This window comes from Pseudolysinimonas sp. (genome assembly GCF_051954455.1).
In the GTDB taxonomy this organism is placed as follows: Bacteria; Actinomycetota; Actinomycetes; order Actinomycetales; family Microbacteriaceae; genus Pseudolysinimonas.
In genome coordinates this window covers 1-57671 of the sequence record NZ_JBQCHS010000018.1, presented here as the reverse complement: position 1 = coordinate 57671, position 57671 = coordinate 1, and the positions used below count along the sequence as shown (strand labels likewise).

General features: G+C 69.6%; 47 protein-coding genes and 1 pseudogene (1 of these 48 running past the window's edge). 23 read left to right on the top strand and 25 right to left on the bottom strand.

Translation table 11 applies throughout. The annotated features are described in order from the left end of the window. Nucleotides 1-382: the 5' end (the start) of a hypothetical protein gene (locus ACTHM3_RS08525; RefSeq protein WP_440405668.1), read on the bottom strand. It extends 680 nt beyond the left edge of the window; the window shows 382 of its 1062 coding nt (coding positions 1-382); the start codon lies at nucleotides 380-382; its stop codon lies off the left edge, out of view. Nucleotides 383-439: 57 nt separating this feature from the next. Continuing rightward, entirely contained in the window at nucleotides 440-1723 is a 1284-nt protein-coding gene (locus tag ACTHM3_RS08520) for an ammonium transporter (RefSeq protein WP_440405667.1), read from the bottom strand. A 185-nt stretch (nucleotides 1724-1908) separates the two neighbouring features. Here ACTHM3_RS08520 and ACTHM3_RS08515 point away from each other — a divergent pair, with 185 nt between their 5' ends. Next, nucleotides 1909-3042 carry a Na+/H+ antiporter NhaA gene (locus ACTHM3_RS08515; protein WP_440405666.1) on the top strand — a complete coding sequence of 378 codons (1134 nt, stop codon included), beginning with the start codon at nucleotides 1909-1911 and terminating at the stop codon, nucleotides 3040-3042. On the opposite strand, the gene zapE is transcribed toward ACTHM3_RS08515, so the two are convergent. Beyond that, a complete protein-coding gene (gene zapE, locus ACTHM3_RS08510; RefSeq protein ID WP_440405749.1) occupies nucleotides 3026-4024 on the bottom strand; it encodes a cell division protein ZapE in 999 nt (332 codons plus the stop codon). The two genes, ACTHM3_RS08515 and zapE, sit on opposite strands and share 17 nt — an antisense overlap. A gap of 158 nt (nucleotides 4025-4182) precedes the next feature. Here zapE and ACTHM3_RS08505 point away from each other — a divergent pair, with 158 nt between their 5' ends. From ACTHM3_RS08505 to ACTHM3_RS08495, 3 genes are all read left to right on the top strand, one after another. Continuing rightward, nucleotides 4183-5076, top strand: a complete 894-nt coding sequence (locus ACTHM3_RS08505) for a sulfurtransferase (protein WP_440405665.1) — start codon at nucleotides 4183-4185, stop codon at nucleotides 5074-5076. 17 nt (nucleotides 5077-5093) lie between these two features. Continuing rightward, nucleotides 5094-5531 (top strand): SufE family protein, encoded by a 438-nt coding sequence (locus tag ACTHM3_RS08500; protein WP_440405664.1) that lies wholly within the window; start codon nucleotides 5094-5096, stop codon nucleotides 5529-5531. 74 nt (nucleotides 5532-5605) lie between these two features. Beyond that, complete coding sequence (locus ACTHM3_RS08495; RefSeq protein ID WP_440405663.1) at nucleotides 5606-6139, top strand: dihydrofolate reductase family protein; 534 nt, start codon at nucleotides 5606-5608, stop codon at nucleotides 6137-6139. Here ACTHM3_RS08495 and ACTHM3_RS08490 read toward each other — a convergent pair. Next, nucleotides 6064-7284 (bottom strand): alpha/beta hydrolase family protein, encoded by a 1221-nt coding sequence (locus tag ACTHM3_RS08490; protein WP_440405662.1) that lies wholly within the window; start codon nucleotides 7282-7284, stop codon nucleotides 6064-6066. The genes ACTHM3_RS08495 and ACTHM3_RS08490 overlap by 76 nt on opposite strands. A gap of 66 nt (nucleotides 7285-7350) precedes the next feature. Between ACTHM3_RS08490 and ACTHM3_RS08485 the strand changes: the two genes are divergently transcribed. The 4 genes from ACTHM3_RS08485 to ACTHM3_RS08470 all read left to right on the top strand — a co-directional run bounded on the left by ACTHM3_RS08485 (nucleotide 7351) and on the right by ACTHM3_RS08470 (nucleotide 12631). Further along, nucleotides 7351-7944, top strand: coding sequence for a DUF3000 domain-containing protein (locus tag ACTHM3_RS08485; RefSeq protein ID WP_440405661.1), 594 nt, complete (start codon nucleotides 7351-7353; stop codon nucleotides 7942-7944). Continuing rightward, a complete protein-coding gene (locus ACTHM3_RS08480) occupies nucleotides 7937-9169 on the top strand; it encodes a ribonuclease D (protein ID WP_440405660.1) in 1233 nt (410 codons plus the stop codon). Before ACTHM3_RS08485 ends, ACTHM3_RS08480 begins: the two co-directional genes overlap by 8 nt. Nucleotides 9170-9281: 112 nt before the next feature. Next, nucleotides 9282-10484, top strand: a complete 1203-nt coding sequence (locus ACTHM3_RS08475; RefSeq protein WP_440405659.1) for a thiolase family protein — start codon at nucleotides 9282-9284, stop codon at nucleotides 10482-10484. A gap of 2 nt (nucleotides 10485-10486) precedes the next feature. After that, on the top strand, nucleotides 10487-12631 hold the full coding sequence (locus tag ACTHM3_RS08470; protein ID WP_440405748.1) for a 3-hydroxyacyl-CoA dehydrogenase NAD-binding domain-containing protein: 2145 nt from the start codon (nucleotides 10487-10489) through the stop codon (nucleotides 12629-12631). A 98-nt stretch (nucleotides 12632-12729) separates the two neighbouring features. On the opposite strand, the gene ACTHM3_RS08465 is transcribed toward ACTHM3_RS08470, so the two are convergent. After that, nucleotides 12730-14217: an MDR family MFS transporter gene (locus ACTHM3_RS08465; RefSeq protein ID WP_440405658.1), complete on the bottom strand. Its 1488-nt coding sequence runs from the start codon at nucleotides 14215-14217 to the stop codon at nucleotides 12730-12732. A gap of 178 nt (nucleotides 14218-14395) precedes the next feature. Further along, the gene (gene dxs / locus ACTHM3_RS08460) at nucleotides 14396-16336 is read right to left on the bottom strand and encodes a 1-deoxy-D-xylulose-5-phosphate synthase (protein ID WP_440405657.1); all 1941 of its coding nucleotides are present in this window, start codon (nucleotides 16334-16336) and stop codon (nucleotides 14396-14398) included. A 98-nt stretch (nucleotides 16337-16434) separates the two neighbouring features. On the opposite strand from dxs, the gene ACTHM3_RS08455 reads away from it, so the two are divergent. Further along, nucleotides 16435-18432 (top strand): ArnT family glycosyltransferase, encoded by a 1998-nt coding sequence (locus ACTHM3_RS08455; RefSeq protein ID WP_440405656.1) that lies wholly within the window; start codon nucleotides 16435-16437, stop codon nucleotides 18430-18432. A 45-nt stretch (nucleotides 18433-18477) separates the two neighbouring features. Here ACTHM3_RS08455 and acnA read toward each other — a convergent pair whose 3' ends face one another. The 4 genes from acnA to dut all read right to left on the bottom strand — a co-directional run bounded on the left by acnA (nucleotide 18478) and on the right by dut (nucleotide 23249). Continuing rightward, on the bottom strand, nucleotides 18478-21309 hold the full coding sequence (gene acnA, locus ACTHM3_RS08450) for an aconitate hydratase AcnA (protein ID WP_440405655.1): 2832 nt from the start codon (nucleotides 21307-21309) through the stop codon (nucleotides 18478-18480). 112 nt (nucleotides 21310-21421) lie between these two features. After that, complete coding sequence (locus ACTHM3_RS08445) at nucleotides 21422-22189, bottom strand: DUF3159 domain-containing protein (protein WP_440405654.1); 768 nt, start codon at nucleotides 22187-22189, stop codon at nucleotides 21422-21424. 2 nt (nucleotides 22190-22191) lie between these two features. Beyond that, a complete protein-coding gene (locus tag ACTHM3_RS08440; RefSeq protein ID WP_440293366.1) occupies nucleotides 22192-22794 on the bottom strand; it encodes a DUF3710 domain-containing protein in 603 nt (200 codons plus the stop codon). Then, complete coding sequence (dut, locus tag ACTHM3_RS08435; RefSeq protein WP_440298856.1) at nucleotides 22791-23249, bottom strand: dUTP diphosphatase; 459 nt, start codon at nucleotides 23247-23249, stop codon at nucleotides 22791-22793. Before dut ends, ACTHM3_RS08440 begins: the two co-directional genes overlap by 4 nt. 38 nt (nucleotides 23250-23287) lie before the next feature. Between dut and ACTHM3_RS08430 the strand changes: the two genes are divergently transcribed. Then, nucleotides 23288-23755 carry a DUF3093 domain-containing protein gene (locus ACTHM3_RS08430; RefSeq protein WP_440293368.1) on the top strand — a complete coding sequence of 156 codons (468 nt, stop codon included), beginning with the start codon at nucleotides 23288-23290 and terminating at the stop codon, nucleotides 23753-23755. A gap of 7 nt (nucleotides 23756-23762) precedes the next feature. Here ACTHM3_RS08430 and ACTHM3_RS08425 read toward each other — a convergent pair whose 3' ends face one another. Beyond that, complete coding sequence (locus ACTHM3_RS08425; RefSeq protein ID WP_146322659.1) at nucleotides 23763-24056, bottom strand: DUF4193 domain-containing protein; 294 nt, start codon at nucleotides 24054-24056, stop codon at nucleotides 23763-23765. 108 nt (nucleotides 24057-24164) lie between these two features. Here ACTHM3_RS08425 and sepH point away from each other — a divergent pair, with 108 nt between their 5' ends. Beyond that, nucleotides 24165-25337, top strand: coding sequence for a septation protein SepH (gene sepH, locus ACTHM3_RS08420; RefSeq protein WP_440405653.1), 1173 nt, complete (start codon nucleotides 24165-24167; stop codon nucleotides 25335-25337). A 4-nt stretch (nucleotides 25338-25341) separates the two neighbouring features. Here the strand turns inward: sepH and ACTHM3_RS08415 are convergent, their stop codons facing one another. After that, a complete protein-coding gene (locus ACTHM3_RS08415) occupies nucleotides 25342-26478 on the bottom strand; it encodes an alkaline phosphatase family protein (protein WP_440405747.1) in 1137 nt (378 codons plus the stop codon). A gap of 97 nt (nucleotides 26479-26575) precedes the next feature. Between ACTHM3_RS08415 and ACTHM3_RS08410 the strand changes: the two genes are divergently transcribed. Further along, nucleotides 26576-29068 carry a DNA gyrase/topoisomerase IV subunit A gene (locus ACTHM3_RS08410; RefSeq protein ID WP_440405652.1) on the top strand — a complete coding sequence of 831 codons (2493 nt, stop codon included), beginning with the start codon at nucleotides 26576-26578 and terminating at the stop codon, nucleotides 29066-29068. A 9-nt stretch (nucleotides 29069-29077) separates the two neighbouring features. Here ACTHM3_RS08410 and ACTHM3_RS08405 read toward each other — a convergent pair whose 3' ends face one another. Continuing rightward, a complete protein-coding gene (locus ACTHM3_RS08405) occupies nucleotides 29078-31162 on the bottom strand; it encodes a DNA gyrase/topoisomerase IV subunit B (RefSeq protein WP_440405651.1) in 2085 nt (694 codons plus the stop codon). A 237-nt stretch (nucleotides 31163-31399) separates the two neighbouring features. Here ACTHM3_RS08405 and ACTHM3_RS08400 point away from each other — a divergent pair, with 237 nt between their 5' ends. Then, nucleotides 31400-31642 (top strand): DUF7455 domain-containing protein, encoded by a 243-nt coding sequence (locus ACTHM3_RS08400; protein WP_440293372.1) that lies wholly within the window; start codon nucleotides 31400-31402, stop codon nucleotides 31640-31642. A 60-nt stretch (nucleotides 31643-31702) separates the two neighbouring features. On the opposite strand, the gene ACTHM3_RS08395 is transcribed toward ACTHM3_RS08400, so the two are convergent. The 7 genes from ACTHM3_RS08395 to ACTHM3_RS08365 all read right to left on the bottom strand — a co-directional run bounded on the left by ACTHM3_RS08395 (nucleotide 31703) and on the right by ACTHM3_RS08365 (nucleotide 39957). Next, the gene (locus ACTHM3_RS08395) at nucleotides 31703-32869 is read right to left on the bottom strand and encodes an alanine racemase (RefSeq protein WP_440405650.1); all 1167 of its coding nucleotides are present in this window, start codon (nucleotides 32867-32869) and stop codon (nucleotides 31703-31705) included. Continuing rightward, entirely contained in the window at nucleotides 32788-33819 is a 1032-nt protein-coding gene (locus ACTHM3_RS08390; protein WP_440405649.1) for an alanine racemase, read from the bottom strand. Before ACTHM3_RS08390 ends, ACTHM3_RS08395 begins: the two co-directional genes overlap by 82 nt. 71 nt (nucleotides 33820-33890) lie before the next feature. Continuing rightward, a complete protein-coding gene (locus ACTHM3_RS08385; protein WP_440293375.1) occupies nucleotides 33891-34646 on the bottom strand; it encodes a type 1 glutamine amidotransferase in 756 nt (251 codons plus the stop codon). After that, nucleotides 34643-35917, bottom strand: a complete 1275-nt coding sequence (locus ACTHM3_RS08380; protein WP_440293376.1) for a MurT ligase domain-containing protein — start codon at nucleotides 35915-35917, stop codon at nucleotides 34643-34645. The genes ACTHM3_RS08385 and ACTHM3_RS08380 overlap by 4 nt, the downstream gene beginning before the upstream one ends. 7 nt (nucleotides 35918-35924) lie before the next feature. Continuing rightward, on the bottom strand, nucleotides 35925-37313 hold the full coding sequence (locus ACTHM3_RS08375) for an RNA polymerase sigma factor (RefSeq protein ID WP_440293377.1): 1389 nt from the start codon (nucleotides 37311-37313) through the stop codon (nucleotides 35925-35927). A 335-nt stretch (nucleotides 37314-37648) separates the two neighbouring features. Next, entirely contained in the window at nucleotides 37649-38899 is a 1251-nt protein-coding gene (locus ACTHM3_RS08370; RefSeq protein ID WP_440293398.1) for an MFS transporter, read from the bottom strand. Between the two features lie 140 nt (nucleotides 38900-39039). Next, nucleotides 39040-39957, bottom strand: a complete 918-nt coding sequence (locus ACTHM3_RS08365; protein ID WP_440293378.1) for a proteasome assembly chaperone family protein — start codon at nucleotides 39955-39957, stop codon at nucleotides 39040-39042. 94 nt (nucleotides 39958-40051) lie between these two features. On the opposite strand from ACTHM3_RS08365, the gene ACTHM3_RS08360 reads away from it, so the two are divergent. From ACTHM3_RS08360 to sucB, 3 genes are all read left to right on the top strand, one after another. Next, nucleotides 40052-41629 carry a leucyl aminopeptidase gene (locus ACTHM3_RS08360; protein ID WP_440405746.1) on the top strand — a complete coding sequence of 526 codons (1578 nt, stop codon included), beginning with the start codon at nucleotides 40052-40054 and terminating at the stop codon, nucleotides 41627-41629. A gap of 102 nt (nucleotides 41630-41731) precedes the next feature. Then, a complete protein-coding gene (lpdA, locus tag ACTHM3_RS08355) occupies nucleotides 41732-43105 on the top strand; it encodes a dihydrolipoyl dehydrogenase (protein WP_440405648.1) in 1374 nt (457 codons plus the stop codon). Nucleotides 43106-43253: 148 nt separating this feature from the next. After that, the gene (gene sucB, locus ACTHM3_RS08350) at nucleotides 43254-44861 is read left to right on the top strand and encodes a 2-oxoglutarate dehydrogenase, E2 component, dihydrolipoamide succinyltransferase (protein WP_440293381.1); all 1608 of its coding nucleotides are present in this window, start codon (nucleotides 43254-43256) and stop codon (nucleotides 44859-44861) included. A gap of 12 nt (nucleotides 44862-44873) precedes the next feature. Here the strand turns inward: sucB and ACTHM3_RS08345 are convergent, their stop codons facing one another. Continuing rightward, nucleotides 44874-46412, bottom strand: a complete 1539-nt coding sequence (locus tag ACTHM3_RS08345) for a protein kinase domain-containing protein (RefSeq protein ID WP_440293382.1) — start codon at nucleotides 46410-46412, stop codon at nucleotides 44874-44876. 90 nt (nucleotides 46413-46502) lie between these two features. Here ACTHM3_RS08345 and lipB point away from each other — a divergent pair, with 90 nt between their 5' ends. From lipB to ACTHM3_RS08330, 3 genes are all read left to right on the top strand, one after another. Further along, nucleotides 46503-47138 carry a lipoyl(octanoyl) transferase LipB gene (gene lipB, locus ACTHM3_RS08340; RefSeq protein WP_440405647.1) on the top strand — a complete coding sequence of 212 codons (636 nt, stop codon included), beginning with the start codon at nucleotides 46503-46505 and terminating at the stop codon, nucleotides 47136-47138. Further along, nucleotides 47135-48124 carry a lipoyl synthase gene (gene lipA, locus ACTHM3_RS08335; RefSeq protein ID WP_440293384.1) on the top strand — a complete coding sequence of 330 codons (990 nt, stop codon included), beginning with the start codon at nucleotides 47135-47137 and terminating at the stop codon, nucleotides 48122-48124. The genes lipB and lipA overlap by 4 nt, the downstream gene beginning before the upstream one ends. 62 nt (nucleotides 48125-48186) lie before the next feature. Then, complete coding sequence (locus tag ACTHM3_RS08330) at nucleotides 48187-48888, top strand: DUF4191 domain-containing protein (protein WP_440293385.1); 702 nt, start codon at nucleotides 48187-48189, stop codon at nucleotides 48886-48888. A 23-nt stretch (nucleotides 48889-48911) separates the two neighbouring features. On the opposite strand, the gene ACTHM3_RS08325 is transcribed toward ACTHM3_RS08330, so the two are convergent. Then, nucleotides 48912-49337 carry an RDD family protein gene (locus ACTHM3_RS08325; protein ID WP_440293386.1) on the bottom strand — a complete coding sequence of 142 codons (426 nt, stop codon included), beginning with the start codon at nucleotides 49335-49337 and terminating at the stop codon, nucleotides 48912-48914. 137 nt (nucleotides 49338-49474) lie between these two features. Here ACTHM3_RS08325 and glnA (ACTHM3_RS08320) point away from each other — a divergent pair, with 137 nt between their 5' ends. Further along, entirely contained in the window at nucleotides 49475-50899 is a 1425-nt protein-coding gene (gene glnA, locus ACTHM3_RS08320) for a type I glutamate--ammonia ligase (RefSeq protein WP_440405646.1), read from the top strand. An 85-nt stretch (nucleotides 50900-50984) separates the two neighbouring features. On the opposite strand, the gene ACTHM3_RS08315 is transcribed toward glnA (ACTHM3_RS08320), so the two are convergent. Both ACTHM3_RS08315 and glnA (ACTHM3_RS08310) read right to left on the bottom strand, forming a co-directional pair. Next, nucleotides 50985-53975, bottom strand: coding sequence for a bifunctional [glutamine synthetase] adenylyltransferase/[glutamine synthetase]-adenylyl-L-tyrosine phosphorylase (locus tag ACTHM3_RS08315; protein WP_440405645.1), 2991 nt, complete (start codon nucleotides 53973-53975; stop codon nucleotides 50985-50987). A gap of 47 nt (nucleotides 53976-54022) precedes the next feature. Further along, the gene (glnA, locus tag ACTHM3_RS08310) at nucleotides 54023-55360 is read right to left on the bottom strand and encodes a type I glutamate--ammonia ligase (protein ID WP_440293554.1); all 1338 of its coding nucleotides are present in this window, start codon (nucleotides 55358-55360) and stop codon (nucleotides 54023-54025) included. 87 nt (nucleotides 55361-55447) lie between these two features. On the opposite strand from glnA (ACTHM3_RS08310), the gene panB reads away from it, so the two are divergent. Then, nucleotides 55448-56320 (top strand): 3-methyl-2-oxobutanoate hydroxymethyltransferase, encoded by an 873-nt coding sequence (panB, locus tag ACTHM3_RS08305; protein ID WP_440293555.1) that lies wholly within the window; start codon nucleotides 55448-55450, stop codon nucleotides 56318-56320. Nucleotides 56321-56380: 60 nt separating this feature from the next. On the opposite strand, the gene ACTHM3_RS08300 is transcribed toward panB, so the two are convergent. Next, entirely contained in the window at nucleotides 56381-56581 is a 201-nt protein-coding gene (locus ACTHM3_RS08300) for an SPOR domain-containing protein (RefSeq protein WP_440293556.1), read from the bottom strand. Nucleotides 56582-56593: 12 nt separating this feature from the next. Between ACTHM3_RS08300 and map the strand changes: the two genes are divergently transcribed. Beyond that, nucleotides 56594-57460, top strand: a complete 867-nt coding sequence (gene map, locus ACTHM3_RS08295) for a type I methionyl aminopeptidase (RefSeq protein ID WP_440405644.1) — start codon at nucleotides 56594-56596, stop codon at nucleotides 57458-57460. A gap of 17 nt (nucleotides 57461-57477) precedes the next feature. Then, nucleotides 57478-57671: pseudogene (locus ACTHM3_RS08290) on the top strand (ROK family protein); the annotation flags it as partial.

The following is a 57671-nucleotide window of genomic DNA, read 5'->3' as shown; positions in this document are numbered from 1 at the left end:
CGAAGTCCTGCAGCTCGCACGGGAGACCGGCGCACCCCGCGGTGACGAGCAGCGGTCCGAGCGCGGTGACGGGGAGCACGACCACCCCCCACACGACCGGGACCAGCCAGCGCCGCCCCGGTCCGGCGCCCGCCGCATCGGCGGCGGCCAGCAGAAGCGCCATCACGACCGCGGCGGCCGAGGCGAGATCCACCAGGTAGGGCGCCCGCGCGGCACCGGTGACGAGCCCCAGCACTACCGTCTCGCCGCCGACGACGACCGACAGCGCCAGGAGCCGCCCTCCGGTTCCCTGCAGCCCCGGCAGCACCCGGAGCACCGCGACGGCGACCGCGATCATCGCCGCGACCCCGACCCAGGTGACGGCGGCGACCTCGGGCGTCATGCGGACACGCTACGGGGCGTCGCCTTCGAGAAGGCGACGCCCCGCGCGGGTGAGGCGCTACGCGTTGACGGGCTCGAGCTCGTACGCGCCCTCGCCGTGCACCGACGTGTCGACGCCGGCGACCTCGTCCTCGCTCTTGATCCGGAAGCCCATCGTCTTCTGGATGATCGTCCCGATGATGAAGGCCATCACGAAGCTGAAGATCATCACGCCGAAGGCGGCGACCGCCTGGACGCCGAGCTGCTTGAAGCTGCCGGTGTCGAGGAGGCCGATGCCCGAGCCGAAGATGCCGATGTAGAGCGTGCCGAACAGTCCGCCGATGAGGTGGATGCCCACGACGTCGAGCGAGTCGTCGAAGCCGAGCTTGAACTTGAGCTCGATCGCGATGCAGCACAGGGCCCCGGTCAGCAGGCCGAGGAGGATGCCCCAGCCGGGCGTCAGGATGTTACAGGCCGGGGTGATGGCGACGAGGCCCGAGACCGCGCCGGAGGCCGCACCGATCGAGGTCGGCTTGCCGTCCTTGATCTTCTCGACGATCAGCCAGCCGAGGGTCGCGGCGGCCGGGGCGGCGAGGGTGTTGATCCAGGCGATCGCGGCGACGCCGTCGACGGCCGCCTCCGAGCCGGAGTTGAACCCGAACCAGCCGAACCACAGCATCGCGGCACCGATGAGCGTCAGCGGCACGTTGTGCGGCTGGTTCATGCCCTTCTTGAAGCCGACCCGGCGGCCGAGCACCAGAGCGAGGGCGAGGCCCGCGGCGCCGGCGTTGATGTGGACCGCGGTGCCGCCCGCGAAGTCGTTCACGCCCAGCACCTTCGGGGCCCAGCCGTCGCTGAGGTTGAACACCCAGTACGCGACCGGGAAGTAGACGATCGTGACCCAGATGCCGGCGAAGACCATCCAGGCGCCGAACTTGGCGCGGTCGGCGATGGCGCCGGAGATGAGCGCGACGGTGATGATCGCGAAGGTCGCCTGGAAGCCGACGAACGCGAGGCCGCCGAGGTCCGGGCTCATCGCGCCGCCCTTGCCGATCCCGAGCAGGTGGGTGAGCCCGATCAGGTTGTTGGACGCGTCGAACGGGTTGCCGAGGAAGTGCGGGATGAGCGGGGTGCCGAACGCCAGGCCGTAGCCGTAGAGCATCCAGAGCACGCCGACGAGCGCGATCGCGCCGAAGCTCATCATCATCATGCTGATGACGCTCTTGGCCTTGACCATGCCGCCGTAGAAGAACGCGACGCCGGGGGTCATGAGCAGTACCAGCGCCGCGGCGACGAGCAGCCACAGCGAGTTGGTCGCCGTGATCGCGTCGGCCGCCGTCGGGGAGTCTGCGAAATGGAGCATGTTGCAGGTTCCTTCGTCTCGGGTCCGAGGCCGAGAGCCGGCTCGGGTACGGGTCAGTGTGGCGGGAGGCTGTTACCGCAGCGGGCCCCTCGTGTTTCGCGGTCGTTACAGGCCGCCCCCGGATGTGAACATCGTGTTTCGCGGCGCCGGGGAATCGCTCATCATGCGGCCGCCACAATGGACCCGTGGGGATTCTGCGCTCTGACCGCTTGGCCGCTGTGCTCCTCGTGCTCGCCGCCGCCGCCGGCCTCGTCCTCGCCAACTCGCCTGCCGGACCCGCGATGACCGGGCTGCGCGACGCGCACGTCGGCATCGCGTCCCTCGGGCTCGACCTCAGCGTCGGCCACTGGATCACGGACGGGCTCCTCGCGATCTTCTTCTTCCTCGCCGCCATCGAGCTGCGGCACGAGCTCACCCACGGCGAGCTCGACACCCCGCGCAAGGCGCTCGTCCCCGCGATCGCCGCTCTCGGCGGGGTCGCCGTCCCGGCGCTCGTCTACGTGCTCGTCGTGCGCGATCCCGCACTGCTCGGCGGATGGCCGATCCCGACCGCCACCGACATCGCGTTCGCGCTGGGGGTGCTCTCGCTCGCGGGTCGGGGGCTGCCGTCGCGGATCCGCGCGCTGCTGCTCGCCCTGGCGGTGCTCGACGACCTGGTCGCGATCCTGCTCATCGCGTTCTTCTTCACGCGGGAGCTGCACCCGGCGCCCCTTCTGCTGGCCGTCCCCGTCGTGGTCGCCTTCGGATTCCTCAGCACGCGCGTCCGCGGACGGCTCGCCCCGCTCGTCGTGGTGCTGCTCGTCGCGCTCGGGATCCTGACCTGGGCGCTCGTGCACGCGTCCGGGGTGCATGCGACGATCGCCGGCGTCGCACTGGGGCTCGCACTGTCGCCGCGGGTCGCGCAGCGCACTCGGCACGCCCTCGAGCCCTGGTCCAACGCGATCGTCCTGCCGCTGTTCGCCCTGACCGCATCGCTCGTCGTCATCCCGGCGGTCGGGATCGGCGCGCTCAGCCCCGCCTTCTGGGGCATCGCGATCGGCCTGCCGGCGGGCAAGCTCATCGGCATCACGGCCGGCGCGCTGCTCGGGGGGCTGCTCGTCGCGAAGTCGGCGCGCGCGCCGATCGGCGACGTCCTCGTGCTCGCCACCCTCGGCGGGATCGGCTTCACGGTGTCGCTGCTCATGAACGAGCTCGCCTTCTCGGGCGACGAGGCGGTGGCGACCGAGGGCACCCTCGCGGTGCTGTGCGGCTCGGCTGCGGCGGTCGTGATCGGAGCCGTCGTGACGCTCGCCCGCGCGCGGACTACGCGCCGGGTGTGACGCCCATGTTGGTCAGGGCGATGAGGCGCGAGGTGGCGCGCAGGTACTTCTTGCGGTAGCCGCCGCCGAGCATCTCGTCGCCGAACACCGCGTCGAGCGGCGTCCCCGTCGCGAGCACGCGCACCTGCGCGTCGTAGAGCCGGTCCACCATGGCGACGAAGCGCAGCGCGTCCGACTGGTCGGTGAGCGTCCGCACGTCGCGGATCCCGATCGCGTCGAGCCCGTCGACGAGCTTCACGTAGCGAGACGGGTGCACCTGCGACAGGTGGTGCAGCAGCGCCGGGAACTCGTCGGAGGTGACCGTGCCCGCCGCGGCGGCCGTGCCGAGCCGCTCCGCGAACGCGTCGTCGTCGAGGGCGACGGCGTGGCCCTCGATCTCGCGGCGGCGGTAGTCGAGGCCGTCGATCCGCACGATGTCGAAGCGGTCCGCGAGGGCGGAGATCTCGCGGAGGAAGTCGGCGGCGGCGAAGCGGCCCTCCCCGAGGGCGTTCGGCGGCGTGTTCGAGGTGGCCGCGATCCGCGTGCCGGAGGCGACCAGGTCACCGAGCAGCCGGCTCATCATCATCGTGTCGCCCGGGTCGTCGAGCTCGAACTCGTCGATCGCGAGCAGGCTGGCGCCCTTCAGCAGCTTCGCCGCCCCCGCGTAGCCGAGCGCGCCCACGAGCGCCGTGTACTCGATGAAGGTGCCGAAGTACTTCCGCCCGGGCGCGAGCTTCCAGAGCGCCGCCAGCAGGTGGGTCTTGCCGACGCCGAACCCGCCGTCCAGATAGATGCCGGGCTTCGCGGCCTGCTCCTTCGAACGACGACGCCCGAAGAGGCCCCCGCCCCCGTCCCGACGGTTCCACCCGTCCGCGAACGCGCGGACCTTCGCCACGGCCTCCGCCTGCGACGGGTAGTCGGGATCGGGCCGGTAGTTGTCGAGCGTCGCCTCGGTGAACTGGCGCGGCGGGGTCAGCGACGCCGCCAGATCCGCCCCGCTCATCTGCGGCGAGCGGTCGGCGAGCGAGGGCACGGAGAGCTGCTGCACGGAGGTCCTTCTGCACGCGGGTGGTGTGTCGAACTCTTACGGCACGGCAGCGGGCCCGGGCGTCGACTGCTTAGCCTGGAAGGCGGCTCCCAGCCTACGACAGGAGAACATTCATGACCGTCGAGCTCGACCAGGACCAGGCCCTGCAGGCCTTCGCGCATCCCGAGCGTCTCGTGACCACCGCGTGGCTCGCCGAGCACCTGGGCGAACCCGGTCTCGTGGTCGTGGAATCCGACGAGGACGTGCTGCTCTATGAGACCGGCCACATCCCGGGCGCCGTCAAGGTCGACTGGCACACCGACCTCAACGACCCGGTGACCCGCGACTACGTCGACGGCGCCGGGTTCGCGAAGCTCCTCGGCTCGCGCGGCATCGGCCGCGACACGACGGTCGTCCTCTACGGCGACAAGAACAACTGGTGGGCCGCCTACGCGCTCTGGGTGTTCTCGCTCTTCGGCCACGAGGACGTCCGGCTCCTCGACGGCGGCCGCGCCGCCTGGGAGGCCGAGGGGCGCGCGTACACGACCGAGGCGACCCCGGTCACTCCTGTCGACTACCCGGTCGTCGAGCGCGACGACTCCAAGATCCGCGCCTTCCGCGACGACGTGCTCGCCGGGCTCGGCACCGCCCGCCTCGTCGACGTCCGCTCGAACCCCGAGTACGTCGGCGACCGGACCACGGCCCCCGACTATCCGGAGGAGGGCGCGCTGCGCGCCGGCCACATCCCCACCGCGGCGAACGTGCCGTGGGCGCGCGCGGTCGCGGAGGACGGCCGCTTCAAGTCCGTCGACGAGCTCGGCGCGATCTACCGCGACGAGGTCGGCCTCCGCGGGGACGAGCCCGTCATCGCCTACTGCCGCATCGGCGAGCGCTCGAGCCACACCTGGTTCGTGCTGACGCACCTCCTCGGCCTGCCGGACGTGCGCAACTACGACGGCTCCTGGACGGAGTGGGGCAGCGCGGTGCGCGTGCCGATCGCCCGCAGCGCCGAGCCCGGCACGCTGTAGCTCGCTAGCCTGGAGGGATGGCCGAGACCCCGCTGCCGGCATCGCTCGCGTCGATCCGCGACGACTTCCTCGCGCTAGATCAGGGCGAGCGGCTGCAGCTGCTCCTCGAGTTCTCGCAGGCGCTGCCCGAGCTCGAGGAGCGCTACCGCGATCACCCCGACCTGCTGGAGCGCGTGGTCGAGTGCCAGTCCCCCGTGTTCCTGTTCGTCGAGGTGACCGAGGGCGTGGTGCGGATCAACGTCACCGCGCCGCGGGAGGCGCCGACGACGCGCGGCTTCGCCTCGATCCTGCACGAGGGTCTCGACGGCCTCACGGTGGACGAGGTGCTCACCGTCCCCGCCGACTACCCCCTGGAGCTCGGGCTCACCGAGGCGGTGAGCCCGCTCCGCATCCGCGGGATGATGGGGATGCTCGGCCGGATCCAGCGCCAGGTGCGCGAGAAGGCCGCCGCCTGAACACCGGGCGGCTGCCCGCCGACCGGGCGCGTCTGCGGGAGCTGTACGCGGCTCCCGCGCCGGACTGGATCCGGGTGAACCTCGTCGTGTCGCTCGACGGCAGCGCCGTGGGCCCGGACGGCACGTCGTCGTCCCTCACGACCGGGGCCGACCGGGCGGTCCTCGGGGCGATCCGCGCCGAGTCGGACGTCGTGCTCGTCGGCGCCGCGACCCTGCGCGCGGAGCCCCAGCTCGTCCCCCGGACCACGCCGCTCGCGGTGCTGTCGCGGTCGGGCCGCATCGGCTCCGCAGCGCTGCGCCCGGTCGACGTCGTGCTCGGAGCGCTGCCGGAGCGTCACGGCCGCATCGTCTGCGAGGGCGGCCCCTCGGTCGTCGCGCAGCTCCTCGACGCCGGTCTCGTCGATGAGATCTGTCTCACGACCGTGCCGCGGCTCGTCGGCGGCACCCCGCTCCCGCCCTTCGGCGGAGCCCGCACGCCCCGGTTGGAACTGCAGCACCTCCTGGTCGACAACGCCGGGGTGAGCTACGCCCGCTACGTCGTGCGCTCCGAGGACGGGAGCGCCGCGAGCCAGTCGCGGATCGCCCCCTCCCAGCGCTCGGGCTGGTAGTTCCAGAGCTTGGTGTGCCGGGCGACCTCGAACGGCACGAACGTCACGATGTCCGGCCGCGCGACGGCAAGCGCCCGGGAGGCCGTCGACGGCACGAACCCGTCGTCGTCGCTGTGCAGCAGCAGGATCGGCGTGTCCAGCTCGCGGGCGCGGCGGACGAAGTCCATGCGCTGCAGGTCGAGCGGCTCGGCGAGACCGGTGAGGATCCCGCCCCACCGCGAGCGGAACATCGCGAGCACCGGATAGCGCACGGCCGGTGGCAGGCGGCGCAGCGTGACCTGGAAGTCGAGGGTCGCGATCCAGTCGACCACCGGGGACTCGAGGACCACGCCCGTGACCCGGTCGCCGTAGAGCGAGCGGGTGAGGGCCTGCAGGACGGTGGCGCCGCCCATGGACCACCCCATGAGCACGATCTCCTCCGCGCCGTGGCTCAGCGCGTACCGCATCGCCGCCTCGACGTCGATCCACTCGCGATCCCCCAGCGCGTAGCGGTAGTCGGCGCTGCGCGGGGCCTCGCCGTCGTTGCGATAGCTGACGATGAGGGAGTCGTAGCCGGTCTCCCGGAACACGGGCACGGCCCGCAGCACCTCGCTGCGGCGCACGGCGCGCCCGTGCACGCCGATCATCCAACGTGTGGACGGCCGCGCCGAGTCGGCGGGGATCCGCCAGGCCGGTGCATCGCCGAGCGGCGTCGCGATCGCCACGTCCTCGAACGGGACGTCGAGATCGCCCGGCGTCAGGTAGAACCACCCGTTGAAGCGCCCGACCCGCGCCTCCCCGAGGTCGCCGAACTCGACCCCCAGCAGGCGTCGGGTGACGGTGGTCGCGGTCTGCGCCACGATCTCACCGACCCGCGCGTTGCCCGCGTCCTGGTCGAACCAGAAGCTGTAGACGCCGGGGAGCACGGAGTCGGGCGTGACCGAGAGCGTGATCAGCCGCCGCGTCGCGTCGACCCGCAGGATCCGCACATCCTCGGTGCGCCGCGACGGCGGCACGATGACCGCGCGGGCCACGAGCACCGTGATGGCCGCCGATCCCAGCGCTGCGGCGCTGAGGGCTCCCGCGACGCCGATCGCCGCGCCGACGGCGGCGCGCCGGGCACGCGGTCGCGGGGCGATGACCCCTCGCGGACCCCTCTGGCGCATCCCGCTCCCGCCGATTCGGCGGCGTGTTCCGCACGCGCCGCTCCCAGGGAAGCCTAATCTGCTGACGTGGCACAGACGTCCGGTCCCCTGGTGCCGGCCCCTTTCCGTGCCGCGCAGGAGGCGGTGCGCGCCGCGACGCTGCGGGAGGAGCTGGTCGTCGAGGAGATCGACGCCCCGGCCGGCCTCGCCCCCTTCGCGATCGCGCTCGCCGGCGACGTCCGCCCCGTGACCCACGGCGTGGACTCGCTGCTCGGCACCGGACGATTCGTGCTGCTCTACGACCCGGACGAGCCGGAGGCGTGGGGCGGCGGGTTCCGAGTCGTCTGCTTCGCGCAGGCGCCGCTCGAGACCGACATCGGGCTCGACCCGTTCGTCGCGGAGGTCGCCTGGTCGTGGCTGGTCGACGGCCTGGCCGCCCGCGGAGCCGCCTATCACGCCGCCTCGGGCACGGCAACCAAGGTCCTCTCCACCGGGTTCGGTGATCTCGCCGGGGCCACCGACAGCGCGCAGCTCGAGCTGCGCGCCTCGTGGAGCCCGGAGGGCGGCGATCTCGGGCAGCACGCGGCCGGATGGGGCGACCTGCTCTGCCTGCTGGCCGGGCTCCCCCCGACCGACGGGGCCGTCGGCCTGCTCCCGGGAGTGCGAGCGCTGCGTGACTGATCCCGCCACGCCCGCGCGCGAGCCGCTGCCGCACGCGGAGCTCCCCGTCATCGACACCCGCGAGGCCTTCGACGCGGCCGTCGCCGACCTCGCGGCCGGCTCCGGCCCGTTCGCCGTCGACGCCGAGCGCGCGTCCGGCTTCCGCTACTCGCAGCGCGCCTACCTCATCCAGGTCTACCGACGCGGCTCGACGGTCGCGCTCTTCGACCCGCCCGCGCTCGGCGACCTCGGCGCCCTGGCCGACGCGATGCGCGGCGAGGAGTGGATCCTGCACGCGGCCAGCCAGGACCTCGCATGCCTGCGCGAGGTGGGCCTCGACCCCGAGCGCATCTTCGACACCGAGCTCGGCGCCCGGCTCGCCGGCCTGCCGCGCGTCGGCCTCGGCACGGTCGTCGAGGACCTGCTCGGCATCCACCTGGCGAAGGAGCACTCGGCGGCCGACTGGTCGACCCGGCCGCTCCCCCAGAGCTGGCTCGTCTACGCCGCGCTCGACGTCGAGCTGCTCCCCGACCTCCGCGACGCCCTCGCCGCGATCCTCGACGAGCAGGGCAAGAACGAGATCGCGCGGCAGGAGTTCGACGCGGTGCTCGCACACCGGACCCCGGTGCGCGAGGAGCCGTGGCGGCGGCTCTCCGGGATCCACGCGATCCGGCAGGCACGCAACCTCGCCGTGGCGCGGGAGCTGTGGGAGGCGCGGGACGCGTACGCGCGGGAGATCGACACGGCCCCCGGCCGGCTCGTCCCCGATGCCGCCCTGACGGCCGCCGCGCGCGTCCTCCCGGCGAGCAAGCGGGAGCTCGCCGCGCTCAAGGAGTTCACCGGCCGCGCCAGCCGCAGTCAGATCGACCGGTGGTTCGCCGCCATCGAGGCGGGTCGCGCGACCACGGATCTGCCGCAGGTGCGGCCGCCGGGCGATGCACTGCCGCCGCCCCGGGTCTGGGGCGACAAGAACCCGGAGGCGGACGCGCGGCTCCGCGCCGCCCGGCCCGCGGTCGCCGAGGTCGCGGAGCGGCTCGGCCTCCCCGTCGAGAACCTCCTGACCCCGGACTACCTGCGCCGCGTCGCCTGGACGCCACCGAGCCCCGCGGATGCGGCCGGCCTCGCCGCAGCCCTGGCCGCGCTCGGGGCCCGGCCCTGGCAGGTTGAGGCAACCGCACAGGTGATCGCCGATGCCTTTGTCGCACCTCCCCAAACCGTCGGAGAGCCGTCGGAGGCCCCTTCGTAGGAAGGGTCAACGGACCCGGCGCCGTCGGAGGGCCCGACCTAGGGTCGGAGACGGGGCACGCGGAACGCTCTGCGCTCGCGCCCCGACCATCCGATCCTGATGTGGAGGCATCGTGGCCCAGACCCCTGATGTCGTCTTCGTAGACGGCGTCCGCACCCCCTTCGGCCGAGCCGGCGAGAAGGGCCAGTACTGGAAGACCCGCGGCGACGACCTGATCGTCAAGGCGACGATCGGGTTGCTCGAGCGCAACCCGAACCTGCCGAAGGACCGCGTCGACGACATCGCGATCGCGGCGACCTCGCAGACCGGCGACCAGGGCCCGACCATCGGCCGCAGCGTCGGCATCCTCGCCGGGCTGCCGCAGAGCGTGCCCGGATATGCCGTCGACCGCATGTGCGCCGGCGCCATGACGACCGTCACGACCATCGCGGGCGCGATCGCATTCGGGGCGTACGACATCGGCATCGCGGGCGGCGTCGAGCACATGGGCCACCACCCGATGGGCGAGGGCCTCGACCCGAACCCGCGCTTCGTCGCCGAGAACCTGGTCGCCGCGGACGCGCTCAACATGGGCAACACCGCGGAGCGCCTGCACGACCGGTTCCCGCAGCTCACCAAGGAACGCTCCGACCACTTCGCGATGCGCAGCCAGCAGAAGCTCGAGGTCGCGTACCAGGCGGGGAAGATCCAGCCCGACCTGATCCCCGTGGCCATCCCGTCCGACCAGGGCTGGGGCCTCGCGACCGAGGACCAGGGCCGTCGCCCCGAGACGACGATGGAGATCCTCGCCGGTCTGAAGCCGTCGTTCCGCCCGCACGGGCGCGTCACCGCGGGCAACGCGTCGCCGCTGACCGACGGCGCGACGGTGTCGCTCATCGCCTCGGCCGCCGCGGCCGAGGAGCTCGGCCTCGGCGCCAAGATGCGCATGGTCTCCTTCGCCTTCGCGGGCGTCGAGCCGGAGGTCATGGGCATCGGACCGATCCCGTCGACCGAGAAGGCCCTCCGCAAGGCCGGCCTCACGATCGACGACATCGGCCTGTTCGAGCTCAACGAGGCGTTCGCCGTGCAGGTCCTGTCGCTGCTCGACCACTTCGGCATCGACGACGACGACCCCCGGGTCAACGTGTGGGGCGGAGCGATCGCCATCGGCCACCCGCTCGCCTCCTCCGGCGTCCGCCTCATGATCCAGCTGGCGCGCCAGTTCGAGGAGCGTCCCGACGTGCGCTACGGCCTGACAGCGATGTGCGTCGGACTCGGCCAGGGCGGCTCCGTGATCTGGGAGAACCCGCACTACGACGGCAAGAAGGGCAAGTGAGCATGGCCGGAACCGTGACCCCCGACTTCGGGAAGCTCCTCTCTCTCGACCCCGACGAGGTCGTCACCCACTCCTTCGTCCGTGACGTCCGACTGCCGAGCGGGCGCACGATCGCCCTCATCACCCTCGACAACGGCCGCGACTACACGCGTCCCAACACCCTGGGGCCGGCCTCGCTCCACGAGCTGTCGCAGAACCTCGACGCCCTCACCGCCCAGGCGGGCGCGAAGGAGATCGACGGCGTCGCGGTGATCGGCAAGCAGTTCAACTTCGCCGCGGGAGCAGACCTCAGCAAGGTGGGCCAGATCCCGGACCGCGAGACGGGCCTGCTCATGGCGCAGCTCGGGCACGCGACGCTCCGCAAGCTCTCCGAGCTCGGCGTGCCGTCGTTCGTGTTCTACAACGGCCTCGCGCTCGGCGGCGGCGTGGAGATCGGCCTCCACGCCACGTACCGCACGGTCGACTCGTCGGTGCCGGCCTTCGGGCTGCCCGAGGTCATGCTGGGGATCATCCCCGGCTGGGGCGGCGCATACCTCCTGCCGAACCTCATCGGCATCGAGGAGGCGCTCAAGGTCATCGAGTCGAACTCGCTGCGCCGCAGGTTCCTCCGCGGGCCGGAGGTCTTCGAGCTCGGCATCGCCGACGCGATGTTCGCTCCGGCGAACTTCCTCGAGGACTCGCTGAAGTGGGCCGACGGCGTGCTGTCCGGCGCCGTCAAGGTGAAGCGCAAGAACGAGCCCGGCAAGCTCGAGCGCCTCACCAAGTGGGACATCGCGGTGGGGATCGCCGAGAAGCAGCTCAAGGAGGCGGTCGGCCCGACTCCGCAGAGCCCCTACCGGGCGCTCGCCCTCATCAAGGCCGCGAAGAACGCCGACAAGACGAGCGCGTTCGCCGCCGAGGACGAGGCGCTGGCCGACCTCATCTCGGGCGACCAGTTCCGCGCGAGCGCGTACGCCTTCGACCTCACGCAGAAGCGGGCCAAGCGGCCCGCCGGCGCCCCCGACAAGGGGCTCGCGCGCACGGTCACGAAGGTCGGCATCCTCGGGGCAGGGCTCATGGCCTCGCAGTTCGCGTTCCTCTTCGTCCGCCGCCTGCAGGTCCCGGTCGTGATCACCGACCTCGACCAGGAGCGGGTCGACAAGGGCCTCGGCTACATCCGCGACCACATCGACGAGCGCCTCGCCAAGGGCCGCATCTCGTCCGACGAGGCGAACCGCCTGAAGGCGCTCGTCACCGGCACCACCGACAAGGCCGACTTCGCCGACTGCGACTGGGTCATCGAGGCCGTGTTCGAGGAGGTCGGCGTCAAGCAGAAGGTCTTCGGCGAGGTGGAGCAGCACATCGCGGAGGACGCGATCCTCGCGACCAACACGTCGTCGCTGTCGGTCGACGAGATCGGCGCGAAGCTCGCCCACCCCGAGCGGCTCGTCGGATTCCACTTCTTCAACCCCGTGGCGGTCATGCCGCTCATCGAGGTCGTGAAGGCGCCGAAGACGGACGACCGGGCGCTCGCCACGGCGATGGAGATCGCCAAGCGGCTCGGCAAGAACGCCATCATCACGAAGGACACCCCCGGCTTCATCGTCAACCGAATCCTCGCCAAGGTGCTCGGGGAGTCGATGCACGCGGTCGAGCAGGGCACGCCCTTCGACACCGTGGTGGAGGCGGTGCGGCCGTTCGGGCTGCCGATGGACCCCTACGTGCTCCTGGAGCTCGTCGGCCTGCGCGTCGGCGCGCACGTGCTCGACACGCATCACGCGGCGTTCCCGGACCGCTTCTTCGCCTCCCCCGCGCTCGACGAGCTCGCCGACTACGGCCACATCATCGAGAAGGACGCGAAGGGCCGCAAGAGGGGCTACGACCCGAAGGCGCTCGAGATCGTCAAGAAGCACATCCCGACGGACGCGACGCCGTTCACGGCGGACCAGTTCCGGACGCGCCTCGAGGACGGCCTCGCCGACGAGATCCACCGGATGCTGGAGGACGGCGTCGTCGCGGCGGCCGAGGACATCGACCTCGCGATGATCCTCGGGGCCGGCTGGCCGTTCATCATGGGCGGCGCGACGCCGTACCTCGACCGGGTGGGCGCGAGCGAGCGCGCATTCGGCGACACGTTCCACCACCCGCCGATCCGCGGCGTCGCCTGACCCGGCGCGGGTCGAGGAGGCGCGGAGCGCCGTATCGAGACCTCCCCGGATGACGACGGGAGGTCTCGATACGCGCCGTCGGCGCTCCTCGACCCGCGTCAGTGGTTCGCGATCGGAGCGCCGTCCGCGGGGAGCGATCTCGGCGCCCGCACGAAGAATGCGATGACGATCGGCACGAGCGACACGAACGCGCCGAACAGGAACGCCCAGTGCACGCCCTCCATGAGCTGCGACGGCGTGGTGTCCTGCGGATCCGTGCTGCCGGCTGCGGCGCTGCCCGCTGCGAGCAGGGCGATGAAGACGGCGGTGCCCGCCGCCCCCGCGACCTGCTGGAGCGTGGTCAGCGTCGCGCTGCCGTGCGAGTACAGGTGCGGCGGCAGCGCCGAGGTGCTCACCGTGAAGAGCACGGTGAACAGGATGCCGAGGCCCACGCTGAGGACGATGTGCGGCAGCAGGATGAACCACACCGACATCCCCTGGTTCAGCATCGCGAGCCCCCAGAATCCGAGGCTCACGAGCACCGCGCCCGGCACCAGCAGCGGTCGCGTGCCGTAGCGGTCGTAGATCCGACCCACGAACGGCCCGATCAGGCCCATGATGAGCCCGCCGGGCAGCAGGACGAGTCCGCTGACGAGGACGTCCGAGTGCAGGACGTTCTGCGCGTAGAACGGGAGCACGATGACAGTGCCGAACAGCGACACCATCATGATGACGAACATCACGATCGTGATCGAGAAGGTCGGCGACCGGAAGGTGCGGAGGTCCAGCAGCGCGGCGTCGCGGCGCTGCAGGACCAGCTGCCGGACCACGAACAGCACGAGGAAGGCGGCGCCGACCGCGATCGGGATCCAGGGAGCGACGAGCGCGTCGCCCTCGGCGCTCGCCCCGAGGCCGCTCAGACCGTACACGAGGCCGCCGAACGCGAACGCCGAGAGGATCACCGAGAGCACGTCGAGCGGCGACCGGCGCGGCTCCGAGATGTTCGGCACGCGGAGGATGCCGACGACGAGCGCCGCGGCCGCGATCGGGAGCACGATCCAGAAGATGAACCGCCAGCTCAGCGCATCCACGATGAGCCCGGAGACGGCGGGGCCGATCGCGGGCGCGACGGACATCACGATCGAGATGCGGCCCATCATCCGGCCGCGATCGGAGAGCGGGACGAGCGTCAGCACCGTCGTCATCAGCAGCGGCATCATGATCGCCGTGCCGGACGCCTGGACGACGCGGCCGATCAGCAGCACACCGAACGTCGGTGCGACGGCGGCGAGCAGGGTCCCCGCGACGAAGAGCGACATCGCCGTGATGAAGACGGGCCGGGTGTTGAGCCGCTGGAGCAGCCACCCCGTCACGGGGACGACGATCGCCGCCGTCAGCGCGAACGCGGTCGTCAGCCACTGACCGGCGCTCGGCGTGACCCGGAAGTCGGCGATGATCTTCGGCACCGCGACGCTCATGATCGTCTCGTTGAGGAAGACGACGAACACCGAGACGAGCAGCAGGACGATCGCCACGCGATTGCGCGAGGCGATCGCCTGGTCGACCGGTGAGCTGGGCGGAGCGGCCTGGACGGCGGCGTCGGTCATGGTTCCTCCGGGGCGAGGGTGGTCGATGATTCAGGCCATGCCGGTGAGCCGGCGACCGATGTGAACGGTGTCCACATTAGCGAGAGCCACCGACATCCGGGTAGGCGCTCGGCTCTGCCCTGAGTGAAATCCGGAGGAACGCGCGACTCTTCCCGCCGCCGCGCGTCGACGTGCGACGTCAGAGCCGCCGGTCGACCGGCTCGGTGGTCTGCTCCTCGGGGAGCGGCCGCGCGATCGGCAGCCGCTGGCCGAGCACCTGGGCGACGATGTCGCGCGCGATCTGCTGATCGGTGAGCCCGACGCCCGCGAGGATCTCGTCGCGCGACCCGTGCGGCAGGAACTGGTCCGGCAGCCCGAGCTCGTCGACCGCCGTGTCGACGCCCGCGGCGCGCAGGTCCTGGCGGATCCGGGTGCCGATCCCGCCGACCCGGATGCCGTCCTCGATCGAGACGACGAGCCGGTGCTGCGCCGCGAGCTCCACGATCCCGGCGGGCACGGGCGCGACCCAGCGCGGGTCGACGACCGTGGCGCCGATCCCCTGCGCGGCGAGCCGCTCGGCGACCTTCATGCCGATCTCGGCCATGGGGCCGACGGTGACGATGAGCACGTCGCGGTGCGGCGCCTCCCGCAGAACGTCGACGCCCGAGGCGTCGCGGCGCACCGCGTCGAACTCGTTGCCGACAGTGCCCTTCGAGTACCGCAGGACCGTGGGCGCGTCCTGGACCGCGACGGCCTCCCCGAGCTCCTCGCGCAGCCGCGACGCGTCGCGGGGCGCGGCGATCCGCACGTTCGGCACCGCCTGGAGGATCGCGAGGTCCCACATGCCGTGGTGGCTCGCGCCATCCGGCCCGGTCACACCGGCACGGTCGAGCACGAACGTGACGCCCGCGCGGTGCAGGGCGACGTCCATGAGGATCTGGTCGAAGGCGCGGTTCACGAAGGTCGCGTAGAGCGCGACGACGGGATGGAGCCCGCCGAACGCCAGCCCTGCGGCGCTCGTCACGGCGTGCTGCTCGGCGATGCCGACGTCGAAGACGCGTCCGGGGTGCTTCTCGGCGAAGCGGTGGAGGCCGGTCGGCCGCAGCATCGCGGCCGTGATGCCGACGATCCGCGGGTCGCGGTCGGCCAGCTCGACGATCTCGTCCGCGAACACGCTCGTCCACGAGGGGCGGCTCGCGTGCTCGATCGGCTCCCCGGTCTCCGGGTCGATCTGGCCGACCGCGTGGACCTGGTCGGCGACGTCGGCCACCGCGGGCTCGTAGCCGTGCCCCTTCTCGGTGATGACGTGCACGAGCACCGGGGCGCCGTAGTCCTTCGCCTGCTGGAGGGCGAGCTGGAGAGCCCCCAGGTCGTGCCCGTGCACCGGCCCGATGTACTTGATGTCGAGGTTCGAGTAGAGCGCCTCGTTGTTGGTGAACCGCGAGAGGAAGCCGTGGGCGCCGCCGCGGACGCCGCGGTAGACCGCGCGCCCGACCGGCCCGAACTTCGCGAACACCTTCTCGCTCGTGCGGTAGAGGTCGCGATAGGCGGGGCGGGTGCGCACCGAGTTGAGGAACCGCGCCATCCCGCCGATGGTCGGCGCGTAGGACCGGCCGTTGTCGTTGACGACGATCACCAGGCGACGCGAGTTGTCGTCGGTGATGTTGTTGAGGGCCTCCCACGTCATCCCGCCGGTCAGCGCGCCGTCGCCCACGACGGCGACCACGTGGCGGTCCCTCTGGCCCGTCATCGCGAAGGCGCGGGAGATGCCGTCCGCCCAGCTGAGCGAGCTCGAGGCGTGCGACGACTCGACGATGTCGTGCACCGACTCGGCGCGCTGCGGGTAGCCGGCGAGTCCCCCCGACATCCGCAGCCGGCTGAAGTCGTGCCGGCCGGTGACCAGCTTGTGCACGTAGCTCTGGTGGCCGGTGTCGAACACGATCGCGTCGCGCGGCGAGTCGAACACGCGGTGGATGGCGAGCGTCAGCTCGACGACGCCGAGGTTCGGGCCGAGGTGGCCGCCGGTCTTGGAGACCTCGGCGACCAGGAAGCGACGGATCTCCCCGGCGAGCTCCTCGAGCTGCTCGGGAGACAGGCGGTCGAGATCACGGGGATGCTGGATCCCGTCGAGCAACGACATGCCTCGACTCTAAGCCGCGGCGCCCGCGCGGCGCGGGCGCGCGACGCGATGGGGCGATTCTCAGAGCGGTCTTGCGGCTGATCGGCTCGACTCGGGGCGTGAGCAGCCCCGACCTCCGCTCGCGCCTGGCGCTCTGGCGCGGGCGGCCGCTCGGCGCCCGGATGGGCCTCGTCGCCGCCGTCGTCCTCGGCGTCCTGTTCTTCACCTGGAACATCGGCGAGAGCGGTCTGTCGACCTACTACGCCGCCTCCGCCGTGAGCATGGCCGGTTCGCCGCACGACCTCTTCGTCGGCGCGCTCGACCGCGCGGGGACCACCACCCTCGACAAATTGTCCGGATTCCTCGTGCCCCAGGCGCTCGCGATCCGCCTGTTCGGCGTCCACGCCTGGGCGCTGTCCCTTCCCCAGGCCGTCGAGGGCGCCGTCACCATCGTCGCGGCCTACGCCCTCGGGATGCGCTGGCGAGGGCCCGCCCTGGCGGTCGCGGCCGCGCTCGGCACGGCCTTCACGCCCATGCTGGCCGCGATGTTCGGCCGCCCCATGGAGGACGGCCTGCTCACGATGGCGAGCGTCCTGGCGGTGCTGGCGGCGCAGCGCGGCGCGATCACGGGGCACGTTCGCTGGTTCGCGGTCGCTGCGCTCTGGGTCGCGATCGGGTTCCAGGCCAAGATGCTGCAGGCCTGGTTCGTCGTGCCGGCGGTCCTGGCCCTCGCACTCCTGGCGCTCCCCGGGTCGCGCGGGAGACGGACGATCGTCGCGCTCGCGACCGGAGCGCTCACCGTCGGCCTCTCGCTCTCCTGGGTGGTGGCGATCTCGCTGCTCCCCGCGGGGCAGCGCCCCTACGCCGACGGCACCACCGACGGGTCGCTCCTCTCGATGGTCTTCGGCTACAACGGTGCCGACCGGATCGTGCCCGGCCTCGTCCCCGGCAGCGTGCCGCAGCTGGGCGGGCACGGGGTCCAGTTGCAGACGCGGCTGGAGGACGCCGCGCACAGCCCGCTGAAGCTGCTGCTGCCGCAGCTGGCGACCCAGATCGGCTGGCTGTACCCGCTCGCCCTCGCGGGGGCCGTCCTGCTGGTCCTGCTCGCCGTCCCATCCGCGCGGCGCCGGCTCCCGGCCGTCGTCACGGAGGCCGCCCCGGCGACCGCGGAGCAGCGCGGCATGACCGCCGCGCTGCTTCTCTGGGTCGCGGTGACGGCACTCATCCTGACCGTCGCCGCGGTGCCGCACGCCACCTACTTCGCGCCGATCGCCGTGCCCCTCGTCCTGCTCGCGGGGTTCGCGGGACTCCTCGGAGCGAGGATCGCGCGGCGGTCCGGCCGCCGGGGGCGGCTCGCGGTCGCCGGTGTCGTCCTCCTGCAGACGGTGTGGGCGGTCGTCGTCATTCTCGGCGGTCCCGTCCCCCTCCGCGGACTGGCGGTCGCCGTCGGGGTCGCCGGCGCGGCCGCCGCGGTGCTGCTCGCGATGTCCGCGCCCCGGGGTCGGGAGTGGCGCACGGTCGCCGTCGCCGGGCTGTGCGCCGTGGCGGTGGGCCTTGCGCCCGTCGTCTGGTCGTCGGCGACCCTGCTGCCGGGCGGCGGCGGGAGCGCGAGCGACGCCTACGCCGGCCCCCGGATCGTCGAGCCGGGGACGGGCAGGCACGTCGAGGCCCGGACGATCCCGGCTCCCGCGTCCTCGACCCGGCTGCATCTCGCGATCCGGCCGCCGTTCACGGTGCCGCCGGACCCGCGGCTGACGCCGGAGCAGCGTCGGCTCGTCGCCTACGTGCGAGGCCACGACGGCACGGGACGCGAGCTGTTCGCGACCGACTCGATGCCGATCGCGGTCAGCATCATCCTCGAGACGCACGACGACGCGATCCCGATGGGCGGCTTCTCGCACCAGGCGCCGACCCCGAGCCTCTCCGATCTGCGCGCGCTCCTCGACCGGCACGAGATCCGGTACGTGCTGCTCATCGACGCGTCGGCGTCGCTGCCGCCGAACCCGGTGGTGCAGCGGGACCGCGACTGGGTCCGCTCGGCCTGCCGCCCGGTGCTCCGCGGCCGCTTCCGCGCCGACTCGCTCGAGCACCAGACGCTCTACGACTGCCGCGCCTGACCGGTCGGCGGGCGGGCGCCGGAGCGCCGCCCGCCGACACGGGGATCAGACCAGGCTGCGGAGCACGTACTGCAGGATGCCGCCGTTGCGGTAGTAGTCGGCCTCACCGGGGGTGTCGATCCGGACCACCGCGTCGAACTCCACGGTCTCCTTGCCGGCCGGCGAGTGCTCGCTCGGCTTCGCGGTGACGTGGACCGTCTTCGGCGTCGTGCCGGTGTTCAGCTCCTCGATGCCCGAGATCGACACGACCTCGGTGCCGTCGAGGCCCAGGTCGTTCGCGGTCGTCCCGGCCGGGAACTGCAGCGGGACGACGCCCATCCCGATGAGGTTCGAGCGGTGGATGCGCTCGAAGCTCTCCGCGATGACCGCCTTCACCCCGAGCAGGTTGGTGCCCTTCGCCGCCCAGTCGCGGCTCGAGCCCGAGCCGTACTCCTTGCCCGCGAAGATCACGAGCGGGGTGCCGGCCGCCTGGTAGTTCATCGAGGCGTCGTAGATGAACGCCTGCGGGCCGTCGGCCTGGGTGAAGTCGCGGGTGTAGCCGCCCTCGACGCCGTTCAACAGCTGGTTCTTCAGCCGGATGTTCGCGAACGTGCCGCGGATCATCACCTCGTGGTTGCCGCGGCGCGAGCCGTAGGAGTTGAAGTCCTTGCGGTCGACGCCGTGCTCCTGCAGGTACTTCCCCGCCGGGCTGTCGGCCTTGATCGAGCCGGCCGGCGAGATGTGGTCGGTCGTGACGGAGTCGCCCAGCTTGGCGAGCACGCGCGCGCCCGCGATGTCGGAGACGGGGGTCGTCTCGAGCGTCATGCCCTCGAAGTACGGGGGCTTGCGCACGTAGGTCGACTGCGCGTCCCACTCGAAGACCTCGCTGTCCGGGGTCGGGAGCGAGCGCCAGCGCTCGTCGCCGTCGAAGACCGCGCCGTACTCCTTCGTGAACATCTCGGTGGAGATCGACGAGTCGATGGTCTTCTGGACCTCGTCCGCATCCGGCCAGATGTCCTTCAGGTAGACGTCGTTGCCGTCCGAGTCCTGGCCGAGCGGGTCGTTCTCGAAGTCGAAGTTCATCGATCCGGCGAGGGCGTAGGCGATGACGAGCGGCGGCGACGCGAGGTAGTTCATCTTCACGTCGGGGCTGATCCGGCCCTCGAAGTTGCGGTTGCCCGAGAGCACCGCGGTCACCGCGAGGTCGTTGTCATTGACCGCCGCCGACACCTCGTCGATGAGCGGACCGGTGTTGCCGATGCAGACCGTGCAGCCGTAGCCGACGGTGTAGAAGCCGAGCTTCTCGAGCTCCTCGGTGAGACCGGCCTTCTGGTAGTAGTCGGTGACGACCTTGGATCCCGGCGCCAGGGTGGTCTTGACCCAGGGCTTCGACGTCAGTCCCTTGCGGTTCGCGTTGCGCGCGAGCAGCCCGGCTGCGAGCATGACGCTCGGGTTGGAGGTGTTGGTGCAGCTCGTGATCGCGGCGACCGCGACGGCGCCGTGGTCGAGCGTGTACTCGGTGCCGTCCTTCAGCGTCACGGGCGTCGGCTTGGACGCCGCCTTCGGCGCCGCGCTCACGTGGTGGTGGGAGTGCGCGTGAGCCGAGTCCTCGTCCTGGGCGGTGAACCCGACCGGGTCGGAGGCCGGGAAGGTGCCCTCGATCGCCGCGTCGACGGCGGAGAGGTCGGAGTCGGCGTAGTCGACGAGGTCCTTCTCGAACTGCGACTTCGCGGCGGAGAGCTCGACGCGGTCCTGCGGGCGCTTCGGGCCGGCGATCGACGGGACGACCGTGGAGAGGTCGAGCTCGAGGTACTCCGAGTAGCTCGCCTCGTTCGCGGCGTCGTGCCAGAGCCCCTGCGCCTTCGAGTACGCCTCGACGAGCGCGATCTGCTCCTCGCTGCGACCGGTCTGGCGCAGGTAGTCGAGCGTGACCTGGTCGATGGGGAACATCGCGGCGGTGGAGCCGAACTCCGGGCTCATGTTGCCGATGGTGGCGCGGTTGGCGAGCGGGACCTCGGCGACGCCCTCGCCGTAGAACTCGACGAACTTGCCGACCACGCCGTGCTTGCGCAGCATCTGGGTGATGGTGAGGACGACGTCCGTCGCGGTCACGCCGGTCGGGATCGCGCCCGAGAGCTTGAAGCCGACGACCTTGGGGATGAGCATCGAGACCGGCTGGCCGAGCATGGCCGCCTCCGCCTCGATGCCGCCGACGCCCCAGCCGAGGACGCCGAGCCCGTTGACCATCGTGGTGTGCGAGTCGGTGCCGACGAGCGTGTCGGGATAGGCCGTGAGCTCGCCGTCGACATCACGCGTGAACGTGACGCGGGCCAGGTACTCGATGTTGACCTGGTGGACGATGCCGGTGCCGGGCGGCACGACCTTGAAGTCCTGGAACGCGGTCTGGCCCCAGCGGAGGAACTGGTAGCGCTCGCCGTTGCGCTCGTACTCGATCTCGACGTTGCGTTCGAGGGCGTTCTCGGTGCCGAACAGGTCGGCGATGACGGAGTGGTCGATGACGAGCTCGGCGGGGGCGAGCGGGTTGATCTTCTTCGGGTCGCCGCCCAGGGCGCCGACCGCCTCGCGCATGGTCGCGAGGTCGACGATGCAGGGGACGCCGGTGAAGTCCTGCATGACGACGCGCGCCGGGGTGAATTGGATCTCGGTGTCCGGCTCGGCGGTCGGCTGCCAGGCACCGAGGGCCTCGATCTGCGCCTTCGTGACGTTCGCGCCGTCCTCTGTGCGCAGCAGGTTCTCCAGAAGGACCTTGAGGCTGAACGGGAGCTTCTCGTAGCCGGGAACGGCCTCGATCTTGAAGATCTCGTAGTCCGTCGAATCCACCGTGATGGTGTCTCGTGCTCCAAAGCTGTTCGGTGCGGAAACGCTGTCGGCTGTCACGCTGCCCTCTCCTTCGTCGGCAGAAATTTATCTTGATGTCGAGATAACTCTAACACCCGCTCGAACGCGGATGCGGGGCCCATCGGGCCCCGAACGGCTCGCGCCTGATGGCTCACTCGTCGGATTCCTGCGCCGACTTCGGCGGGTAGACGGCACGTGCAACGAGCCAGGACACGAGCACCAGCGTCGCGTACAGCGGAACGCCCATGAGCAGCTTGGTGAACCCGAGGGCGACCGTCAGACCGGCGAAGTAGAGCGGCAGCTGCACGGCGAGGCGTGCGGCGAAGAGGGCGAGCCAGCACGCGGTGAGAACCTGCATGACGCGGCGCTTGCTCGCGCTCGCCCGCCAGGCGACGCCGTCGCCCATGAGGTAGCCGATGACGAGCCCGAGCAGCGGCCATCCCACGAGCATGGAGACGAGCATCGCCGCCCCGTATCCGGCGTCGATGAAGAAGCCGAGCAGGAAGTTGTTCGCGGCGTTGCCCGTGATCAGCGCGAGGATGGCGGACGCGGCCACCCCGATCAGCCCGGCGACCGCCTGCGTCACCTGGGTCTTCGTGAAGATGCGGATCAGGGTGAAGACGACGGCGACGAGCACGGATGCGCCGAGGGAGACGGGCATGGCCAGCTGCTGGGCCCACGGCTCGTGGACGCTCGTGAGCACCGTGAACGGCACCAGGAACAGGAGCCCGGGAAGGATGGTCTCGCACAGCCCTCGCGCTCCGCCCATCGCATCGAATAGGGCGCGCCCGGTCGGAGCGTCCCCTCCGGCGATGGCACCGATCCCCCCGCCGCTCGCCGCCTGGGCGATCGCCTTGCCGAGACCGGCAGCAGCGGTCTCTTCGCCCCGTTCGGCGTCGGACTCGTCGCGTTCGGCCACGATCACGCGTCGGTCGGCGTTGCCGGCATCCGCAGGGGGATCAGATCGCGCGGCGGCATCGGCTGATTTCCGCGCACGACGACCACGCTGCGGAACAGGTCTTCGATGTCGGCGGCTGCGGTCGGGTCGATCGCTGCATCGCCGGCGATCACGCCACGGAGGAACCATCTCGGCCCGTCGACACCGATGAACCGCGCGATGCGCGTCTCCCCCGGAACGCCGGGCTGGGCGACCGGGATCTCTGCCACGAGCTCCGGTCCGAACACGCCGTCGCGCTCGCTGGTGCGCCCGCCCTGGTGCTGGATCTGGTCGGCGATCTGCGCCCGGATCTCGTGCCACAGCCCGCTGGACCTGGGTGCGGCGAACGGCTGCACCTGCAGCGTCGAACCGGCGAAGTCGAGGCCGACGGCCACCACTCTTCCGGTCTCCTCCTCGACCTCCAGCCGCAGCTGCAGGCCCTCGCGCGGCAGAACCTTGACACCGCCGAGGTCGATGTACGGGCGAACCGGGTTGGCCTCGCTGTCGTCGAACGGACCCTCGATCTCGCGGTCTTCGGGCGCCGACTTCTCCCACTCTTCTGGGGCGATGTCGCCTGTGTCGCTCACGCGTTCTCTCCTGACTGAAGTGCGGTGTATCCGGTGGAGCCGAATCCGTTCGCCCCGCGCACGCTCTCCGGCAGCTCGTCAACGCTGATGAACGTCGCACGAGTCACCGGCATCACCACGAGCTGGGCGATGCGATCGCCGGGAGCGATCGTGTAGGCCGCGTCGGCATCCGTATTGAGCAGCGTGACGCGGATCTCGCCGCGGTAGCCGGCATCCACCGTCCCGGGTGCGTTCACGATCGTGATGCCGTGCCGTGCGGCGAGACCGCTGCGGGGAACCACGAAAGCGGCGTAGCCGTCCGGTAGCGCGATCGCGACCCCGGTGCCCACCGTCGCCCGTTCTCCGGGGTTCAGCGTGATGGCATCCGTGGAGCACAGATCGGCTCCTGCGTCGTCGTGGTGCGCGTACCTTGGGGGCTCCAGCGCCGTTGTCAGCACGTCGACGGATTCGATCACGTGTCGAGGGTAGTGCAGAACTCTGGTCGAATAGACGTATGACCGTGTACCGAGAGCGGCTCTGGGCCGCCCCCTGGCTTTTCGTCGCGACGGCGCTCGTGATCCCCGCCAGCATCATCGTGTTCGCGCCGATCAACATGACCGTCGGAATCGTCTGCGCCGTGCTGCTCTACGCGGGATGCGTGGCCGGCCTGATCGCCGGATCGCCGACCATCGAGGTGACGACCGGGGAGCTGAAGGCGGGGCGCGCGCACATCGAGCGCCGCTACCTCGGCGCGGCGGAGACGTTCGAGGGCACCGAGGCGACCATGCAGCGCGGGCGGCTGCTGGACGCCCGTGCCTGGTTGCTCATCCGCGGCTGGGTGAGCGGAGTGGTACGCGTCCCGATCCTCGACGAGGACGACCCCGCGCCCTATTGGCTGCTCTCCACCAGGCGCCCGAACGAGCTCGCACGGGCGCTCAACGACAGAGCCGGCGACAATCTGCCGCCGGCTCCTCATTCTTGATGAAGTCTCAGGCCGCGCACTCCACGCAGATCGGCCCCAGCTTCGTCTCGTGATCGATCTGCGAGCGGTGCTTCACCAGGAAGCAGCTCACGCAGGTGAACTCGTCGGCCTGCGGGGGCAGGACGACGACGTCGAGATCGATGTCGGAGAGGTCTGCTCCGGGAAGCTCGAAACCGCCTGGATTGTCGGCATCGTCGACGTCGACCACCCCGGACATCTTGTCGGGAACCCGCTCTTTGAGGGCCTCGATCGACTCGGAGTCGTCGTCGGTCTTCCGCGGCGCGTCGTAATCGGTTGCCATTCCCATCCACTTCTTGTTCATGCGATCCGAAGAAATCGGCGGGCATAGTTTGCATCAGGCGCCCTGGAATAGCAAACGGGCCATTGCCGATTCTTTCGGCCTTCGGTTGTGCGCTCCGATCAACTCGCGGCGCGCCCCGGTTATTCCCCGGAAATGCCGCCATTCCATGGCAGGGTTGCCTCGAACGCAACGAGGTCGAAAGAGGCGTTTCGCATGCAGGATTTGAAGGTCATCGGGATCGAGAACGGCGCTCTGCTCGCCGCGAACGACAGCGGTGAGCGATTCCGCATCGCCATCGACGAGATGCTGCAGTCGCGGCTGCGTCAGATCAAGCCCGACCCCGTGACGGGTCCCAAGGTCTCGCCGCGGGAGATCCAGGCGCACATCCGCTCCGGACTGTCGGCGGAAGAGGTCGCGTCGCTGACCGGGGCGGCCATCGGCTACGTGGAGCGCTTCGAGGGCCCGATCGTGGCAGAGCGGGAGCACATCGTGACGTCCGCCCTGGCCGTCCCGGTGCGCACCGGCGCCGACATCGACCCGCTCAGCGAGGGCGACACGTTCGGCGCCGTCATCCGCGATCGTCTCGCCTCGGTCGGGGCGACGGGTGAGCGCTGGACGAGCTGGAAGGAACCGGAGGGCGGCTGGATCGTCAAGCTCACGTTCGTGGCCGACGACGTCGACCACGATGCGCGCTGGACCTTCGAGCCGCGCAAGATGGCCCTGGCTCCGTCGAATGCCGACGCGCACACCCTCTCGCAACAGGGAGAGCTGCAGACGGGCCTCATTCCTCGGTTGCGGGCCGTCTCGCCGGTGCTGCCGGTGCCGGACGAGTCCCGTTTCGACAGCGGCGCCTTCACCTTCGACGATGCGCCGGCTGCCGGAGCACGGCCTGAGCAGTCCGGGGGCAGAGAACAGTCCGCCACTCGAACGCCGCAGAACGTGAACAACGCCATCACCATCCAGGCGATCAAGCGCGCGGACGACGAGGAGCCGAGAGACGTCCACCAGACGGCTGACCTGCTCGAGGCACTGCGCAAGCGTCGCGGGGAGCGCGAAGCGGCCGGGCTGCGCGACTCTCAGCCGCAGGCGGTGGACATCCCGCTGGACACGTTCGACTCGACGGATGTCCCCGCTCTCGCCGAGCCGCCGGTCGCGCCCCTGCCGCAGGCATCCGATCGATCCGGAACCGGTCCGGTGCGCGGCGCGAAGCGGGGACGCAAGTCGATGCCCAGCTGGGACGAGATCGTCTTCGGCGCGCGCACCGACGACGACCTGGCGTAGACGCCTACTCGAAGGCGCCGAGCCGGATCAAGGGGACCTTCCGCTCCTCCGGGGCGAACGATCCGTGCTGGCCCACCATGCGGCGGCCTTTCGCGCCCTCCGGCGTCGAGTCGTAGTAGGCGATGCGTCCCCGTGCGGCGACCAGAACGTTGCCGATGCGCGGTGCGACATCGGCGTCAACGATCGGGCCGAACCATCCCGCGTCGATCGCCTCCGACCGGGTGGCGATCCAGGCCCGATGCTCCTCCGCTTCCCGCCAGGCGGCGGCCAGCGCCTGCTCCTCGGACTCCGGCGCATCCGGGCCGAGGTAGAGCTGCAGCAGCCTCGGGTCGCCGCCCACCCGTAGGACTCCGTCGGTCAGGCGGGGAACGGCGTCGTAGAGCACGTGCGATGTCTGGGGCACGTCGAGGATTCCGTGGTCGGCCGTGACGAACGCGCCCTCGCCGGCGCGCAGCGACCGGGCGAGCCGCGCCATCGCCGAGTCGAGTTCCTCCAGGGCGACGAGCCAGGCATCCGACTCCCAGCCGCTGGCGTGGGCAGCCACGTCCAGTTCGGGAACATAGAGGTACACCAAGCGCTTGCCGCCGCGATCGAAGAGATCGCGCACGACCTCCACGCGGCGTTCCATGCTGTCGGCGGCGACGTACTCGGCACCGCGGAGCACGGCGGCGGTGTACGAGGAGGAGCGGTAGCGCTCGGGCCCGACGGCGTATGAGGGGATGCCTTGGCGTGCCGACGCTTCGAACACGGTCTCGCAGCGCTGCCAGCTCTCGGGCGCGGGAGTCCGGTTCCATCCGCTGAGGTGGTTGAACGCACGACCGGTCGCTGGGTCGTACCCGCGGTAGCCGACGATGCCGTGCTCGCCGGGCATCCGTCCCGTGCACAGCGTGGCGATCGCCGCCGCTGTCGTCGTCGGCGAGCCGCTGTCGAGCGTCGATGCCCGGTTCAGCCGCGGACCGAGGAAGCGGGCGTGCCCCGAACGAGCCCGCAGGGACTGGGCTCCCAGCCCATCGACGAGCACGACGACGGCCCTGGCGACCTGCGGAATCGGGATGCTCGGACGCGCTCCCGAGATGCTGGACAGGCAACTGGTCAGAACGTCGGCAAGGCTCGTCGATGACGGGAATCCGGCCGGTAGCATTGAGCCCACCCGGCCAGTCTGGCAGACCCGCGCGGACTGGGATCCTCCCCGCCGGAGGCGTGTGAGTACCCGGTTTCCGCCCGCAGAGATTGCACGAATGAGCCCAGCAGACAACCGCAGATCACCTCGAACCGCCGCGGCGGAGAGCACCACCCCTGAGCGCATCGAAGACATCGACGTCTCCAGCGAGATGCAGAGCTCGTATCTGGAGTACGCGTACTCGGTGATCTACTCCAGGGCGCTCCCGGATGCCCGCGACGGTCTGAAGCCGGTGCAGCGCCGCATCCTGTACCAGATGAGCGAGATGGGGCTTCGGCCCGAGCGCGCTCACGTGAAGTCCGCCCGCGTAACCGGCGAGGTGATGGGCAAGCTGCACCCGCACGGAGATGCTGCGATCTACGACGCCCTCGTGCGCATGGCGCAGGACTTCACGCAGCGGCTGCCGCTGATCGACGGCCACGGGAACTTCGGATCCCTCGACGACGGGCCGGCCGCCGCCAGGTACACGGAGGTGCGGCTCGCACCAGCCGCGCTCACGATGACAGAGGGCATCGACGAGGACGAGGTCGACTTCGTCCCGAACTACGACAACCAGCTCATGCAGCCCGACGTGCTGCCGTCGGCCATCCCGAATCTGCTGGTCAACGGAGCCAGCGGCATCGCCGTCGGCATGGCGACCAACATGGCGCCGCACAACCTGGTGGAGGTCGTCGGCGCGGCGCGCCACCTGCTGGACAACCCGGACGCGTCGCTGGACGAGCTGATGGAGTTCGTGCCGGGGCCCGACCTGCCGGGCGGCGGCATCATCGTCGGTCTGGACGGGGTGAAGGATGCCTACGCCACCGGTCGGGGCACGTTCCGCACCCGGGCGAAGGTCTCGGTCGAGCCCATCACGGCACGCAAGACGGGACTCGTCGTCACCGAGCTGCCATACCTCGTCGGTCCCGAGAAGGTGATCGAGAAGATCAAGGACGGCGTGAACGCGAAGAAGCTCGCCGGCATCTCCGACGTCACCGACCTGAGCGACCGCAGTCGAGGACTTCGCCTCGTGATCGACATCAAGACCGGATTCAGTCCGCAGGCGGTGCTTGAGCAGCTCTATCGCTACACACCGTTGGAAGACGGCTTCTCGATCAACAACGTCGCTCTGGTCGACGGCAACCCGCGCACGCTCGGGCTCCGTGAACTGCTGCGGGTCTACCTCGACCACCGCATCGAGGTGGTGACCCGTCGCTCCCGATACCGGCTGGCTCGCAAGCGCGAGCGGCTGCACCTCGTGGAGGGCCTGCTCATCGCGATCCTCGACATCGACGAGGTCATCCAGGTCATCCGCACGAGCGACGACAGCGACCAGGCTCGCACCCGGCTCATGCAGGTGTTCGACCTCAGCCAGGTGCAGTCCGAGTACATCCTCGAGCTGCGCCTGCGCCGACTGACGAAGTTCTCGCGCATCGAGCTCGAGACCGAGCGCGACACGCTGCTGACCGAGATCGCCGAGCTGGAGGAGATCCTGGCGTCCGACGACCGAATCAAGGAGGTCGTCTCCAGAGAGCTGGGCGATGTGGCCGACCGGTTCGGCACGCCGCGGCGCACCATGCTCACCTCCGCCGCTCCCTCAAGGGCGACCGCCGGGACGAAGGCGCAGGCAGTGCTCGAGGTCGCCGACGTGCCGTGCCGCGTCTTCCTCTCCGCCACTGGGCGGCTCGTGCGTGTCGATCTTCCGCAGGATGCCGAGGGAACGGCACCGCGCATCACTCCCCCTTCCAGGCGCAGCAAGCACGACGCCGTGCTGTCGTCCGTCACGACGACGAGCCGTACTGAGATCGGCGCCGTCACGAACCGTGGCCGCATCGTGCGGTTCTCCCCCGTCGACCTTCCCGGGGTGCCGGCGAACTCGGTGCAGCTCGGGGCCGGCGTGCGGGCATCCGACTACATCGGCCTGACCGACCGAGGCGAACACGTCCTCGCCGTGGTCGCGGCGGACTCCGCCGTTCCACTCACGCTCGGCACGGCACAGGGTGTGGTGAAGCGTCTGATTCCCGGCGACTGGGCCAACAAGCCGGACTTCGAGGTGATCGCGCTCAAACCGGGCGACTCTGTCGTCGGTGCGGGCGAGGCGTCGGACTCCGACGAGCTCGTCTTCGTGACCACGGATGCCCAGCTGCTGCGGTTCGCCGCCTCCTCCGTTCGCCCGCAGGGGCGAGGCGCCGGCGGCATGGCCGGCATCAAGCTCGCCGGCGGCGCGACCGCGATCTCGTTCGACGTCGTGCCTGAGCAGGCCGCACAGGACGCCGTCGTCGTCACGATCGCGACGAGCGCCAGCACGCTGGCCGGCACCAATCCGGGAACCGGCAAGGTCTCGCCCTTCGCGGAGTTCCCTTCGAAAGGCAGGGCGACAGGCGGCGTGCGCGCCCAGCGCTTCCTCAAGGGCGAGGATCAGCTCGCGGTGGCGTGGGTCGGCGAGGCTCCCGCGCTGGCGGTATCGGGCGACGGGACTCCGCGAGCCCTGCCAGAGGCGGGTGCGAAGCGGGATGCGTCCGGCGCACCGCTCGACGCGGTGATCGGCGCGGTCGGCGCCTCCGTAGGCTGATCGGCGCCGTTACGCGTCGATGCGTTCCCGGCTCAGCTGGTCGCTGCTGGAGATGATGAACTCCTTGCGGGGCGCCACGTCATTGCCCATCAGCATCTCGAACACCTCGGCCGCCCGCTCCGCGTCATCCAGCCGTACCCGACGCAGCAGACGGTGCGTGCGGTCCATCGTGGTGGTCGCGAGCTGGTCGGCATCCATCTCGCCGAGGCCCTTGTAACGCTGCGGCGGCTCCTGCCAGCGCTTTCCCGCCTTCTTGAGGCCGGCGAGCACGGCGTGCAGCTCCTGGTCCGAGTACGTGTAGACGGTCTCGTTCGGCTTCGAACCCGGGTTCATCACGATGACGCGGTGCAGCGGCGGAACTGCGGCGAACACCCGGCCGGCCTCGATCATCGGCCGCATGTAGCGGAAGAACAAGGTGAGCAGCAGGGTGCGGATGTGCGCACCGTCGACATCCGCGTCGCTCATGATGATGACCTTGCCGTAGCGTGCGGCGTCGAGGTCGAAGGTGCGGCCGGATCCCGCTCCGATCACCTGGATGATCGACGCGCACTCCTGGTTGGAGAGCATGTCGGAGATCGAGGCCTTCTGCACGTTCAGGATCTTGCCCCGGATCGGCAACAGCGCCTGGTGCTCGCTGTCCCGTGCCCGGCGTGCCGTTCCGAGCGCCGAGTCGCCCTCGACGATGAACAGTTCGCTGTGCGCCACGTCGGTCGAGCGGCAGTCCACGAGCTTGGCCGGCAGGGAGGACGTCTCGAGGGCGTTCTTGCGTCGCTGCGTCTCCTTGTGCGCCCTGGCGGAGATGCGCGACTTCATCTCGGAGACGACCTTGTCGAGCAGCTGGGCGGACTGCGCTTTGTCATCGCGCTTGGGCGACGCGAAGCGGGCAGCGAGCCCGTCGCTCACCACCTTCGCCACGATGGCGCGTACCGCAGGCGTGCCCAGCACCTCCTTGGTCTGGCCCTCGAACTGCGGCTCCGGGAGTCGCACAGTGAGCACTCCGGTGAGGCCGGCGAGGATGTCGTCCTTCTCCAGTTTCTCCGTCGCCGTCACCTTCAGACGGCGCGCGTTCTGCTCGACCTGCTGCCGGAAGAACTTCATCAGACCCTGATCGAATCCGGCCTGGTGGCTTCCGCCCTTCGGCGTCGCGATGATGTTGACGAACGTGCGGAACACGGTGTCATACCCGGTGCCCCAGCGGAGGGCGACGTCGACCTCGCACTCGCGCTGCACCTCCGTCGGCAGCATCGCTCCGTGCTCGTTCAGCACGGGGACGGTCTCGGTGAACGTCCCCGAGCCGGCGAGACGCCAGGTGTCGGTGATCGCGGTGTCGGGCGCGAGGTAGTCCGCGAACTCGCTGATGCCGCCCTCGTACGTGAAGTCCGTGCGCTCGGGTGCCTCGGTGCGGGCATCCGTGATGCCGATCGTCAGGCCGGGGACCAGGAACGCCGTCTGGCGTGCTCTCCCCACCAGGTCGTCGACGCTGAACTCGACGTTCTTGCCGAAGATCTGCCGGTCGGCCCAGTAGCGGATGCGTGTGCCCGCGACGCCCTTCGCCACCTTGCCGACGACACGCAGCTCGCTGCGCGACTCGAACGGTGTGAATGGCGAGTTGGGGCTCGGGTCGCCGGAATCGGCGAACACGCCAGGCTCGACGCGGTGGAACGACATGGCCCAGGTCTTTCCGTCGCGATCCACCTCGACGTCGAGGCGCTCGGACAGCGCGTTGACCACGGACGCACCGACGCCGTGCAGGCCGCCTGACGACGAGTAGGACCCGGAGCCGAACTTGCCTCCGGCGTGCAGCTTGGTGAACACGACCTCGACGCCGGAGAGGCCTGTCTTCGGCTCGATGTCCACCGGGATGCCGCGTGCCTTGTCGCGCACTTCGACGCTCTCGTCTGGATGGAGGATCACCTCGATGTCGGAACCGTATCCGGCGAGGGCCTCGTCGACCGAGTTGTCGATGATCTCCCAGAGGCAGTGCATGAGGCCGCGGGCATCCGTCGAACCGATGTACATGCCGGGGCGTTTGCGTACGGCCTCCAGGCCTTCGAGCACCGAGAGGTGTCTGGCGGAGTAGTCGTTCGTCGCCACGGGGTCTCCAGATGTCGTGTCATGGCCGGGAACCACGGGAAAGGAGCCAGGCCATCGTTCAGGATATCGACCGCCCCCGCGCTCACCGGCGACCGACACCCAGCTGCGCCAGGTGCGTTGTCCACCGCCTACGCGCAGAGCGAAATGGGCCCGGATGGAGCATGCTCACGGTGTCGACGTGCTTGTATGGAAACAACCAATCGCAGAACGTTCGGGTTTTCCAGAAAGGAGCTCAGCATGTCGAACTACGCAGGCCATGTCGCCACCCCCGGTGCCGACGAGCTCCCCACGGGCCCCGCGCTGACCGCAGCCGACCGCTGCGACGCGTGCGGTGCGCAGGCGTACGTGCGGGTGACCGTGAACGGCAGCGAGCTGCTGTTCTGCGCCCACCACGCCAAGAAGCACCACGAGAAGCTCTCCAGCATCGCGACCAACTGGCACGACGAGACATCCCGTCTCTTCGAGGACCAGCGGGCCTGACGACACACTGACATCGGGAGGCGTCCCTTCGCTCCGGCGAGGGGGCGCCTCCTTCGTCGTTCACCCGCAATAGGTGCGCGGGATGCGCCGGTCCACCTTGAGCACGATCTCCTCGCCGATGGTGTCGATCGACTCGGCCCACTCGGTCGCCGTCGGCTCGCCGTCGTCGCCCGGACCGAAGAGAACCGCCTCATCCCCCACGCCGGCGTCGCCCGCGTGCACCGACATCCAGTCCCGGCCGACGCGGAGCACGGGATGCCTGTGCCCCCGGATCCCGACGCCGACCGCGCTCGCTTCCGTGCTCCGACCGACGACACTGGACGGCACACCGTGCCAGGCACCCAGCGGAAGGACGGCCTCGCCGTCGCGCACATCGACGACATGGGTGCGCAACGACATGACCGGACTGATGCCGAGCTCGGGCTCGTGCGGACCGCCTGCCGGTGAGATGCCATAGACGAAGGCGCCGACACGCACCAGGTCGTACCGGAATTCGGCGCGCAGGAAGGAGGCCGCGCTGGCGGCCAGATGCCGGTACTCGGGCGCCAGTCCGACAGCCTCCGCCGAGGAGAGCGCCGAGTCGAAGCGCACGCGTGCCCGATCGTCGTCCTCGTCCGACGCCTCCGAGATGTGGCTCCACACTCCGTCGACCGAGATCCGCCCCTCCGCCTGCAGCTGGGCTGCCCTGGCGACGAACGGGCGCCAGTCCTCGACGCGCACGCCGTTCCGGTTGAGGCCCGTGTCGATCTTGAGATGCACCCGAATCGGCCGGGCAGTACCCGCGGATGCTGCTGCCTCGAGCACGCCGCGATCGCCGACGCCGAGGTCGATCCCGGCGTCGTGCGCGGCTGCCAGATCATCGCGCGAGCTGAGCAGCCACGCGAACACCCGTGGCCCTTCGCCCACGACGGATCGGACACGCAGCGCCGTCTCCACGTCGAGCGCGCCGACCCAGCGGATGCCGTGCTCGATCGCCCTGGGCACGAGCACGTCCGCGCCGTGCCCGTACGCGTCGTTCTTGACCACGAACATGGTCTCTGCGGGGGCGACCCGGGAGCGCACAGTGCGCAGGTTGGCGTCGAACCGGGCGAGATCGACCCTGGCGTGAGTCAGCGGCGCGTTCGCGTCGGATCGCTGTGTCGTGCTCATCGTGTATAGCTCCGCACCACTCGGGGACCCATCGCCGCTGCGATCTCCACCGGATCGAACCCGGTGATCGACGCCCACTCCGACACAGTCGGTTCTCCGGCGGCCGGATCGCCGAGGAAGACCACCTCGTCTCCGGCATGCACGACGGCATCGCCGACGTCGATGACGACCACGTCCATCGCGACGCGTCCGATCACCCGGGCGGGGCATCCGTCGACGAGCACGGTCGCGCGGTTGCCGATGCTCCTGGGCACACCGTCGGCGTAACCGCAGGTGACGAGCGCGATGGTGCCATCCTCCGGCGCTCGGTAGATGTAGCCGTACGAGACGCCCTCCCCCGCCAGAATGCGTTTCACCGTCACGACCTGGCCGGTCAGTCGTGCCACGGGCGCCCCCGTCGACGTGCCGTCGGGCAGCGGGATGCCGTACAGACCGCGCCCGACCCGCACATACGCGTCGTCGGCGCCGTACCCGGCGAGCACGCCGGCCGTGCCGTGCAGGTGTCTCGACAGCTCGGGTGCGAGCGCAGCCGCTTCGTGGAGGGCGGCGGATGCGGCGGCGTGCCGGGTGCGGGCATCCGCGACGCCCATGAGAGCAACCGGAGGAACTGCGCCGGCGATCGCCTCGAAGGCGCCGCGATCATCCGGCCGGATGCCTCGCGGCGCGCCGCCGCAGTCGATCACGACGTGTGCACCGGATGCGCCGAGGGCCGTCGCGTCGTCCGCCTCCCGCTGCGTGGCGACCGCTGCCTGCACGCCGAGGCCGTCAGCGACCGCGCCGGTGGGTCGGAGTGCTAGAAGGGGCGCCGCGATGCCGGCGTCCCGCAGCCGAAGCGCCTCGTCGAAGTCCGCGACGGCGAGTAGATCCGCTCCGCCCTCGAGGCAGGCACGGGCCACAGGAACGAGACCGTGGCCGAAACCATCGTGGTCGACGCACGCGATGAGACCGCGTGCGGCCTCGCGATAGCGGCGCACATTGGCGGCCAGCGAGTCGAGGCGAACCGAGAGACGGCGGGAATCGGCGGTCACGGCACGGCAATCTTCGTCATGGTCTCGATACTCCCCGCTTCACCGGACGGATCCTCACAGGAGCGTCCGGGTCACTGAATCGTGGTGAACACCGACGATACGTGGGCTCGCATGCGTTCGGTCGCCCGCTCGGCGAGCCGGTCGAACTCCGCCAGCGAGGCATCCGGCGTGTAGGTGATCCGCGCGTGTCGGGCGGCGGCCGCCGCGAGACAATCCGCGAGCCAGGGGTTGAGCGGAAGCAAGGGGCCCTGGAGCAGCGTTCCCGTGATCGTCGCGGTCTGGACCCCGTCAGGACGCGACACCGTCCCCGTCACGTCGCGAAGGATCGTGACGAACGGCCGGGCCACGCCGGACAACTCCGTGGCCTGGTCCTCGAATCCGATCACTTGCCGTTTCGTCCCGTCGCCGCCAGCGGTCTCTGCTATCGCATACCCGACCCGGCGTGCACGTCCGCGGTGCGCGGTCACGGGTAGGAGCCCGAGACCGTCGAGCGAGCCGGTGCGGTCTTCGATGCGGGCGCAGAGCAGTTCGAGACCGGCCCCGACCGCGAAGAACGGAACGCGCTCCGCCCACTGGGACAGCGTCGCGCGCTGCGAGAGGGCGTCCGCATTCACGCGCCGCAGCGCCGACAACGGGCCGTTGCCGATCACGACCAGGTCGGGCTCGGCACCCAGCGCGGATCCCGGGCGGTGCTCCTCGACGGTGACCGGCACGCCCGATCGCTCCAGACGAGTTCGGAGCACATCGACATTGCCCGCATCGCCGGTCACGCCGAGCTCGTCGGGGTACAGCTGAAGAATCCGCACTCCGGCGGCATCGTGCGTCACAGGCGAGTCTCCAGGTCCGGGAATCCGAGGTATTTGCGCGCCAGCATCATCTGCTCGTAGTTCACGAACCACAGCTTTCGGTCGTGTTCCGGAGCGGGAAGGGCGCGCATGAGTTCGATCGCCTTCTCGAGGTCCGGCTCGACGGTCGTGACCGGGACGCCGGCGTAGGCGAGCCGCAACGCGACCTGCCACGACTTCTCGCCAGTGACAACGTCCACGTGATCGAGTGCGTCGAAGTCGACGTCGTAGATCCACGAGATGTCGGGCGTTCCCTCGTCGAGGGCGAACATGACCTGCTGCGGCGGCGTGCTCAGCGAGTCGAGGTTGAGCTGAAGGCTCGGTCCGTTCTTGAACATGACGAACTCGACCGACTCGTCGCCGAACGGAATGACCTCTCCCCTGCCGTATGCCGGCCGCATGCTGCCGAACGCCTGCACGACGCGCTTCGTGTCGAACTCGTCGCCCAGCACGAGGCGCGCCGTCGCGGATGCCGCTGCCGCGTCGACCGCATAGTGCAGTCCGCGCGCCGGCAGCTCGACCGAGACCACGTCGCCACCCACGGCGATGGTCGCCTCGCGTCCGCCGAACGACCGCACCTCGCCGAGTGCGGCCGGCCTGGCGGCCTCCGCGCCGTCACGGAAGTCCGGTGCGTTCAGGAGGCCGTGCTTGCTGGCAGCGAGCACGGAGTCGGATGCCCCGAAGTACGACACGTCGGGCACGGACTTCGAACCGAGGCGGCTCTGCACCTGACTCAGCAGCGGGTCTTCCCGGTTCGTGACGATGTGCTCGCTGGCCAGCACCGAGGCATCCAGCATCATGTCAGCGACGCGCTCGGTCTCGTAGAAGCGGTACAGCTGGTCGACCTGGCAGTTCAGCATGAGAACCGTGCGGGGACTGAGCAGTCGCGCCAGGTCGACGGCGAACGCCTCGTCCACCTCGAGCACCGCGACGTCGGCCGGCAGTTTGCCGGCAAGGGTCACCTCCGAGAGCATCGCCGAGGCGATGCCCTGCGGAAGGTTCGCCCCACTGGGGTTCGTGAACACTCGGAGGCCGTGCGCGCGCAGCAGCTCCGAGACCATGTGCGTGGTCGTGGACTTGCCGTTGGAGCCGAGCACGAAGACGACGCCGTGGCCCCACTGCGCAGAGACGTCCTCGATGAAGCGGGGCCACACCTTGCGCACGAGGTACCCGGGGAAGGCGGAGCCGCCGCCCCTCAACCGTGTGGCGAACCGCGCGAGGCGGCCGAGCAGGATCGCGAAGAATCGCCTCACGCGCGGCCTACTCGAGGTAGTCGCGCAACGACTGGGACCGCGACGGGTGCCGGAGCTTGGCCATGGTCTTCGACTCGATCTGGCGGATGCGCTCGCGCGTCACCCCGAACGTGTCTCCGATCTGGTCGAGCGTCTTGGGCATTCCGTCGCCGAGCCCGAATCGCATGCGGATCACCCCGGCCTCACGCTCGGAGAGCGAGTCGAGCAGGCTCTCCAGCTGCTTCTGCAGCATGGTGAAGCCGACGGCATCCGCCGGCACGACCGCCTCGGTGTCCTCGATGAGGTCGCCGAACTCGCTGTCGCCGTCCTCGCCGAGCGGGGTGTGAAGCGAGATCGGCTCCCGGCCGTACTTCTGCACCTCGATGACCTTCTCCGGGGTCATGTCGAGCTCCTTGGAGAGCTCCTCAGGAGTGGGTTCGCGACCGAGGTCCTGGAGCATCTGGCGCTGCACGCGGGCGAGCTTGTTGATGACCTCGACCATGTGCACCGGGATGCGGATGGTGCGGGCCTGGTCGGCCATCGCACGGGTGATCGCCTGGCGGATCCACCAGGTGGCGTATGTGGAGAATTTGAAGCCCTTGGTGTAGTCGAACTTCTCGACGGCACGGATGAGGCCGAGGTTGCCCTCCTGGATCAGGTCGAGGAACTGCATTCCGCGACCCGTGTAACGCTTGGCCAGCGACACCACGAGGCGCAGGTTCGCGCCCAGCAGGTGGCTCTTCGCACGCTGACCGTCACGGGCGACCCAGCCGAGGTCACGGCCCAGCTGGGACCGCTTCTCCTGGTCGGTCATCGCGCCGAGCTTCTCCTCGGCGAACAGGCCAGCCTCGATGCGCATCGCCAGCTCGACCTCTTCGGCCGCATTCAGCAGCGCTACCTTTCCGATCTGCTTCAGGTAGTCCTTGACCGGGTCGGCCGTCGCACCGGTGATCTGCGCGGAATAGACGGGGATGTCGTCTTCCTCGTCGGCTGCGCGAAGCACGATGGCGCCGGTGGGCAGCGCCTCGCCCGAGTCGTCGTTCGTCTCGGCGGCGGCCTCTGGCTTGGTCGTGTCCTCGGCGGAGTCCTCGGATGCGTCGTCGGTCGTCTCGACATCGGCCGAGTCGTCGACGACCTCGTTGTCATCCAGCTCAGAAGGCTCGACGTCGTCGGGCTCTTCCTCATCGAGCTCGTCTTCGTCGGCGGCCTTCGCCGGTGAGGCCTTGCTCGATGCCTTCGCGGGCGATGCCTTGCTCTTGGCGGAGGACTTCGAGGCGGAAGCCCTCGCCGTGGTCTTGGACTTGGATGCCGTGGTCTTGGCGGACGCCGTCTTAGGCGTCGCGGCCTTGGCCGTCTTGGCGGCGGTCGTGGTCGTGGGCTCCTCTACCGTACGGGTGTCAGCGGTTTTGGCTGCCATGGAGTTCACCTTCCAGCCCTCTCGTGCGGCACGCAGGACAGTGCTGTTCGAGGGGGTGCGGGTCGCTTGCGGACACTATGAGGACCCATGTCAAGTCCGGAGACGATCCGCACTGCTCGTCGACCGGCCGCTGGCCGATCGTGCAAGTGGTGCTGTCCGAAGATGAACGGGTCCAAACACCGATTATTGCACGATTACGAACCGTTCGGCGTCGCTTGAGACGTGACCGTCCGGCAACACTCAGCGACGATGAAGGTTCCTTCGCGCATCCAATGCAACCTTCGGCCATCCCCTTCTATTCCCTTAAAGGGCCGGCCCACTCGTAGTGGCATGCTTCAGCGCCGGCGGGTCTTGGGCTGATCCATGCCGATGTGGATGCGGGTGTGCTTGCGCTCGCGCACGATGAAGAAGATGCCGATGAGCCAGAGCGGCACCTGGGTCAGGAAGGCGATGCGGAACGCGTCGAGGCTGTACGTCGAGGGAGTTCCGGCCCCTTGCAGGTCCAGCGCCGCTCCGATCAGGAAGATCGCGATGAGTCCGGCGAGGAACGCTCCCGTGTTCGTGATACCGGTGGCCGTGCTGAGGCGGTGACCGGGATTGAATGTGCGGGCGTGGTCGAACGCGATCATCGATGCGGGGCCGCCTGAGCCGACGGCGATGGCCAGAAGGACCAGCAGCCAGACCGGAGCAGGCGTGGGCCACGCGATCACGACCAGCCACACCACGAGCTGAGAGATGACGGACGGCAGCACGAGCGCCCGGGAGCGCGAGTTCGGCAGCCGACCGGAGAGCGTTCCGAGCACGGGGCCGAGCACCATGCCCACGACGACGTAGACCGTTGTCACGCCCGCGGCCACCGGGGCGCTGAGGCCCTCGCCCGCCGTGAGGAAAGGGACGCCCCAGAGCAGGATGAACGCGTTCCCGGCGAAAGCCGTGGTGAAGTGTGACCAGAACGCCAGTCGGGTGCCGGGGTGCGACCACGCCGCGCGGAAGCCGACACGGGTGTCCGCTGCAGACGTGACGACGCGGATCGCCCCTGTTCGGGTGTCGACCGACACGTCGCCGGCGACGTCCGGCGGGTGGTTGCGGATGATCGCGAACACGAGCACCGCGAACAGGAGGCAGAGCCCTGCGACGGAGCCGAAGGCGATCGACCAGGTCGTCGCGTGAACGAGTGCAGCGAGCGGGATGAGCGCGAGCAGCTGGCCGGAGAGGCCGACGAGGCCGGTCAGCTGCACCATCAGTGAGTTGCGTTGCGCCGGGAACCAGGTGGCCACGAGTCGCACCACGCTGGGGAACACGGCGGCGTCGCCCGCGCCGATCACCATGCGCGCGAGGATGGCGATTCCCACGTTGGGCGAGAGCGCCATGAGGAGCTGTCCGACGGCCATCAGCACCATGCCGGCCGTGATGATCGGGCGGCTGCCGAGACGGTCGAGGAGGATGCCGATGGGCAGCTGCATGGCACCGTAAACGGCCAACTGCAGAACGGCGAACATCGACAATGTCGAAGCGTCGGCCGAGAACCGGTGCGCGGCATCCGTGCCGACGGCCGCCAGCGAGGTGCGGTTGGCGACGGAGAGCATGTATGCCGTGACGCCGATGCCCCAGATCAGCCAAGCGCGCCACGGCTGGGCGCGGGATGGCGAAGAGGAGGGCAAGCAGGGATCCGATCGGCGAAACGAGCGCCTTCCAGCCTACCGGCTGCGATGTGCGAGGACTTCGGTCAGGAGTCCTCGTCGCCCCGGCGGCGATACGCGAGGAAGTTCTCCAGTTCCGCCGCGATCTCGTCGGCCGACGGCAGAGCACCGTCGACATGGGTGAGCGGCGACTTCAGCGGGCTGTCCTGCATGTACGCGTCGTGACGCTGTTCGAGTGCGCCGACGAGACGCTCCAGCTCCGGGTTGCCGGCGACCTGCTCATCGATGTTCGCGACGAACTCCCGGTCGTCCTCCCGTAGCTTGTCGGTCGGGAAGATCAGACCGGTCGCCGAGCTGATGTTCGAGATCGCGGCTACGGCCGCGGCCGGGTACTCGGTGTCTCCGAGATAGTGCGGAACGAGCAGAACGAACCCGATCGTGGAGGCGCCGACCTCCTGCAGTCGGTATTCGATCAGGTGCATCGCCGTGGCGGGTGCCTGCGTCGTCGGACGCCACACGGACATCGCGTCGGCCAGGCCTTCGCGATTGCCGCTCACCGTCACTCCGATGGGACGCGTGTGCGGGACCGGCATCGGAATCGAGTGCACCCAGATCGTGGAGCGCACCTTGAGGAGCGACACGAGGTCGAGCACGGCGCTGCTGAACCGCTCCCACTGGAAGTCCGGCTCGTACCCGGTGAGGAGCAGGAACTGCTGGCCGACCTCGTCGCGCATGAGGTAGAGGCTCAGCTGCGCCGGCCGGTAGTCCGTGAGGTGATCCTCCTCGAACGTGATGATCGGGCGTCGTGCGCGGTAGTCCAGCAGCGCATCGGAGTCGAACCGTGCGATCTCCTCGGAGTCGAGCGTTTCGAGCAGGTAGGAGTTCAGCTGCGAGACCGCGCCACCGGCGTCGGCGAAGCCGGTGAGGGCCGCGACCAGATAGAGCCCGGTCGGCACGGTGTCGAGCGCCGTCCGGACGTCGTAGAGCTCACGCGGATCCTGCATGAAATCCATGCTAGCCAGCGGGTCCCGACCAGCCGGGCGGGTCTCGCAAGCCCACAGCGAACACGCGAACTGCATCGCCCGTACGATTCGTTCCATGTCTTCGTCCAGCACAGCGGGGTCCTCGTCCCGTTCGTCCTCTCTTCCGTCCTCGACCTTCGAGCTCCACCTCGCCGATGAGCGGCCGGCGGCCGCGGGGGGCGACGTTCTCGTGCTCTTCGTGCGGGCAGGCAAGGACGGACCTGAGCTGCTCGGACATGACGGACACCGGGAGCTGCTCGGTCAGCTGAAGGTCACAGGAGCGCCGGATCAGCTGGTGCGAGTCCCGTCCGGCGTGGTCGACGAGCTGCCCGTCGCTCTCGTGGGCCTGGGCTCCGATGTGACGGCGAGCGCGCTGCGCGCGGCGGCCGGCACGGCGGCTCGGCTGTCTGCCGGAGACCGGCGGCTCATCATCGAGGCGCCGGACGTGGGATCAGGTGCTCAGGATGAGACCGCATCCGCTGCAGACGGGACGGGGGAAGCGGACCGCCGCCTCGCGGCCCTGCTCGAGGGCGCCGCGCTCGGCGGCTACGTGTACGAGGGGCGGCCGCGCGGCGACGACGACCGCTCCCCGGCGTCGAAGATCGTCGTCGTCGGGTCCTCGCAGGCATCCGAAGCGCTCGTCGAACGGGCGACTGTGCTGGCCCAATCGGTGCATCTGACCAGGGAGCTCGTCAACACTCCCCCGTCGGCGCAGAGCCCTGACGCGCTCGCCCAGGCGGCGGTCGAGGCCGCCTGCGGCCTTCCCATCGAGGTGCGCGTCTGGACCGAGACGGAGCTCGCCGACGACGGCTTCGGCGGCATCCTCGGTGTCGGCAGCGGCTCGACTCGTCCGCCACGTCTGGTGCGCCTCGACTACGCTCCCGACGCCGCGGCCGGACACATCGCGTTCGTGGGCAAGGGCATCACGTTCGACACCGGTGGGCTCTCCCTCAAGCCGCCCACCTCGATGGTCGGCATGAAGTACGACATGGCGGGCGCGGCATCCGTGCTCGCCGTGGTGATCGCGGCCGCCAGGCTGCGGCTGCCGGTGCGAGTCACTGGCTGGATGTGCATCGCGGAAAACATGCCGTCCGGATCGGCCATCCGGCCGAACGACGTGCTGACGATCCGAGGCGGCACTCGCGTCGAGGTGCTCAACACGGATGCCGAGGGCCGGCTCGTACTCGCCGACGGCCTGCGGGCGGCGACCGAGGAGCATCCGGATGCCGTCGTCGACATCGCGACACTGACCGGCGCGCAGATGGTCGCGCTCGGCACCAGGTACTCGGCGGCGATGGGCGACGACGGCCTCGTGAAGCAGGTGACGGATGCCGCCGAGCGGGCCGGTGAGCTCGTCTGGCCGATGCCGCTGCCGTCGGAGCTTCGGGCCCGCTTGCGGTCGGAGGTGGCGGACCTGACGAACGCGACGCCAGGGAACACTGCCGCAGGCATGTTGCTTGCGGGGGTCTTCCTGCGTGAGTTCGTGGGCAGGTCGTCCGACGAGCCCGACGCGGCGACCGTGCCGTGGGCGCACCTGGACATCGCGGGGTCCGCTCAGAACGACGGCGCACCGTACGGTTACACGCCCAAGGGAGGCACCGGCGTGCTGGTTCGTACCCTGATCACGCTGACCGAAGAGTTCTCGGCTCGGTAGTAGGGTCGTATGGGCAGGAACGCCTGCCGAACGACGGCGCCTTGCAACCGACACACATGCTCGCAGGGTGCCGTTCACCATCCCGACCCGAGGAGTGAATGGGTGTCTGAGCAGAACTTCGACATCGTTGTTCTGGGAGGCGGGAGCGGAGGCTACGCGGCGGCATTGCGCGCGAGCGAACTCGGCTTCTCCGTCGCCCTGATTGAAAAGGACAAGGTCGGAGGGACCTGCCTGCACCGGGGATGCATCCCCACGAAGGCGCTTCTGCACTCGGCCGAGGTCGCCGACTCGACGCGCGAGGCGGCCAAGTTCGGTGTGACGGCGGTGCTCGAGGGCATCGATATAGAGGCGGTGACGACGTACCGCGAAGGCATCGTCGCCAAAAAGTACAAGGGACTTCAGGGGCTCGTCAAGGCACGCGGCATCACCCTGGTCGAGGGCGAAGGCCGGCTCGTCGCTCCGAAGACCGTGCGCGTCGGCGACGTGGAGTACGTCGGCAAGTACGTGATCCTCGCCACAGGCTCATACTCCCGGTCGTTGCCCGGTCTCGAGATCGGCGGCCGCGTCATCACGAGCGAGCAGGCACTGCAGCTCGACTTCGTTCCGAAGAAGGTCGCCGTGCTGGGCGGCGGCGTGATCGGCGTCGAGTTCGCGAGCGTGTGGAAGTCGTTCGGTGCAGACGTCACGATCATCGAGGCGCTCCCGCACCTCGTGCCCAACGAGGACGAGTCGATCAGCAAGTCTCTCGAGCGCGCGTTCCGCAGGCGCGGCATCGACTTCCGCCTCGGAGTTCGCTTCCAGAGCGTGACGCAGAACGACGATGGCGTCGTCGTGACGCTCGAGAACGGCGACACGGTGGATGCCGAGCTCCTGCTCGTCGCGGTCGGCCGCGGTCCGGTGACGGCGGGCCTTGGTTACGAAGAGGCCGGCATCACGATCGATCGCGGATTCGTGATCACGGACGAGCGACTTCGCACCGGGGTCGACGGCGTCTACGCCGTCGGCGACATCGTTCCCGGTTTGCAGCTGGCACACCGCGGCTTCCAGCAGGGCATCTTCGTCGCCGAGGAGATCGCGGGCCTGAACCCGATCGTGGTCGACGACGTGAACATCCCGAAGGTCACGTACTGCGACCCGGAGGTCGCCTCTATCGGCCTCAGTCAGGCGAAGGCGGAGGCGGAGTACGGCAAGGAGAACGTCACCTCCTACGACTACAGCCTGGCCGGAAACGGCAAGAGCGAGATCATCGGCACGGGCGGATCCGTCAAGGTGGTCCGGGTCAACGACGGGCCCGTGGTCGGCGTCCACATGATCGGCGCGCGCGTCGGCGAGCTCATCGGCGAGGCGCAGCTGGCGGTGAACTGGGAGGCCTACCCCGAAGACATCGCTCCGTTCATCCACGCGCACCCGACACAGAACGAGTCGCTCGGCGAGGCGTTCCTGTACCTGGCGGGGAAGCCGCTCCACACGCTCTAGAGGCGATTGAGGGGAGAGACGCGCGAGCTTGCTCGTGTGTCCGACCCGATTGAGCCAGTGAGTGGCGCAGCCACGATAATTCCGCGGCACAGCCGAGTCACTGCAATAAGCTTTCGTAACGAATCGCATTCCTGAAGGAGACTTACTCATGAGCGAATCCGTCAGCCTCCCGGCACTCGGTGAGAGTGTCACGGAAGGCACGGTCACCCGCTGGCTGAAGCAGGTGGGCGACCGCGTCGAGGTCGACGAGCCCCTGCTCGAAGTATCGACCGACAAGGTCGACACCGAGATCCCGTCGCCGGTCGCCGGCGTGGTGGAGCAGATCCTCGTGCAGGAGGACGAGACCGTCGAGGTCGGAACCGCGCTCGTGACGATCGGAGATGGCTCTGGAGCGAGCGCAGAGGCTCCGGCCCCTGCTCAGGAAGAGGCGGCTCCGGCCCAGCAGCAGGCCGCCCCGGCAGAGCAGCAGGCCGCGCCCGCCGAGCAGCCCGCAGCGCCCGCCGCCGAGCAGGCCGCGCCGCAGCAGCAGCCGGCCGCTGAGCAGCCTTCGGCCGAGCAGCCCTCGCCGGAGCCGGCACAGCAGCCGCAGGCCTCCGAGCAGGCCGAGGTGCCGTCGACCGCGGCGGAGACGCCGGCTCAGGCGCCCACCCCCGCGCCCGTCGACCAGCCCCCGGCGCCGCAGCAGCAGACCGCGCCTGCGGCCGAGGCACCTGCCCCCGCTGCAGCACCGGCCACTCCTCCCGCCGCAGCCCCGGCCGCTCCCGCGGCACCGGCCGCTCCCGCGGCACCGGCCGCTCCCGCGGCACCGGCAGCTCAGGCAGCTCCCGCTGCTCCCGCGCCTCAGGCATCCGGCTCGCACGCGGGCTCCGGCTACGTCACTCCGATCGTGCGCAAGCTGGCCAACGAGCAGGGCGTGGACCTCGCAACCGTGACCGGCACCGGAGTGGGCGGGCGCATTCGCAAGGAAGACATTCTGAGCGCGGGCAGCGGCGTCTCGGCCGCACCAGCCGCCGCCGCGAGCACCAAGCTCGAGACTTCCCCACTGCGCGGAACGGTGCAGCCGATGTCGCGTCTGCGCAAGGTGGTCGCCGACCGGGCCGTCGTGTCGATGCAGAACTCGGCACAGCTCACCACGGTGGTCGAAGTGGACGTCACCAAGGTCGCCGCGCTGCGGAACCGTGTGAAGGCCGACTTCGAGAAGGCCACGGGCACGAAGCTGTCGTTCCTGCCGTTCTTCACGCTGGCCGCTGCCGAAGCGCTCAAGGCGTATCCCGTCATCAACGCGACGGTCGACGGCGAGAACATCGTGTACCCGGACCACGAGAACATCTCGATCGCGGTGGACACCGAGCGCGGTCTGCTCACCCCGGTCGTTCGCAGCGCGAGTGACCTCAACATCGCCCAGCTCTCGCAGCAGATCGCGGACCTCGCACAGCGCACTCGCGACAACAAGCTGAAGCCCGACGAGCTCGCCGGCGGAACGTTCACCGTGACGAACACCGGGTCGCGTGGCGCACTGTTCGACACTCCGCTGGTGTTCCTGCCGCAGGTGGCGATCCTCGGCACCGGCATCGTCTCGAAGAAGCCGGTCGTCGTGCAGGCGGACGGCACCGATTCCATCGCGATCCGCTCGACCGTGTACCTCGCCCTGTCGTACGACCATCGCATCGTCGACGGTGCGGACGCCGCGCGGTTCCTCGTCGCGGTGAAGAACCGTCTCGAAGAGGGTGCGTTCGACTCCGACCTCGGTATCTGAGGCGGGCAGCAGCTAGCTTTCGAACAGAGCACGAAGACGCCAGCCGGCTTCGGTCTTGATCAGCAGGACCGAAGCCGGCTTCGTCGTCTCGCCCGCCGGAGCCACCGAGACGACTGCAGCGTCGCCGATGGTCTCCGTCAGAGTCAGCCGATCGAGCTCCGGCGCCTCCTGTCCCTTCTGTCCACCGGCGATCACCGAGCGGTCGGCCGCGAACAGCGGCGAGTCGGCTTGGTCGACGTCGGCGAGACATCCGTCATCACCCCTCTCCAGACAGGTGTGGCGGGCCTGGAGCAGACGGAACGCAGCGTGCACGGGGTCGTCGGCGTCGGCCGGCCGCTGATCCGTCGCTTGTCGTGTCGGAGGGGCGGACCGTGCGGGAGACGGAACCGACGACCGCGTTTCACGCGTCGTTCGCACCGTGGGCCCGGTCGTGGGTGCCTCTGCGTGCCCGGCCGGCGTGCTCGGCAGGGCGAGCAGCGCGACGAGCGTCAGGGCGACGGCTCCCCCGGCACCGATCAGCACGGGTCTTCTGCGACCGGCTAGGAGGCGACGTAGCCATCTAGAGACCGCAGGCATGACGCCGTGCTCCATAGCGGACGCCAGGATCGCGGCGACGCGGTGCCTGACAGGAATAGATTCCACTCCGGTGACGCGCGCTCCAAGCGGCCGCCCGGGTTGCTCGTCGCCGGGGGTTCGAGTTCGAGACGTCTCGTCGCGGTGAGGTACGCTCGGCGCGTCCGCCGCGTCCGGCCCCTTCGGACGCGCAGTCAGGGCGACAGCAAGCGGTCCCATGGAGAGCGGCGCCGGCGGCCCGAGCGCGAAGAGCACCCGTTCGACGTCATTGACCGCGCCGCCCTCGGCAACACCTTCGATGCGGAGCCGCCCGATCGCGCGACGAACGCCTTCCGCCTCGTCGACTTCGATCGTCTCGGCGCGGGCGAGGATCCCGTCCACGATCATCGCGCAGCGGTCCCAGTCCGCGGCAACGCCGGCCGGCGTCGCGTGGGCGACGGACCCGAAACCGAGCAGCACGGGGCATCCGTTCTCGTCGAAGCGGATGCTCGTCGCCGCGACGTTCCCGTGCACCCAGCCCGCCGCGTGGACGGCTCGTATCCCCCGGAGCACCGAGACGGCGGCTGTGACGACCTCGCCGGTGTCGAGAAGCGGGCGGTCCCGCAACCAGTCCGAGAGCGTGCGCCCGGATAGCCGTTCCAGCACGAGGCACACCGGCCGGTCGGGTGCGTGCGAGACGTCGATGACCCCCACCACGTGCGGAGAGTCGACGGCACTGAGGCAGGCGACCTCGTTTGCGATCCGAGCCGGGTCGACATCATCCGCATACGCCTTCAGGACCACCTGGCCGCCGTCGCCGGACGCGAGGTAGGCGACGCAGTGCTCACCGCGCCCGACCGTCCGCAGCAGGCGGTAACCGCCGAGCTCGCTCCAGACGGCAGCGGTGGCGTGATCCCGCTCCATCGTGGTCTCGGGCGAGGTGCCTCGGTGCCTGCGTCTCTTGCCTGCCATGAACACCAGCGTGCCGCGGATGAGCATCCGCCCGCGCCTTGCCGCGGCCTTCTGTGAGGCGCTGGCGGCGTGTGCACGGTGGGGAGGAAGAGCGCAACGCCGCTATAGACTCGACGAGTGATCGACTACGTCGACACGGGGCTAAGCGCCAACTCCGTGCCGTATCTCGACGCTCTCGACCAGCAACGTGCCGTGCACGCTGCCGTCGTCGACGGGCGGGCGCCAGACACCGTCATCCTTCTCGAGCACGAGTCCGTGTACACGGCCGGCAAACGAACCGAGCCGGACGAACGTCCCGCGGACGGCACGCCGGTCATCGATGTGGACCGTGGCGGGAAGATCACCTGGCATGGTCCAGGACAGCTCGTCGGGTATCCGATCCTGCGCCTGAAAGAGCCGATCGACGTGGTCGGGTACGTGCGGAGGCTGGAAGGCATGCTCATCGACGTGCTCGCCGACCTCGGCGTCGACGGGCATCGCGTCGACGGCCGCAGCGGGGTGTGGGTCTCGACGGATGGCCCGGACGCGAAGATCGCGGCCATCGGCATCCGCGTCGCCTCCGGCGTCACCATGCACGGGTTCGCCCTCAACTGCAGCAACGACCTGGAGCCGTACGAGCACATTGTGGCGTGCGGCATCCGCGATGCCGGAGTGACGACGATCTCCCGCGAACTCGGCCGCACCGTGACGCCGCAGGATGCGGCACCCCTGGTGCGCGCGCACTTCGACTCCGTCATCGGGGTCGCCGCGTGAGCGCCGCGCCGGACGGGCGCAGACTGCTGCGCCTGGAGGCCCGCAACGCCCAGACGCCGATCGAGCGCAAGCCCGAGTGGATCAAGACCCGCGCTCGCATGGGACCGGAGTACACGCAGCTCCAGGGGCTGGTGAAGTCCGAGGGGTTGCACACGGTCTGTCAGGAAGCCGGCTGCCCCAACATCTATGAGTGTTGGGAGGACCGGGAGGCCACGTTCCTCATCGGAGGAAGCCAATGCACCAGGCGGTGCGACTTCTGCCAGATCGACACCGGCAAGCCCGCCGACTTCGATGCGGACGAGCCACGTCGTGTCGGCGACACGGTGGCACGCATGGGACTGCGCTACGCGACGGTGACGGGCGTGGCGAGGGACGACCTCGCGGATGAAGGCTCATGGCTCTACGCGGAGACGATCCGGGAGATCCACCGTCAGGCTCCAGGGACCGGCGTCGAGATCCTCGTGCCGGACTTCTCGGGACGGCCGGAGCACCTGCGCCGAGTGTTCGACGCGGAACCCGAGGTGTTCGCGCACAACGTGGAGACCGTGCCGCGGCTCTTCAAGCGCATCCGGCCGGCGTTCCGCTACGAACGGTCGCTGGATGTCATCACGCAGGCGCGCGACGCCGGGATGATCACGAAGTCCAACCTCATCCTCGGCATGGGCGAGGAGCGCCGCGAAGTGAGCGACGCGCTGCGGCACCTGCACGACGCGGGCACGGACATCCTGACGATCACGCAGTACCTCCGGCCGAGCCCGCGGCACCTGCCGGTCGCTCGGTGGGTCAAGCCCGAGGAGTTCGTCGAGCTCAAAGCGGAGGCGGAGGCGGTCGGATTCCTCGGCGTGCTCTCCGGTCCACTGGTGCGCTCGTCGTACCGAGCCGGCCGGTTGTGGGCGCAGTCGATGACGGCGAAGGGCCGCCAGATCCCTGCTCATCTGAACGCACTGGCGGATGCCTCGCTCGGCTTCGCTCGGGCGGTCGGCTGAGGTTGCCGAACCGGCCCCGTCGGCCGCATTCCGGGCCGTGCTGAGCCGGTATCCTGGACACCATGGCACGCAAGGACACCGCAGCGACGAAGGAACCCGGTCGCATCAAGCAGATGTGGCAGGTCTTCCAGATGACCCGCCGCTACGACTCCCGCGCTCAGTGGTACATGCTGGGCACGCTGCTGCTGGGTGCCGCGATCGGCGTTGTGCTCGCGCTCACGCTCACCGGCGGCAACGTGTTCTCGCTCGTGCTGTGGATCGTCGCGGGCGTGCTCCTCGGTGCTCTCGGTGCCATCATCGTGCTCGGCCGACGGGCCGAACGTGCCGCCTATTCGCAGATCGAGGGCCAGCCAGGTGCTGTCGGGGCCGTGCTGCGCAGCTCGCTGAAACGCTCCTGGCGTGGCAGCGAGATGCCGGTGGCCGTGAACGGACGCACCCGCGACGCGGTGTACCGTGCCGTCGGCCGCGGCGGCGTCGTGTTGATCGGCGAGGGGCCGGCGACGCGCACCCGCAAGATGGTGGAGGACGAGCGGCGCAAGATCGCCCGCATCGTGCCGAACGTGCCGATCAATGTGTTCAACGTGGGCCCGGATCCGGACGCCGTCCCGCTGCACAAGCTCGCTGGCCGCATGGCGAAGATCAAGGTCGCGCTGACCAAGCCCGAGGTGCTCGCCGTCGACAACCGGCTCGGCTCACTGGGAACGCAGATGCCGATTCCGAAGGGCGTCGACCCGTTGAAGGTGCGCCCGCAGCGCGCTCGCTGATCACCGCCGGCCAACGGGGTCGGTCACGCGCGCAGCAGCGCCGTTCCCGCGACCTTGTCGTGGAACCCGCGCTGATCCGAGTCCCACACGACGGCCGGGATCACGACGCAGAGCAGCACGGTGCGCACGAGCGGGCGCCACAGCCCGACCCAGGTCCCGTTCAACGCGACGAGGCGCAAGCCCAGGACGCGGTGTCCGATGCTCCCACCGATGGTCGGGATGAACACGTACTGCAGCAGCGCGAAGATGCCCAGTGTCGCCCAGCTGTCGTAGTGGAAGAACGCGAACGAGAGCAGGCTCGCGATCGCCCAGTCGACGATCAGGGCGAGGATACGTCGCCCCGGCCTGGCGATCGATCCCGACCCCGTCTCGGGAAGCCCGAGCCGTTCTCCGGGGTAGCGGCTGGGCGCGAGATCGCCGAATCGGCGCGGAGTGGTGGAGGTGGGCACCGGGCAAGCTTACTGACGCAGGCTGCGTAACATCCCCGAAACAATCGCGATACGGTGGGGAAACCGCCGCCCCCTAGCCTGTCACCGGCTGCTCGCGCAGCACGATTCGACTCCCGTCACCTTCTTGGAGAAACCACATGTTCAGTGATTCGTCCGAGGTGCTCAAGTTCATCAAGGACACGGACGTCAAGTTCCTCGACATCCGGTTCACCGATCTCCCCGGTGTGCAGCAGCACTTCAACATTCCCGCCTCCACCGTCGACGAGGAGTTCTTCTCCGTCGGGCAGCTCTTCGATGGCTCCTCGATCCGCGGGTTCGCGTCGATCCACGAGTCGGACATGCAGCTCATCCCCGACGTGACGACGGCATACGTCGACCCGTTCCGGGCGGAGCGCACGCTGGTGATGGTGTTCGACATCTTCAACCCGCGCAACGGCGAGGTGTACGGCAAGGACCCGCGTCAGGTCGCGAAGAAGGCAGAGAAGTACCTCGCATCGACGGGCATCGCCGACACGGCGTTCTTCGCCCCCGAGGCCGAGTTCTACATCTTCGACGACGTGCGCTACGAGGTGAAGCAGAACACCGCGTATCACTTCGTCGACTCCGAGGAGGCGGCCTGGAACAGCGGTCGTGCCGAAGAAGGCGGCAACCTCGCCAACAAGACCCCGTACAAGGGCGGATACTTCCCGGTCTCCCCCGTCGACAAGCAGGCGGATCTGCGCGACGACATCTCGCTCAAGCTCATCGACGCAGGCCTGATCCTCGAGCGCGCCCACCACGAGGTCGGCACCGGCGGCCAGGCGGAGATCAACTACCGCTTCGACACCATGGTGCACGCGGCCGACGACATCCTGAAGTTCAAGTACATCGTCAAGAACACGGCTGAACAGTGGGGCAAGACCGCCACGTTCATGCCGAAGCCGCTGTTCGGCGACAACGGCTCCGGCATGCACACGCACCAGTCGCTGTGGAACGAGGGCAAGCCGCTGTTCTACGACGAGGCGGGCTACGGCGGCCTCTCCGACATCGCACGCTGGTACATCGGCGGTCTGCTCAAGCACGCCGCGAGCGTGCTGGCGTTCACGAACCCGACGGTCAACTCGTACCACCGCCTGGTTCCGGGCTTCGAGGCTCCGGTCAACCTGGTGTACTCGGCGGGGAACCGCTCCGCCGCCATCCGCATCCCGATCACCGGCACGAACCCGAAGGCGAAGCGCATCGAGTTCCGCGCGCCGGACGCCTCCGGCAACCCGTACCTCGCGTTCGCGGCGCAGCTGATGGCCGGCATCGACGGCATCCGCAATCGCATCGAGCCGCACGAGCCGGTCGACAAGGACCTCTACGAGCTGCCGCCCGAGGAGGCGAAGGCCATCCCGCAGGTGCCGGGAACCCTGGATGCCGTGCTCGACGCACTGGAGGCCGACCACGACTTCCTCACCGCCGGCAACGTGTTCACGCCCGAGCTCATCGAGACCTGGATCGACTACAAGCGCGAGAAGGAGATCAAGCCGCTCGCGCAGCGTCCGCACCCGTTCGAGTTCGAGCTGTACTACGGAGTCTGAGCCCTCAGGCGCAATCGGAAGCGGGCCGTCCTTCAGGGGCGGCCCGCTTCGTCGTCTAGACCCATGTGGTTGTGCTTCGACGAGCTCAGGAGTCGTAGAAGTTGCGCTCGAACACCGCTCGCGCCCGCCTGGTGACCGCGAGGTACTCCTCCTCGAGGGCGCTCGCCGATCCCCGCGGGTAGCCGAGCAGCCGGGCGACGCCGTCCAAAGCCTTGCGCTCGGAGGGCAGCAGGTCCGAGGTCTTGTTCGTCCACAACGTGACGGCGCTGCGCGCGCGGGAGGCGAGCATCCACGCCTCGCGCAGGCGTTCGGCATCCGCCTGTTCCAGAAGTCCGAGGTCGACGCAGGCAGTGAGGGCGTCGAGCGTGGAGGTGGTGCGCAGAGCGGGCGATGATGCGGCGTGCTGGAGCTGCTGAAGCTGAACGAGCCACTCCACGTCGCTGAGCGAGCCTCGGCCCAGCTTGAGGTGTCTTGCCGGGTCGGCGCCCTGCGGTAGGCGCTCGTTCTCCACCCGCGCCTTGATGCGCTTGACCTCGCGCACGTCGCGCTCTGAGATGGAGGACGGGTAGCGCACCGAGTCGGCGAGCCGTTCGAAGTCGGCGAGCAGGCCATCGTCGCCCGCGATGCCCCGCGCCCGCAGCAGGGCCTGCGCCTCCCAGGTGAGGGACCACCGCTGATAGTAGGCGCGGTAGGAGTCCAGCGAACGGGCGGGCGTGCCGTTCTTCCCCTCCGGGCGCAGGTCCAGATCGAGCTCGAAGGGCAGGCGAGCGTCGTCGGTGAGCCGGTTCAGCTCGGAGACGATCGACAGGGCCGCCGGATGCACGGCCTCGGTCTCCACTCCGTCGTGCGGGCGGAAGACGTAGACGACGTCCGCGTCGGAGCCGAAACCCAGCTCCCTGCCGCCGAAGCGCCCCATCGCGATCACCGCGAACTCCATGGGCGCCGGTGCCTCGGCACGGATCGCCGAGAGGATGCCGGTGATCGTCACCTCGGTGATGTCGGTGAGTCCGGCGGCCAGCTCCGTGACGTTCGCGACGCCGAGGATGCCGGCGAACGCGAGTCTCAACACCTCCCTGCGCCGAACGGCGCGGATCGCCCTCGCCGCCGCGTCCGGCGTCTCGTGGCGGTCGAGGATGGCCGCGACCTCGTCGTCGAGCGCGGCGCGCGGCCTGGCGCGAAGATCGGCGTCGTCGTCGAGCCATGCGACGCTCTCCGGGATGAGCCCGAGCAGCTCGCCGGCGAACCGGGACCCCGAGAGCACGCGGGTCAACCGCTCGGCCGCGCCGGACGAGTCGCGGAGCATCCGCAGGAACCAATGCGTACCGCCGAGATCCTCGCTCAGCCGCCGGAACGTGAGCAGCCCGTAGTCGGGGTCGGCGCCGTCGGCGAACCACTGCAGCATGACCGGAAGCAGGGTGCGCTGGATGGCCGCGCGCCGCGAGACGCCCGACGTCAACGCGGCGATGTGCTGCAGCGCCCCCTGCGGGTCGACGAAGCCGATGGCGGCGAGGCGAGCCTGAGCCTGCTCGCTGGTCAGGGCCTGCTCTCCGGTGAGCGCCCCTTCGTCCCCTGGCAGTGCCGCAACGGCCGCGAGCAGCGGGCGGTAGAACAAACGCTCATGGAGCCCGCGCACCCGGCGCTTCACGGCGGCCCAGACATCCGTCAGCTCGTCGGCTCCGGCGGCCAGGCCCGTCGCTCTGGCGAGCACACGCAAACGGTGCTCGTCGCGCGGCATGAGATGGGTGCGGCGGAGCTCGGAGAGCTGGATGCGATGCTCGAGCAGGCGCAGTACCCGGTAGTCGCGCGCGAACTCGGCGGCCTCTGCCCGACCGATGTAGCCCGCGGCGGCGAGGGCCGCGAGGGCGGGCAGCGTTCCAGCGACCCGCACCGTGGGATCGGTATGCCCATGCACGAGCTGCAGCAGTTGCACCGTGAACTCGATGTCACGCAATCCGCCCGGCCCGAGCTTCAGCTGCCTGTCCACTTCGTCGGCAGGGATGTTCGCTGTCACGCGCTCGCGCATGCGCTGCACGGACTCGACGAAGTTCTCCCGTTCCGCGCTCGACCAGACGAACGGGGCGAGCGCATCCGTGTACCGGCGTCCGAGGGCCGGATCTCCGGCGATCGGCCGCGCCTTGAGCTGAGCCTGGAACTCCCAGCCCTGCGCCCAGCGGTCGTAGTACGCGAGATGGGATTCGAGGGTGCGCACCAGCGCGCCGTCCTTGCCCTCGGGGCGCAGATTCGCGTCCACCTCCCACAGCGGCGGCTCGATCGCGAACTCGTCGATCCCCCGCATGGTCAAGGTCGCGAGCCTGGTACCGACGTCGACCGCCCTCGCGGACGACACGCCCGCCGCCTCGTCCCCCTCGACCACGAAGATGACATCGACGTCGCTCAGGTAGTTGAGCTCCTCGGCCCCGGTCTTGCCCATGCCGATCACGGCCAGTTTCGTTCCCGCGACGTCGGCGGCCGGGAAGGTTCCCGGCCCTGTGCCGCTCGCGGTCGCACGTGCGACGGCCAGCGACGCGTCGAGGGCGGCGCCGGCGAGTGCGGCGAGCGTGCGAGCTATCGCGGCGATGCCGTCGACCGGGTCGCTCTGCTGCAGGTCGAAGGCCGCGATCTCTGTGAGCCGAGTGCGGTAGCGGGCGCGCAGGGCGATCCAGGCATCCTCCCCCGCGATGGAGGCGACGCCGTCCCGTGCGCCGACCGATTCCAGCAGGTCCTGGCGCAGGTCCGACTCGGTCGGCAGACTTTCCAGCGGCCGCGCGAACACGCCGAGGGCTTCCGGCCGACGCATCAGGAACTCGGCGAGCCCGCTGGAGGCTCCGATGACCTGCAGAAGCCGGTGGACGGCATCGGGGTCGGCGAACAACCCTGCGGTCTCGTCCGGCCGGCGACGCAGCAGGGCGAGCATCCTCTCGAGCGCGGCGTCCGGGTCGGCCACGTCGACGACGAGCTCGATGAACCGCTGAGGCGGCGGACCGCCGAGGGCGGCCAGCTCATCCAGGCGGGAGCGGGCGTCAGAAAGCCCCACGAAGCCCGCCCTGGCCAGAGCGGTCAACGTGATCGGCGGCATCTGTATGGATTCCTGCGTGGTGAACGGGCTCGAGGGATGCCGGTCGATCAGAGGATCTCGAGGTTCGTGCGCAGCTCGTACGGCGTGACCTGGGCGCGGTACTCGCGGAAGTCGCGCTGCTTGTTGGCGAGCACGTAGTTGAAGACCTGCTCCCCCAGCGTCTCTGCGACGAGCTCCGACTCCTCCATGCGCTGCACCGCCTGGTCGAGGCTCGACGGCAGCGCGTGGTAGCCCAACGCGCGCCGTTCAGCGTCGCTCAGCGCCCACACGTCGTCCTCCGCCTCGGGCGGAAGCTCGTACTCCTGCTCGATTCCCTTGAGGCCGGCCGCCAGGAGCAGCGAGAACGCGAGATACGGGTTCGCCGCGGAGTCGATTCCGCGGTACTCCACCCGAGCGCTCTGTCCCTTGCTCGGCTTGTAGAGCGGAACGCGCACCAGGGCCGAACGGTTGTTGTGGCCCCAGCACACGTAGCTGGGTGCCTCGTCACCACCCCACAACCGCTTGTACGAGTTGACGAACTGGTTGGTCACCGCCGTGATCTCCGGTGCGTGCTGCAGTACACCGGCGATGAACTGCCTCGCCACCTTGGAGAGCTGATACTCCGCACCCGGTGCGAAGAACGCGTTCGTGTCGCCCTCGAACAGCGACAGGTGCGTGTGCATGCCGCTTCCCGGATGCCCGGTGAGCGGCTTCGGCATGAATGTCGCGTACACGCCCTGCTCGATCGCCACCTCTTTGATCACCGTGCGGAACGTCATGATGTTGTCGGCCGTGGTGAGCGCGTCCGCGTAGCGCAGATCGATCTCGTTCTGCCCGGGGCCGACCTCGTGGTGGCTGAACTCCACCGAGATCCCGAGGTCTTCGAGCATCCGTACCGACCGTCGACGGAAGTCGTGCGCCGTGCCGCCCGGCACGTTGTCGAAGTATCCGGCGGAGTCGACCGGCTCGGGGCCGCTCTCGCCGAACTTCGACGACTTCAGCAGGTAGAACTCGATCTCGGGATGCGTGTAGAACGTGAACCCACGCTCCGCCGCCTTCTCGAGCGTGCGCTTGAGCACGTTGCGGGGATCCGCTACGGCCGGCTCGCCGTCCGGCGTGGTGATGTCGCAGAACATGCGGGCGGTGGGGTCGACCTCGCCGCGCCACGGCAGGATCTGGAAGGTCGTGGGATCCGGATGCGCGAGCAGGTCGGACTCGAAGGTACGTGTGAGACCCTCGATCGCCGAACCGTCGAAGCCGAGCCCCTCCGTGAAGGCGCCCTCCACCTCGGCCGGCGCGATCGCCACGGACTTCAGTGTGCCGACGACATCGGTGAACCACAGGCGGATGAACTTCACGCCGCGTTCCTCGATGGTACGGAGCACGAAGTCGCGCTGCTTGTCCATGAAGATCCCTTTCCTCGCGCTCGCGGTCGGTGACGGTGGGACGGATCCAGATTATCTGGTAGTAGCGGCGTGGATAGACTGACCGCCATGGCTGAGCAGGCAAGCGAACCGTCGTCCAACGCTGCCGAGGAGCGGCCGTATGGCGGCGCTTCTGAAGGCGGGCCGCGTCGGGTGCGCACGAGGCACTTCCAGAACGCGAAGGCCAGCGGGATCAAGATCACCGGGCTCACGAGCTATGACATGCTGAGCGCGCAGATCTTCGACGAGGCGGGCATCGACTTTCTCCTGGTCGGCGACTCCGCGGGCAACAACGTCTTCGGTTACGACACCACCCTTCCGGTGCGCGTCGACGACCTCATTCCGCTCACCCGTGCCGTCGCGCACGCCGTTCGCCGTGCCTTCGTGGTGGCCGACATGCCGTTCGGGTCATACGAGACCGACGTGCAAGACGCGCTGCACACCGCCGTGCGCTTCATGAAGGAGACCGGAGCGCACGCGGTCAAGCTCGAGGGCGGTCGGCGAAGCGCTAAGCAGATCCGCCGCATCGTCGACGCGGGCATCCCTGTGATGGCCCACATCGGCTACACGCCGCAGAGCGAGCACCAGCTCGGTGGTCACATCATCCAGGGGCGCGGCGAGTCGGGTGTCGAGGCGCTGCTCGCCGACGCCCATGCCGTCGAAGAGGCGGGAGCCTTCGCTGTGGTGCTGGAGATGGTGCCGGCGGATGCCGCGGCGCAGGTCACGAAGGAGCTCGGTATCCCGACCATCGGCGTGGGTGCCGGGCCCGACGTCGACGGACAGCTGCTGGTCTGGACGGACTGGGCCGGGTTCACGACGGGTCGGGTTCCGCGCTTCGTGCGCCAGTACGCCGACCTCAAGGGCGTTCTAGGCGACGCGGCGCGACGGTACCGCGACGATGTCGAACAGGGCGAGTACCCGGGGCCCGAACACAGCTACTGAGTCGTCGGCGCCCTCAAGCGCCCGCCCGAGCGGGCGATCAGCCGGTCAGCGCCCGGAGCTTCAGTTGCCCTCTGCGGCGTCTTCGTCTGCCCAGCGCTGGCTGTTCTCGCGGATCTTGTCCCACGCGTGTTCGGCGCCCTCGCGGGTGTCGAACGGCCCCAGCCTATCGGGCAGCGGCGACTTGAGGCCCTGCTCGACCTGACCGGTCTTGGTGTTGTACCAGAACTTGTGCACCATGTCGTCGTCGTACGCCTCGGCCATAGGGTTGATCTTATGCCCAAGGACTCCTCTGGCCACCTGATACCTGGTCACGTCTCGCCCCGTCGCCCGGTTCCCGCTTCCATTCCCCGCCCGGAATACGTCGGCCGTCCCAGCCCTGCCCGAGACGACCGCGGCGACGTCTATCCGGCGGAGGAGATCGAGCTGATCCGCGAGTCCGGCCGCATCGCCGCGCAGGCGATCGCTCTCGTCGGCGAACACGCCAGACCGGGAGTGACGACGGAGGAACTCGACGCCGTGGCGCACGAGTTCCTTGTCGCTCAGGATGCCTATCCCTCCACACTCGGCTACCGCGGCTACCCCAAATCCAGCTGCACCTCCGTGAACGAGGTCATCTGCCACGGCATCCCCGACGACACCGTGCTCGAGGATGGCGACATCGTCAACGTCGACATCACCGCGTTCAAGAACGGGGTTCACGGCGACAGCAATCAGACCTTCATCGTCGGGCGGGCATCCGACGAGGTGACGCAGCTCGTCGAGCGCACCCGCGAGGCACTGAACCGGGGCATCAAGGCGGTGGCGCCCGGCCGGCAGGTTAACGTGATCGGCCGCGCCATCGAGTCGTACGCCAAGCGCTTCGGCTACGGCGTCGTGCGCGACTTCACCGGGCACGGCGTGGGTCGCTCATTCCACTCGGGGCTGATCATCCCGCACTACGACTCTGCACCGGCGTATGACACCGAGATGGTGCCTGGCATGGTCTTCACGATCGAGCCGATGCTCACGCTCGGCAGCCGCGACTGGGACATGTGGGAAGACGACTGGACCGTGACCACGAAGGACAAGTCGATCACCGCTCAGTTCGAGCACACGCTCGTCGTCACGGAGCGGGGCGCCGAGATTCTGACCCTTCCTTGAGCCGGTAGATTTCCCTCATGACCTCCACGACGGCAATCGGGATCGACATCGGCGGAACGGGGATCAAGGGCGGCATCGTCGACCTGAAGTCCGGAGAGCTGGTCAGTGACCGGGTCAAGCTGGCCACGCCCAAGGGAGGCAAGCCCGACGACATCGTCGAGACCACCAGGGAGGTGCTCGAAGCTCTCGCCGGCGACGATCCGAACGCGCC

Excerpts from the sequence above, each read along its gene's own strand:
- ACTHM3_RS08505 (WP_440405665.1), top strand. The coding sequence starts at position 4,183 with ATGACCGTCGAGCTCGACCAGGACCAGGCCCTGCAGGCCTTCGCGCAT.
- dxs (WP_440405657.1), bottom strand. The coding sequence starts at position 16,336 with ATGTCGTTGCTCGACGGGATCCAGCATCCCCGTGATCTCGACCGCCTG.
- ACTHM3_RS08520 (WP_440405667.1), bottom strand. The coding sequence starts at position 1,723 with ATGCTCCATTTCGCAGACTCCCCGACGGCGGCCGACGCGATCACGGCG.
- ACTHM3_RS08415 (WP_440405747.1), bottom strand. The coding sequence starts at position 26,478 with ATGCTACCGGCCGGATTCCCGTCATCGACGAGCCTTGCCGACGTTCTG.
- ACTHM3_RS08430 (WP_440293368.1), top strand. The coding sequence starts at position 23,288 with ATGACCGTGTACCGAGAGCGGCTCTGGGCCGCCCCCTGGCTTTTCGTC.
- ACTHM3_RS08425 (WP_146322659.1), bottom strand. The coding sequence starts at position 24,056 with ATGGCAACCGATTACGACGCGCCGCGGAAGACCGACGACGACTCCGAG.
- zapE (WP_440405749.1), bottom strand. The coding sequence starts at position 4,024 with ATGAGCGGGGCGGATCTGGCGGCGTCGCTGACCCCGCCGCGCCAGTTC.
- ACTHM3_RS08365 (WP_440293378.1), bottom strand. The coding sequence starts at position 39,957 with ATGCAGGATCCGCGTGAGCTCTACGACGTCCGGACGGCGCTCGACACC.
- ACTHM3_RS08410 (WP_440405652.1), top strand. The coding sequence starts at position 26,576 with ATGAGCCCAGCAGACAACCGCAGATCACCTCGAACCGCCGCGGCGGAG.
- ACTHM3_RS08490 (WP_440405662.1), bottom strand. The coding sequence starts at position 7,284 with ATGCGCCAGAGGGGTCCGCGAGGGGTCATCGCCCCGCGACCGCGTGCC.
- ACTHM3_RS08360 (WP_440405746.1), top strand. The coding sequence starts at position 40,052 with ATGTCTTCGTCCAGCACAGCGGGGTCCTCGTCCCGTTCGTCCTCTCTT.
- ACTHM3_RS08315 (WP_440405645.1), bottom strand. The coding sequence starts at position 53,975 with ATGCCGCCGATCACGTTGACCGCTCTGGCCAGGGCGGGCTTCGTGGGG.
- ACTHM3_RS08375 (WP_440293377.1), bottom strand. The coding sequence starts at position 37,313 with ATGGCAGCCAAAACCGCTGACACCCGTACGGTAGAGGAGCCCACGACC.
- glnA (WP_440293554.1), bottom strand. The coding sequence starts at position 55,360 with ATGGACAAGCAGCGCGACTTCGTGCTCCGTACCATCGAGGAACGCGGC.
- ACTHM3_RS08465 (WP_440405658.1), bottom strand. The coding sequence starts at position 14,217 with ATGACCGACGCCGCCGTCCAGGCCGCTCCGCCCAGCTCACCGGTCGAC.
- panB (WP_440293555.1), top strand. The coding sequence starts at position 55,448 with ATGGCTGAGCAGGCAAGCGAACCGTCGTCCAACGCTGCCGAGGAGCGG.
- ACTHM3_RS08470 (WP_440405748.1), top strand. The coding sequence starts at position 10,487 with ATGGCCGGAACCGTGACCCCCGACTTCGGGAAGCTCCTCTCTCTCGAC.
- glnA (WP_440405646.1), top strand. The coding sequence starts at position 49,475 with ATGTTCAGTGATTCGTCCGAGGTGCTCAAGTTCATCAAGGACACGGAC.
- ACTHM3_RS08330 (WP_440293385.1), top strand. The coding sequence starts at position 48,187 with ATGGCACGCAAGGACACCGCAGCGACGAAGGAACCCGGTCGCATCAAG.
- ACTHM3_RS08300 (WP_440293556.1), bottom strand. The coding sequence starts at position 56,581 with ATGGCCGAGGCGTACGACGACGACATGGTGCACAAGTTCTGGTACAAC.
- map (WP_440405644.1), top strand. The coding sequence starts at position 56,594 with ATGCCCAAGGACTCCTCTGGCCACCTGATACCTGGTCACGTCTCGCCC.
- ACTHM3_RS08345 (WP_440293382.1), bottom strand. The coding sequence starts at position 46,412 with ATGCTCATCCGCGGCACGCTGGTGTTCATGGCAGGCAAGAGACGCAGG.
- ACTHM3_RS08370 (WP_440293398.1), bottom strand. The coding sequence starts at position 38,899 with ATGCTCTCCGTCGCCAACCGCACCTCGCTGGCGGCCGTCGGCACGGAT.
- sucB (WP_440293381.1), top strand. The coding sequence starts at position 43,254 with ATGAGCGAATCCGTCAGCCTCCCGGCACTCGGTGAGAGTGTCACGGAA.
- ACTHM3_RS08400 (WP_440293372.1), top strand. The coding sequence starts at position 31,400 with ATGTCGAACTACGCAGGCCATGTCGCCACCCCCGGTGCCGACGAGCTC.
- ACTHM3_RS08500 (WP_440405664.1), top strand. The coding sequence starts at position 5,094 with ATGGCCGAGACCCCGCTGCCGGCATCGCTCGCGTCGATCCGCGACGAC.